At 54.2% G+C, this 57,671-nt stretch carries 51 protein-coding genes and 1 pseudogene (1 of these 52 cut by a window edge); 20 read left to right on the forward strand and 32 right to left on the reverse strand.

Translation table 11 applies throughout. From position 1 onward, the window contains the following. The first annotated feature begins 194 nt into the window (after positions 1-194). Positions 195-1,472, forward strand: coding sequence for a stationary phase inducible protein CsiE (gene csiE / locus JSN25_RS21500; RefSeq protein ID WP_038642650.1), 1,278 nt, complete (start codon positions 195-197; stop codon positions 1,470-1,472). Here the strand turns inward: csiE and JSN25_RS21505 are convergent. From JSN25_RS21505 to JSN25_RS21520, 4 genes are all read right to left on the reverse strand, one after another. Further along, entirely contained in the window at positions 1,467-2,615 is a 1,149-nt protein-coding gene (locus JSN25_RS21505) for a 3-phenylpropionate MFS transporter (RefSeq protein ID WP_069324448.1), read from the reverse strand. The genes csiE and JSN25_RS21505 overlap by 6 nt on opposite strands. An 88-nt stretch (positions 2,616-2,703) precedes the next feature. Continuing rightward, the gene (locus JSN25_RS21510; protein WP_137347042.1) at positions 2,704-3,546 is read right to left on the reverse strand and encodes an aldose 1-epimerase; all 843 of its coding nucleotides are present in this window, start codon (positions 3,544-3,546) and stop codon (positions 2,704-2,706) included. Then, on the reverse strand, positions 3,546-4,985 hold the full coding sequence (locus JSN25_RS21515; protein WP_150345310.1) for a sugar porter family MFS transporter: 1,440 nt from the start codon (positions 4,983-4,985) through the stop codon (positions 3,546-3,548). Before JSN25_RS21515 ends, JSN25_RS21510 begins: the two co-directional genes overlap by 1 nt. Before the next feature lie 72 nt (positions 4,986-5,057). Further along, positions 5,058-8,324 carry a DUF5107 domain-containing protein gene (locus JSN25_RS21520; protein WP_204525339.1) on the reverse strand — a complete coding sequence of 1,089 codons (3,267 nt, stop codon included), beginning with the start codon at positions 8,322-8,324 and terminating at the stop codon, positions 5,058-5,060. A 114-nt stretch (positions 8,325-8,438) separates the two neighbouring features. Between JSN25_RS21520 and JSN25_RS21525 the strand changes: the two genes are divergently transcribed. After that, positions 8,439-9,632, forward strand: a complete 1,194-nt coding sequence (locus JSN25_RS21525; RefSeq protein ID WP_204525340.1) for an ROK family transcriptional regulator — start codon at positions 8,439-8,441, stop codon at positions 9,630-9,632. A 3-nt stretch (positions 9,633-9,635) separates the two neighbouring features. Here the strand turns inward: JSN25_RS21525 and hcaR are convergent, their stop codons facing one another. Next, the gene (hcaR, locus tag JSN25_RS21530) at positions 9,636-10,529 is read right to left on the reverse strand and encodes a DNA-binding transcriptional regulator HcaR (protein ID WP_121529406.1); all 894 of its coding nucleotides are present in this window, start codon (positions 10,527-10,529) and stop codon (positions 9,636-9,638) included. Between the two features lie 135 nt (positions 10,530-10,664). Here hcaR and hcaE point away from each other — a divergent pair, with 135 nt between their 5' ends. The 5 genes from hcaE to hcaD are packed head-to-tail and all read left to right on the forward strand — an operon-like array spanning position 10,665 to position 14,882. Then, complete coding sequence (gene hcaE, locus JSN25_RS21535) at positions 10,665-12,026, forward strand: 3-phenylpropionate/cinnamic acid dioxygenase subunit alpha (RefSeq protein WP_087856404.1); 1,362 nt, start codon at positions 10,665-10,667, stop codon at positions 12,024-12,026. Then, the gene (hcaF, locus tag JSN25_RS21540; RefSeq protein WP_174330084.1) at positions 12,023-12,541 is read left to right on the forward strand and encodes a 3-phenylpropionate/cinnamic acid dioxygenase subunit beta; all 519 of its coding nucleotides are present in this window, start codon (positions 12,023-12,025) and stop codon (positions 12,539-12,541) included. The genes hcaE and hcaF overlap by 4 nt, the downstream gene beginning before the upstream one ends. Further along, positions 12,541-12,861, forward strand: coding sequence for a 3-phenylpropionate/cinnamic acid dioxygenase ferredoxin subunit (gene hcaC, locus JSN25_RS21545; protein WP_038642667.1), 321 nt, complete (start codon positions 12,541-12,543; stop codon positions 12,859-12,861). The genes hcaF and hcaC overlap by 1 nt, the downstream gene beginning before the upstream one ends. Then, entirely contained in the window at positions 12,858-13,670 is an 813-nt protein-coding gene (gene hcaB / locus JSN25_RS21550) for a 3-phenylpropionate-dihydrodiol/cinnamic acid-dihydrodiol dehydrogenase (protein ID WP_085049308.1), read from the forward strand. Before hcaC ends, hcaB begins: the two co-directional genes overlap by 4 nt. 9 nt (positions 13,671-13,679) lie before the next feature. Then, positions 13,680-14,882 carry a phenylpropionate dioxygenase ferredoxin reductase subunit gene (hcaD, locus tag JSN25_RS21555; RefSeq protein ID WP_204525341.1) on the forward strand — a complete coding sequence of 401 codons (1,203 nt, stop codon included), beginning with the start codon at positions 13,680-13,682 and terminating at the stop codon, positions 14,880-14,882. 78 nt (positions 14,883-14,960) lie between these two features. Here the strand turns inward: hcaD and glyA are convergent, their stop codons facing one another. Beyond that, positions 14,961-16,214 (reverse strand): serine hydroxymethyltransferase, encoded by a 1,254-nt coding sequence (glyA, locus tag JSN25_RS21560; protein ID WP_032939458.1) that lies wholly within the window; start codon positions 16,212-16,214, stop codon positions 14,961-14,963. A gap of 326 nt (positions 16,215-16,540) precedes the next feature. Between glyA and hmpA the strand changes: the two genes are divergently transcribed. Further along, on the forward strand, positions 16,541-17,731 hold the full coding sequence (gene hmpA / locus JSN25_RS21565; RefSeq protein ID WP_069324438.1) for an NO-inducible flavohemoprotein: 1,191 nt from the start codon (positions 16,541-16,543) through the stop codon (positions 17,729-17,731). A 101-nt stretch (positions 17,732-17,832) separates the two neighbouring features. Here hmpA and glnB read toward each other — a convergent pair whose 3' ends face one another. From glnB to purL, 5 genes are all read right to left on the reverse strand, one after another. Next, positions 17,833-18,171 carry a nitrogen regulatory protein P-II gene (gene glnB / locus JSN25_RS21570; RefSeq protein WP_000717694.1) on the reverse strand — a complete coding sequence of 113 codons (339 nt, stop codon included), beginning with the start codon at positions 18,169-18,171 and terminating at the stop codon, positions 17,833-17,835. A gap of 60 nt (positions 18,172-18,231) precedes the next feature. Beyond that, positions 18,232-19,566 carry a two-component system response regulator GlrR gene (gene glrR / locus JSN25_RS21575; protein ID WP_304441077.1) on the reverse strand — a complete coding sequence of 445 codons (1,335 nt, stop codon included), beginning with the start codon at positions 19,564-19,566 and terminating at the stop codon, positions 18,232-18,234. Then, on the reverse strand, positions 19,566-20,309 hold the full coding sequence (gene qseG, locus JSN25_RS21580) for a two-component system QseEF-associated lipoprotein QseG (protein ID WP_038642680.1): 744 nt from the start codon (positions 20,307-20,309) through the stop codon (positions 19,566-19,568). The genes glrR and qseG overlap by 1 nt, the downstream gene beginning before the upstream one ends. Before the next feature lie 22 nt (positions 20,310-20,331). Further along, positions 20,332-21,762, reverse strand: a complete 1,431-nt coding sequence (qseE, locus tag JSN25_RS21585; RefSeq protein WP_137350969.1) for a two component system sensor histidine kinase QseE/GlrK — start codon at positions 21,760-21,762, stop codon at positions 20,332-20,334. A gap of 599 nt (positions 21,763-22,361) precedes the next feature. Next, the gene (gene purL, locus JSN25_RS21590) at positions 22,362-26,249 is read right to left on the reverse strand and encodes a phosphoribosylformylglycinamidine synthase (protein ID WP_204525342.1); all 3,888 of its coding nucleotides are present in this window, start codon (positions 26,247-26,249) and stop codon (positions 22,362-22,364) included. A gap of 257 nt (positions 26,250-26,506) precedes the next feature. Here purL and mltF point away from each other — a divergent pair, with 257 nt between their 5' ends. Then, positions 26,507-28,057 (forward strand): membrane-bound lytic murein transglycosylase MltF, encoded by a 1,551-nt coding sequence (mltF, locus tag JSN25_RS21595; RefSeq protein WP_085049302.1) that lies wholly within the window; start codon positions 26,507-26,509, stop codon positions 28,055-28,057. Between the two features lie 40 nt (positions 28,058-28,097). Here the strand turns inward: mltF and tadA are convergent, their stop codons facing one another. Genes tadA through murQ form a run of 4 tightly spaced genes read right to left on the reverse strand, consistent with a single transcriptional unit; the run spans position 28,098 to position 31,559 of the window. Beyond that, the gene (gene tadA, locus JSN25_RS21600) at positions 28,098-28,595 is read right to left on the reverse strand and encodes a tRNA adenosine(34) deaminase TadA (protein WP_038642688.1); all 498 of its coding nucleotides are present in this window, start codon (positions 28,593-28,595) and stop codon (positions 28,098-28,100) included. A 57-nt stretch (positions 28,596-28,652) separates the two neighbouring features. Continuing rightward, the gene (yfhb, locus tag JSN25_RS21605; protein ID WP_038642689.1) at positions 28,653-29,288 is read right to left on the reverse strand and encodes a phosphatidylglycerophosphatase C; all 636 of its coding nucleotides are present in this window, start codon (positions 29,286-29,288) and stop codon (positions 28,653-28,655) included. 3 nt (positions 29,289-29,291) lie between these two features. After that, positions 29,292-30,656 (reverse strand): PTS transporter subunit EIIC, encoded by a 1,365-nt coding sequence (locus tag JSN25_RS21610; RefSeq protein ID WP_204525343.1) that lies wholly within the window; start codon positions 30,654-30,656, stop codon positions 29,292-29,294. Between the two features lie 9 nt (positions 30,657-30,665). Further along, entirely contained in the window at positions 30,666-31,559 is an 894-nt protein-coding gene (gene murQ, locus JSN25_RS21615; RefSeq protein WP_085049329.1) for an N-acetylmuramic acid 6-phosphate etherase, read from the reverse strand. A 117-nt stretch (positions 31,560-31,676) separates the two neighbouring features. On the opposite strand from murQ, the gene JSN25_RS21620 reads away from it, so the two are divergent. After that, entirely contained in the window at positions 31,677-32,525 is an 849-nt protein-coding gene (locus JSN25_RS21620; protein ID WP_085049300.1) for a MurR/RpiR family transcriptional regulator, read from the forward strand. A 55-nt stretch (positions 32,526-32,580) separates the two neighbouring features. Further along, entirely contained in the window at positions 32,581-32,841 is a 261-nt protein-coding gene (locus tag JSN25_RS21625; protein WP_038642696.1) for a YfhL family 4Fe-4S dicluster ferredoxin, read from the forward strand. Here the strand turns inward: JSN25_RS21625 and acpS are convergent. The 12 genes and pseudogenes from acpS to rseD all read right to left on the reverse strand — a co-directional run bounded on the left by acpS (position 32,838) and on the right by rseD (position 42,449). Next, entirely contained in the window at positions 32,838-33,218 is a 381-nt protein-coding gene (gene acpS, locus JSN25_RS21630) for a holo-ACP synthase (protein WP_038642698.1), read from the reverse strand. The two genes, JSN25_RS21625 and acpS, sit on opposite strands and share 4 nt — an antisense overlap. Next, entirely contained in the window at positions 33,218-33,949 is a 732-nt protein-coding gene (gene pdxJ / locus JSN25_RS21635; RefSeq protein ID WP_003838383.1) for a pyridoxine 5'-phosphate synthase, read from the reverse strand. Before pdxJ ends, acpS begins: the two co-directional genes overlap by 1 nt. A gap of 11 nt (positions 33,950-33,960) precedes the next feature. Continuing rightward, positions 33,961-34,689 (reverse strand): DNA repair protein RecO, encoded by a 729-nt coding sequence (gene recO, locus JSN25_RS21640; protein WP_038642700.1) that lies wholly within the window; start codon positions 34,687-34,689, stop codon positions 33,961-33,963. An 11-nt stretch (positions 34,690-34,700) separates the two neighbouring features. Beyond that, entirely contained in the window at positions 34,701-35,606 is a 906-nt protein-coding gene (gene era, locus JSN25_RS21645) for a GTPase Era (protein ID WP_042306656.1), read from the reverse strand. Next, positions 35,603-36,283, reverse strand: coding sequence for a ribonuclease III (gene rnc / locus JSN25_RS21650; RefSeq protein WP_003037579.1), 681 nt, complete (start codon positions 36,281-36,283; stop codon positions 35,603-35,605). Before rnc ends, era begins: the two co-directional genes overlap by 4 nt. Positions 36,284-36,552: 269 nt before the next feature. Next, positions 36,553-37,527: a signal peptidase I gene (lepB, locus tag JSN25_RS21655; protein WP_038642704.1), complete on the reverse strand. Its 975-nt coding sequence runs from the start codon at positions 37,525-37,527 to the stop codon at positions 36,553-36,555. Between the two features lie 15 nt (positions 37,528-37,542). Then, positions 37,543-39,342 (reverse strand): translation elongation factor 4, encoded by a 1,800-nt coding sequence (gene lepA, locus JSN25_RS21660; RefSeq protein ID WP_038642706.1) that lies wholly within the window; start codon positions 39,340-39,342, stop codon positions 37,543-37,545. A gap of 270 nt (positions 39,343-39,612) precedes the next feature. Continuing rightward, positions 39,613-40,077, reverse strand: a complete 465-nt coding sequence (rseC, locus tag JSN25_RS21665; RefSeq protein ID WP_061382216.1) for a SoxR-reducing system protein RseC — start codon at positions 40,075-40,077, stop codon at positions 39,613-39,615. Beyond that, positions 40,074-41,030 carry a sigma-E factor regulatory protein RseB gene (gene rseB, locus JSN25_RS21670; RefSeq protein ID WP_038642710.1) on the reverse strand — a complete coding sequence of 319 codons (957 nt, stop codon included), beginning with the start codon at positions 41,028-41,030 and terminating at the stop codon, positions 40,074-40,076. The genes rseC and rseB overlap by 4 nt, the downstream gene beginning before the upstream one ends. After that, positions 41,030-41,680: an anti-sigma-E factor RseA gene (gene rseA / locus JSN25_RS21675; RefSeq protein WP_008785497.1), complete on the reverse strand. Its 651-nt coding sequence runs from the start codon at positions 41,678-41,680 to the stop codon at positions 41,030-41,032. Before rseA ends, rseB begins: the two co-directional genes overlap by 1 nt. A 31-nt stretch (positions 41,681-41,711) precedes the next feature. Next, the gene (gene rpoE, locus JSN25_RS21680) at positions 41,712-42,287 is read right to left on the reverse strand and encodes an RNA polymerase sigma factor RpoE (RefSeq protein ID WP_003037573.1); all 576 of its coding nucleotides are present in this window, start codon (positions 42,285-42,287) and stop codon (positions 41,712-41,714) included. Beyond that, a pseudogene (gene rseD / locus JSN25_RS21685) lies at positions 42,284-42,449 on the reverse strand (rpoE leader peptide RseD). The gene rpoE and the pseudogene rseD overlap by 4 nt, the downstream one beginning before the upstream one ends. Before the next feature lie 263 nt (positions 42,450-42,712). Between rseD and nadB the strand changes: the two are divergent. Beyond that, entirely contained in the window at positions 42,713-44,335 is a 1,623-nt protein-coding gene (nadB, locus tag JSN25_RS21690; protein WP_038642714.1) for an L-aspartate oxidase, read from the forward strand. On the opposite strand, the gene trmN is transcribed toward nadB, so the two are convergent. Beyond that, positions 44,320-45,057, reverse strand: coding sequence for a tRNA(1)(Val) (adenine(37)-N(6))-methyltransferase TrmN (gene trmN, locus JSN25_RS21695; protein WP_159121871.1), 738 nt, complete (start codon positions 45,055-45,057; stop codon positions 44,320-44,322). The genes nadB and trmN overlap by 16 nt on opposite strands. A 132-nt stretch (positions 45,058-45,189) precedes the next feature. Between trmN and srmB the strand changes: the two genes are divergently transcribed. After that, positions 45,190-46,518, forward strand: a complete 1,329-nt coding sequence (srmB, locus tag JSN25_RS21700; RefSeq protein ID WP_159121872.1) for an ATP-dependent RNA helicase SrmB — start codon at positions 45,190-45,192, stop codon at positions 46,516-46,518. Between the two features lie 18 nt (positions 46,519-46,536). Here the strand turns inward: srmB and JSN25_RS21705 are convergent, their stop codons facing one another. Further along, positions 46,537-47,433: a LysR family transcriptional regulator gene (locus tag JSN25_RS21705; RefSeq protein ID WP_087856395.1), complete on the reverse strand. Its 897-nt coding sequence runs from the start codon at positions 47,431-47,433 to the stop codon at positions 46,537-46,539. 102 nt (positions 47,434-47,535) lie between these two features. Between JSN25_RS21705 and eamB the strand changes: the two genes are divergently transcribed. Beyond that, positions 47,536-48,123, forward strand: a complete 588-nt coding sequence (eamB, locus tag JSN25_RS21710; protein ID WP_038642722.1) for a cysteine/O-acetylserine transporter — start codon at positions 47,536-47,538, stop codon at positions 48,121-48,123. Between the two features lie 78 nt (positions 48,124-48,201). Here the strand turns inward: eamB and grcA are convergent, their stop codons facing one another. Further along, positions 48,202-48,585: an autonomous glycyl radical cofactor GrcA gene (grcA, locus tag JSN25_RS21715; protein ID WP_005121223.1), complete on the reverse strand. Its 384-nt coding sequence runs from the start codon at positions 48,583-48,585 to the stop codon at positions 48,202-48,204. A 317-nt stretch (positions 48,586-48,902) separates the two neighbouring features. Here grcA and ung point away from each other — a divergent pair, with 317 nt between their 5' ends. Next, positions 48,903-49,592, forward strand: a complete 690-nt coding sequence (gene ung, locus JSN25_RS21720) for a uracil-DNA glycosylase (RefSeq protein ID WP_042306632.1) — start codon at positions 48,903-48,905, stop codon at positions 49,590-49,592. A gap of 33 nt (positions 49,593-49,625) precedes the next feature. Here the strand turns inward: ung and JSN25_RS21725 are convergent, their stop codons facing one another. After that, on the reverse strand, positions 49,626-50,705 hold the full coding sequence (locus JSN25_RS21725) for a tRNA/rRNA methyltransferase (RefSeq protein WP_087856393.1): 1,080 nt from the start codon (positions 50,703-50,705) through the stop codon (positions 49,626-49,628). 207 nt (positions 50,706-50,912) lie between these two features. Here JSN25_RS21725 and trxC point away from each other — a divergent pair, with 207 nt between their 5' ends. The 5 genes from trxC to JSN25_RS21750 all read left to right on the forward strand — a co-directional run bounded on the left by trxC (position 50,913) and on the right by JSN25_RS21750 (position 56,634). Then, complete coding sequence (gene trxC / locus JSN25_RS21730) at positions 50,913-51,332, forward strand: thioredoxin TrxC (protein WP_003037559.1); 420 nt, start codon at positions 50,913-50,915, stop codon at positions 51,330-51,332. A gap of 69 nt (positions 51,333-51,401) precedes the next feature. Then, complete coding sequence (gene tapT, locus JSN25_RS21735) at positions 51,402-52,100, forward strand: tRNA-uridine aminocarboxypropyltransferase (RefSeq protein ID WP_160956121.1); 699 nt, start codon at positions 51,402-51,404, stop codon at positions 52,098-52,100. 36 nt (positions 52,101-52,136) lie between these two features. Continuing rightward, positions 52,137-54,797 (forward strand): bifunctional acetate--CoA ligase family protein/GNAT family N-acetyltransferase, encoded by a 2,661-nt coding sequence (locus tag JSN25_RS21740; protein ID WP_204525344.1) that lies wholly within the window; start codon positions 52,137-52,139, stop codon positions 54,795-54,797. 114 nt (positions 54,798-54,911) lie between these two features. Then, positions 54,912-56,267 (forward strand): CDP-diacylglycerol--serine O-phosphatidyltransferase, encoded by a 1,356-nt coding sequence (gene pssA, locus JSN25_RS21745; RefSeq protein WP_204525758.1) that lies wholly within the window; start codon positions 54,912-54,914, stop codon positions 56,265-56,267. 31 nt (positions 56,268-56,298) lie between these two features. After that, positions 56,299-56,634, forward strand: coding sequence for a YfiM family lipoprotein (locus JSN25_RS21750; RefSeq protein ID WP_201746028.1), 336 nt, complete (start codon positions 56,299-56,301; stop codon positions 56,632-56,634). Here JSN25_RS21750 and JSN25_RS21755 read toward each other — a convergent pair. Next, a protein-coding gene (locus JSN25_RS21755) for an MFS transporter (protein ID WP_061382224.1) crosses the window boundary here: on the reverse strand, positions 56,631-57,671 show its 3' portion. Its footprint extends 258 nt past the window's final position; only the last 1,041 of its 1,299 coding nucleotides appear in the window; its start codon lies off the right edge, out of view; the stop codon is at positions 56,631-56,633. The genes JSN25_RS21750 and JSN25_RS21755 overlap by 4 nt on opposite strands.

Raw genomic sequence — 57,671 nt, forward strand, 5'->3', positions numbered from 1 at the left:
TTTTTTATATGTAAACTAAAGATAAAACCGTGAAAAAGTGGATTAACGCGCTGCGTTTCACTACCGCTATCTGTTCCGCACGTTAAAAATTCTGTGACGCTCCCCAGCATTCCTGGTGTAAAGCTTTCCATTCCGCAAATCTATGCGCAAACTTTAACTATTCTTATCAAACATACTCACGGGAGATTCTACAGATGATGTCAACGCTCGCCCCGCCATCTGTACTTTCCGCTCCCCAACGCCGTTGCCAGGTACTGCTGACGCTTTTTCTGCCGGGGCAGATTGCTACCGCGCAGACCTTCAGCAGTCTCAATGGCGTCGATGATGCCACCGTTCAGGAGGATATCATTGGCGCGGGGCTCGAAATCCAGCGCTATCATCGGCTCGCCATTACTTCCGCCCAGAATGGCGGCTATACGATCGAAGGCGCCCCGCTGAACCAGCGGCTGTGCCTGTTGCATTGGCTGCGCCGTGGCCTGCGGATCTGCCCGACGTTTATCACGCAACATTTCACACCCACATTGAAAATGGCGCTTAAACAGCAGGGCATAGCGCGCACGTTGTATGATGACACCAATCTGCATGCGCTGATTAACCTCTGCTCCCGACGCTTGCAAAAGCCCTTTGAGTGCCGTGATATCCAGTTCCTGCGGCTGTTTTTACAATACTGCCTGCTGCAACATCACGCGGGGATCACCCCGGAGTTTAATCCGCTCCAGCAGCGCTGGGCGCAATCCTGCGCGGAGTATGCGCTCGCTGAGGAGATTGCCCGCCACTGGCAACGTCACGTCATGCAAAGTGCGCCGCCGGGCGAATCGCTGTTTATGGCATTGCTGTTCTCAATGATTCGCATCCCCGATCCCATCCGCGATAACCACCAGCAGGATCGCCGTTTGCGTCTGGCTATCGCGCGGCTGGTGCTGCGTTTTCGCGAGTATGGCAACGTTCGCTTCAGCGATGAACAAGGGCTGAACGACCAGCTGTATATCCACCTTGCCCAGGCTCTGAACCGCAGTTTGTTTGCCATTGGTATTGATAACACGCTGCCGGAGGAGTTCAGCCGACTTTATCCCCGGCTGGTTCGCACCACCCGCGAGGCGATACACGGATTCGAAGCGGAATACGAAGTGCAATTTTCAGAAGAAGAGATCGGTCTGGTAGCGGTGATTTTCGGTGCCTGGCTGATGCAGGAGAAGGATTTGCACGAAAAGCAGATTATCCTGCTGACCGGCAGTAATGAACAACTCGAAGCGCATATTGAACAGCAGCTACGCGAACTGACGCTACTGCCGCTCAACGTAAAACATATGCCAATGCAGGACTTTCAAAAAGAGGGTGCGCCGCGCGGCGTAACGCTGATCGTCACACCGTACACTACGCCGCTGCCGCTGTTTTCACCACCGTTGATTCATGCGGATCTGGCGCTGACGTCTCACCAGCAGCAGCAGATCCGCAAAATCCTCGAATCATAACGTCGCAGGCTGCGCCACTACTTTCGGGCGCAGCACGATAGCCGGTAGCGCCACCAGCGCCATCACCCAGAATACGCCGCTGCCCAGGTTTTGGTACAGGTAGCCAGCGAAAACGGTCATAATGGCGATACTGCCGCCCATCGCTATCGCGGAGTAGACCGCTTGTAAACGAATCACTTCGCTGCCCTGTCGCGCCGCGATATAGCGCATTGCCGCCAGGTGGCAGACGGTGAAGGTACCGCAGTGCAGGATCTGCACCACAATCAGCCACGGTAGTTCGGTGCTCCAGCCCATCAGCCCCCAACGCGCCACGCCGCAAACGGCGGAAAGCAACAGCAGATCGCGGGCGCTAAAGCGGCGGAACAGCTTGTGGCTAAGCGCGAAGATAATGACTTCCGCCACCACGCCCAATGACCATAAATAGCCCACCGCCGAAGCGGAATAACCAGCAGACTGCCAGTAAATGGCGCTAAAACCGTAATAGGCGGCATGCGCGCCCTGCAGCAGACTCACGCAGGCAAGAAAACGCCAGCTTTGCGTTATTAACGCGCGCCATGCGGGCCATCCCGCACTCTCCTGCTGACGGGTTTCACCTGCTGGCTGCACGCTCGGACGAATCATCATGCCCAGCAGCATCGAGGCGACGCCAAGCGACAGCAGAATAAGGATCACCCGATAGTCAAACAGGCTCACCAGCTTACCGGTCAGCGCAGAGCCAATCACAAAGGCCACGGATCCCCACAGTCGAACCCGCCCGTAATCCATGGTTATCTGTTTTTGCCAGGTGTTAGCCAGCGCGTCGGTCAGCGGCACCAACGGTGAGAAAAACAGGTTAAATCCGACCATCACCACCATCAGCCACGCCACGTTGGTCCCCGCCCAGAAGGCCAGCGCAAACACCAATGTCAACAGAGCCAGAATACGTAAAGCGGTAATCAGACGAGAGGGATCGCTCACGCGCGGCGCAATCAGCAAGCTACCGAGAAAACGGGCAATCAGCCCCGCGCCCAGCAGTAAACCAATGGTTTCCGGCGTCAGCCCCAACCCTTCGAGCCAGACGCTCCAGAAAGGCAGAAAAATACCGTAGCTAAAGAAATAGGTGAAATAACCGAGCGCCAGCCAGCGCGTGGAATGCAAAGCCATGAATCCCTCCCGTTTGGAGACGGTAGTCTGGCGATAAACTCTGGCTGGCGCAAGAGACCATTAACAGGCAGATAACATGATTTTCGCCCTATTCGACACAAATTTGCATCGCAAAATGACAGCGTTCTCCCTGCGCTAAAACCTGCAATCCCGGCTGCCCCTGCATGTGGTGGGCATTCACCGGATGCGTCTGCGGCTCCAGGCACAGGAATGGTTCACCCGACATTCTGAACAGCATCAGCCACGGAGTTTGCGCTAAAATCGTGACTTTCATCACATCGCGCTGAATAACGGCCCGCCCGCTCCAGCCAGAATAACCCACATTCAACCAGGCATCTTCACCGTATTGCGCATGCATGAAATCCGCTGCGGGTGGAATATCACTTTGCCAGTCCAGTGGCAGATGCTGTTCCCCCTCCGGCCAATAGCCGCTGGCGGTGAACTGGGCCGTACTGTACGTATCAAAGGCGAAAAACGGATGGAACCCGCAGCCATAGATCATCGGTCGTTCCCCGCAATGGGTGAGCGTCAATGAAGCATGCAGGCTCGAAGCTTCCAGTTGGTAGCAAATCTGCGCCGTATAGTCGTAGCCACAGGGATGCCAACTGCGCAACTGTAGCAAACAACCGCTTGGTGTCGCGGTGATAACCCGCCAGCGCTGCAGCCAGCCGTCACCGTGCAGGAAGAAGTGTTCATCCGCCTCATGGTGCGGTAGCACAACCTCTTCCCCACGTAGCATAAAACGGTTGCCCGCCACTCGGTTTGCCACCGGCAGCATCGGGAACAGGCCGCAATCACCGGGCTGCTGACCATGACCTTCACGTAATATTGCCCGTTGATGTTGTAACGAAACCAGACTCAATAGCGAACCGCCCTGCGGATCTACGCACATCCGTAGATGTGCGTTTTGAAGCATCAGCAGAGAATTCATTAGCGGGTGCTTCGTTGTTGGCTTGATGCGCCAACTTTCGTATGCTGCGCCGCCAGCTGTTCCTCCAGCGCTTCCAGCGTCACGCCTTTGGTTTCCGGCACATTACGCAGAATATAGATAAAGCCCATCGCGCAAATCACACCGTAGAGCAGGAAGCTTCCCGATGCGCCCAGACTCGCATTCAGCAGTGGGAAGGTATAGGTCAGCAGGAAGCAGGCAATCCACAACGCCAGCGTGCCGAACGACATCGCTAACCCGCGTACTCGGTTGGGGAAAATTTCGGACAGCAGCACCCAGGTTACCGGGGCCAGCGTCAGGGCGTAAATGGCGATCGCCGCCAGCACCAGTACCAAAACCGGCCAGCCCAGAATGCCCAACCCGTATGCCCCGGCAATGAGTACGTAGATAACCGTCAGCCCTGATGCACCAAACAGCATCAGTTTACGACGCCCAATTTTGTCCACCAGCGGCAGAGCGGCAAGGGTAAAGACCAGATTGATGATCCCGGTCGCTACGATCGATTTTAACGTGCCGTTGATGTCGAATCCGGCAGAAGCAAATATCTCCTGCGCATAGTTGAAAATAACGTTGATCCCACACCACTGCTGGAACACTGCCAGCACCATGCCAATAATCACTATCGGTTTGATCTGCGGTTGTAACAGTGATGACCACGCGACCTTGTGGTTATCTTTTTGTAGCGTATGTTCAATCTCTTTCAGCGTTTGCCCGGCATATTCCGCCGAACCAATGCGCTGCAGCATGGTGCGCGCACGTTCGGCTTTTCCTGCCTTCACCAACCAGCGCGGCGATTCAGGGACAAAGAACATCAGCACCAGGAAAATTACCGCGGGCACTAATTCAGCGCCAAACATCCAGCGCCAGCCCGTCTGACCGTTCCAGCTTTCCACAATCGCCTGCTGCGTAGCGCCTGTAGCGACAGGTTCGGCAATCATCAGGTTGATAAGCTGCGCCGCCAGGACGCCAATGACGATGGTGAGTTGGTTAACGGCAACAAAGCGACCACGCTTTTCCGCCGGGCTGACCTCAGCGATATACAGCGGGCTTAGCGCGGATGCCAGACCAATCCCCACGCCGCCAACGATGCGATAGACAACAAACATGTCAAAATTGCTGGCAACTGCTGTTCCCCAGGCTGAAGCGCTAAAAAGGATTGCCGAGAGAATCAGCGGCATCTTTCGGCCAAACTTATCGGCACACCAGCCGGAAATCAGCGCACCAAAGATACAACCAACCAGCGCCGAGCTCATCGCCCAGCCAGATTGCGCCGGATCGGTAATCGAAAAATAAGCTTCATAGAAGGGCTTTGCCCCGCCGATCACCACCCAGTCATAGCCAAACAGTAAACCACCGCAGGCGGCAACCAGGCAGATAGTCCAGACGTAACCAATCTTTAAATGTGTCTGCGCGTTATTCATTATGATTCCTCTTTCAGGGAAACGCAGGGAACAGAAGGTTTCGGGTGAGGTTGCCCCCACCCGTTTCGGGTATTACTGGAACAGCCTTACGTTAATGGCGTGACGCAGCAGTAACGCCTTGTCATGTGCCGGATTGAGTTGCAGAAGCTCATCAAGATCGCGCTGGCAAGCAGAACTATTTCCCAGCCCCAGATGCCCAAGCGCATTGATAAACAGGCAGTGTTGCTGGTGTTTTGCTTGTGCTGAGGTATCCAGCACCACCAGATCGGGCAGCGATACGGCAAAGAAATCGACATCCGGGACGTTGTCGCGATGCGACTCAACCCATTGCAGGAAGCTGTTGAACAGAGCGTCCGCCTGTGCATCATCGCCGAGTTTTCTCTGCGCCATACCCTGCCAGAAGAGATAGTCCACCGGCTGGTCGTTGTAGTAACGTCCGGCATCCAGTGAGCTACCGCCACGCGTGGCACGGGAGAAATAGCGCCGGGACTCCTCGAAATGCCCCTGCTGCTGGGCGCAATAACCCAGCAAATACCAGATGTCATTATCCGTTTGCCCAGGCAGGCGCCCCTCTCCAAGGTTTTGCGGGTAGTGCAGCGCCTGTTGCAGTTGCGTGATGGCGGTTTGCGGGTCGCCCGACTGAACGGCCTCCAGTGCGCGATGCATCTGATTCAGCAAATATTGCCCGGTGGCTTTGCCTTCTCCCCCCTCCCACGGATGAAATACACGCTCACGTAATATTGCCGCGGCCTCGTCGTAGCGCCCCAATCCATTCCACAGACTAAGCAGTTCCACCGTCAGATCGTCACGATGGAAGACAATATCTTTGCTGGCTTCCAGTCGTTGCAAACGCTGTTCAGCCGGTTGCGCCATCAGCTTTTTGAGATAGTCGAGTTCGAACAGGAAACGGGCATTTTGCGGCTCCAGTGCTACGGCCTGCGACAGATACTGCATCGCCTGCTGTGCATCGTGCTGTTTGTTCCAGGCATAGATACCCAATAAGCGATGCACTGGGGCAAAATCCGGCTCCTGCGCAAGGGTAAATTGCCAGCAGGAGACCGCCTCGTCATAGCAGCGTTTGCTGTACCAGAAACAGCCGAGCAAATAGCGGGCAAAAGCGCTCTGCTCGAGGGTTTGCAGCATCTGTACTTCATCCAGCGTATTGGGAAAACGGACGCGATTTTGCAGACACTTACGCGCTCGTTCGATGAAAGGTTGCGGATTGTCGCTCAGCGAAGCGCGCCACAGCATCGGTAGCGTTTCCTGGCTGTCGAGCAGTTCCAGCACGCCACGGGCAGCATCTTTTTGCCCCAATGCGATCAACCAGCCAGCCAGTTCACACGCGTTGGTACCGCGCCGCCCGGTAATCGAGATTAGCGCCTGTGCCGTCGCTTCATCCTGACAAATAGCCCAGCGCGCATAGTGCAGGGTGTAACTCAGCGGATAATCAACCAGCTGTTGGCGAATGTATTCCAGCGCTTGCGCATTGCGATCAAGCTTAGCCAGCGCCAGCGCTTTCAGTCCCATCGCCAGGTTATTACTGCCGTTAAAACGCAGGCTCTGCTCGACTTTTTCCAACGCGCCGGCATAGTCCTGACGTTTCATCGCCAGGCGCGCTAACGACCAGAAAGCCGCATCCCGGCAGTTGCCGCTCCAGCTCGCCTTATAATAATTATCCCAGGCGCTTTCATCGTCGCCCTGGCGTTCCTGCGCGGCGGCCAGCAGCATACTCGCCTCGCCATCACGCGGATTCTTATTGAGCTTGTGCGCCCGTTCCAGCGCCTTGCCCGCGCAATGGGCTGCTAATGCCCAGTCCGCGCGGTTTAGCGCCAGCGTCCCCAGCGCCACATTATTGCGATAATCAAGCGGGTCGACTTCCAGCGCGCGGCGGTAATAGTCTTCGGCATAGCGGCTGGCGTGGTTGTACTGCTCCAGATGCTGACCAATAAAATAGAGTTCATCGGTATTAGCAATCGCTTCTGGCTGAGCTGGCGCGCTGGCCGCCGAGGGTAGTGGTAATTCTTGCGCCAGGTGCTCTTCGTACTGCAACAGCACAGTGCCATCGGCGCGAGTAACGGTCATCGTTACCCGGGCATGACCATTGTCAGACACATCGGCTAACCAGCTCTGCCCCGGCTCAAGGGTGAGTGTATTCTCAAAGAACGGCTCCCCGTGTGCCGCAAGCGTAACCTGAACATCGCGTAGCGGCGCTATCGCATAAACGCCCACTGAAAGTTGGCTTCCCTCACGCACCAGCCGAAGCGCCAGTTGCGTGCTGGCGTTTTGCACCATGCCAAGTTCGCTGTAGGGCAGGAAGTTTTGCACGAAAACTTTCTCTTCGTACGGCGCAAGCCAGGTGAAATCCGGTTGGTTATCGGTAAAGACCCCGGTCATCAGTTCGATATACGGACCGTTGTCATCGGTGAGATTACGATCCCAGGCAACGCCAAAGTCGCCGTATCCCCAGGTCCACTGTTTTTTCCCCGGCGAAACATGGTGGTCCGCCACGTGCAGTAATCCGCCGCGTTCGCCGTGGTGCCAGGCGCCGACAAAGTCATAATCCGATTTTTCCGCCATATAAGAGGTCGGAACGGGTACGTTTTTGTAGCGAGAGATATCCACGCCCGCCGAGTAATCCACTTTGTAGTAGGTGCCAGTAGCGACAGGAAACGCTGAAACATCGCGCTTGCCGTGGTCGAATACCGCGGTTACATCCGGCGGAAACACGCTCTGATGATCGTCGCCGCCTTTCACCGCCGGATTCGCCCACCACAGGAAGTGGCGCGGCGTGGCGTTACCGTTAAACACCTTCCCGGTTATTTCGATCAGCGCGCGATCCGGATACAGTGTGAATCCGGTCATCACCTGTAAACCACGCATGGGTTCAACCTCCCCCATCCACACGGTATATTCACCCTGCTCGCCCTGCTGCTGCGTAAAATCAACCGGCATAAAGGTGGTTGGACGATGATGCTGCGGCCAGTTGAACTCAATGCCGCCAGAGATCCATGGCCCAAGCAGGCCAACCAACGCTGGTTTCACCACTTCGTTGTAGTAGACGAAATCACGTTGCTGCACTTTGTCATACGCACGATGGATACGTCCGCCTAATTCCGGCAGCAGCATGATGCGAATGAAGTCATTCTCCATCCACACCGCCTGATAGTCGCGCATTTCACGCTTGCCGGTCAGGGTATCAATCACGCCGTAGGGATAAACCGCACCAGAGGATCCCTGATACACCCTTTTCTCCAGAAACATCGGGTTAGCGTCTTCTTCACCCACCGTCCACGTTGGGAGGGTGATCGTTTCCTGCCAGACTTTAACTGAACCGTACATGCCGCTCTCCACTCAATAAAAAAAAGTAAAAATTTAACCTGAGGCTATTCTGCGGCAGTTAAGTGGCGTTAAAATGCGCAATGCTCACGCAATATAGTAAAGGGAGTTAAGTGTATGCAGCGTTCGGGATTCAATAACGCCAGGGTACGTCAAGCAAATAAACAGATCTTTTTGTCGCATCTATGGCGGGAAAAACAGCTTAGCAAGTCGCAGTTGGCGCAGCTGACCAGTCTGTCGATCCCGGCGGTCAGCAATATTCTTGAAGAGCTGATGGATGAAGGGAGAATCAGCCATTCGCGAGAGACGTTAAGCCAGCGCGGTTTGAGTAGCGGCAGTTATCATTTGCCAGAAACAGGCGCCTGGACGCTCTGCATCAACGTCACCCCCACCAGCATCACCAGCCAACTGGCGGACGCGCGTCTGGTGGCCGTCGGCGACTGGCGCCATGAGGTCATTAATCCTGATACGCCAAAAGCGCTGCTGAGAGCATTGGCGGCACACTGGCGAGAATACCGTCGGCAATTTCCAGAGGTTACGATTAATCTGGCGCTGGGCGTGCACGGCCAGGTTGATCCGATTACCGGCGCATCAAAAACCATGCCTCAGGCTCCGTGGAAAACACCGGTGGAAATAAAATACCTGCTTGAGGAGATGCTTGGTGTGCAGGTCCGGCTGGACAATGACTGCGTGATGCTGGCGCTGGCGGAAAAGTGGCAAAATCCGGCGGCTAACGGTGATTTTTGTGTGATTAACGTTGATTACGGCATTGGCTCATCGTTTGTCGTCAACGATAACATCTGGCGGGGCAGTTTGTACGGCAGCGGTCAGATTGGTCATACAATAATTGATCCGGACGGGGTTGCCTGCGACTGTGGCCGTTATGGGTGTCTGGAAACGGTGGCGTCATTAAGCGCACTGAAAAAGCAGGCTCGAGTGTGGATGAAATCGCAACCGACATCCCTGTATGATCCCCAAACGCTGACGACCGACCAGCTTATTGATGCCTGGAGGCACGGAGATGTTCGCATTCAGGCGTGGGCCGAACATGCCGCCAGCGCCATTGGCCTGAGTCTGTACAATTTTCTAAATATATTAAATATTAATCAAATCTGGCTGTATGGTCGTAGCTGCGCCTTCGGCGAGAGCTGGCTCAATACGCTGGTGCAGCAAACCGGATTTAATCCGTTCGATCATGGCGATAACCCACGAGCCCGGGCAACGCAGATCGGTTTCGGTAAGCTTAATCGCGCTCAGCAACTGATGGGCATCGGCTATCTGTATGTCGAGTCGCAGCTTAGCGAGCTGTAGTCGTTAATCCACAACGCTCACGGCTAAACGTTCATGCACCGTGGCGATAAAGTCGGTCAGCGCCGGTTTCAGCGCCCCCTTTTTCCACGCCATCAGCAGCGCAATGGTTGGAACATCGCCAACAATAGGGCGAAAAACCACCTGCCCGGTATTAAAATTATTCATATAACCGGGTATCAAAGTCACCCCCAACCCCATGCTGACCAGGTTCATGGTCACCAGAATATTGGTCGCCACCTGCACGATATTGGGCTGGCTTTTTTGCTGCTGAAACCAGTTTTTGACAATCATCGCTAACGCGCCGGAATAGGCCGGATCGGTACTGACAAAATTGACGCCGTGCAGTTGCTGTGCCGATATCGCTTTCTCATTAGCGAGTGGATGATTCACCGGTAACACCACCACCAGCGGCTCATGAATCAGCTCCAGATAATCCAGTTCCGGGCTGTAAACCGGATGACGCATTAAGCCAACGTCAAGCTCTCCGCGCAGGATCTTCTCCTCCTGCTCAGTGGTGATCAAACTGACCAGTTCAATATGCATATCCGGTTGTTTTAAACGAAACAAAGGCAGCACTTTGGGCAACAGATTTACCTCTGCGGAAGGGACAAAGCCGATGGCGAAATGGTTATCTTCCTGCACCGTTTTACGGGCGCGAACTTTGGCATTTTCCGCCTGCTCGAGGATAACCAACGCATCCTGTAAAAAACATTCACCCGCTGCCGTTAACGCAACTTTGCGCTTGTCCCGCACCAGCAAGGGAACCCCCACACAGGTCTCCAGATCGCGGATCTGACTGCTTAACGAGGGCTGAGAGGTATGCAGTTTTTCTGCCGCCCGGGTGAAATTCAGCGCCTGCGCCACCGCCACAAAATAGCGTAAGTGCCTCAGTTCCATGCCCTTCTCCTTGTTATCGAAAAAATGTCTCAACTGGTAGAAATTTACTATTTCACAGATTGATAACTAACCAGCAACATCCTTAGGGTACAAAAAAAGAAGGTCAATACATCTTAGCTTTCAGGATTAAAAAATATGACCATACCCTCAAATTTAGACATCTACCGACTGATCGACACGCAAAACGGTCGCGTAACCCCACGTATTTATACCGACCCTGAAATTTACCAACTGGAGCTGGAACGCATCTTCGGACGTTGCTGGCTGTTTCTCGCCCACGAAAGCCAAATCCCCAAACCGGGCGATTTCTTTAACACTTATATGGGCGAAGACGCCGTGGTGGTGGTGCGCCAGAAGGACGGCAGCATCAAAGCGTTTCTCAACCAGTGCCGCCACCGCGCGATGCGCGTGAGTTATGCCGACTGCGGTAACACCCGCGCCTTCACCTGCCCGTATCACGGCTGGTCATACGGCATTAACGGCGAGCTGATCGACGTGCCGCTGGAGCCGCGCGCCTACCCACAAGGGTTGTGCAAATCCCACTGGGGGCTGAACGAAGTGCCATGCGTCGAGAGCTACAAAGGGCTGATTTTCGGTAACTGGGATACCACCGCGCCGAATCTTCGCGATTATCTCGGCGACATCGCCTGGTATCTCGACGGCGTGCTGGATCGCCGTGAAGGCGGCACTGAAATCGTCGGCGGCGTACAGAAGTGGACCATCGACTGTAACTGGAAATTCCCCGCTGAACAGTTCGCCAGCGACCAGTATCACGCGTTGTTCAGCCACGCCTCTGCCGTACAGGTATTGGGCGCGAAAGACGACGGCAGCGACAAACGCCTGGGAGACGGTCAAACCGCCCGCCCGGTGTGGGAAACCGCCAAAGACGCGCTACAGTTCGGCCAGGATGGACACGGCAGCGGCTTCTTCTTTACCGAGAAACCGGACGCCAACGTCTGGGTCGACGGCGAAGTCTCCAGCTACTATCGCGATACCTATGAAGAGGCTGAGCAGCGTCTGGGTAAGGTTCGTGCACTGCGTCTCGCCGGTCACAACAATATTTTCCCCACGCTCTCCTGGCTGAACGGCACCGCCACGCTGCGCGTCTGGCATCCGCGTGGGCCGGACAAAGTCGAAGTGTGGGCGTTCTGCATCGCCGATAAAGCCGCCTCTGATGACGTCAAAGCCGCTTTTGAAAACAGCGCCACCCGCGCCTTCGGCCCGGCAGGGTTCCTTGAGCAGGACGACTCGGAAAACTGGTGTGAGATTCAAAAACTGCTCAAAGGCCACCGGGCACGCAACACCAACCTGTGCCTGGAGATGGGTCTCGGCCAGGAAAAACGTCGTGAAGACGGCATTCCGGGGATCACTAACTACATTTTCTCGGAAACCGCCGCCCGCGGCATGTATCAGCGTTGGGCCGATTTATTAAGCAGCGAAAGCTGGCAGGAAGTGCAGGAAAAAACCGCCGCATACCAGCAGGAGGTGATGAAATGAGCGCGTTAGTCTCCCCTGAGCTGCATCACCGCATCAGCCAGTTTCTGTATGAAGAAGCGCGTTTGCTGGACGACTGGCAGTTCCGCGACTGGCTGGCGCAGCTGGATGACGACATTCGTTACACCATGCGCACCACGGTGAATGCCCAGACGCGCGACCGCCGTAAAGGCGTACAGCCGCCGACCACCTGGATTTTCAACGACAATAAAGACCAGCTTGAACGCCGTATCGCGCGGCTGGAAACCGGCATGGCGTGGGCCGAAGAGCCACCTTCCCGCACCCGCCACATGATCAGCAACCTGCAGGTGAGCGAAACCGACCAGCCGGACGTGTTCGCCGTGCGCCTGAACTATCTGCTGTACCGCGCACAAAAAGAGCGTGACGAGACGTTCTACGTCGGCACGCGCATGGATAAGGTCCGTCGTCTGCCGGGCGACGAATGGCGCTTACTGGAGCGTGAGATCGTGCTCGATCAGGCGGTGATCACCTCCCACAACCTGAGTGTACTGTTCTGATGAGCCGCATATTTGCCTGCTCCGCCACGGAGCTGCCGGAGGGGGAAGCCCTCCGGCTGGAAACCTCTCCCGTCATCGCGCTGTTTCACGTTGGGGGTGAGTTTTATGCCATTAACGATCGCTGTAGCCACGGTAACGCCTCGATGTCGGAGGGCTATCTGGAAGACGACGCCACGGTGGAGTGCCCGCTGCACGCCGCCAGCTTCTGCCTGAAAACCGGCAAAGCGTTGTGCCTGCCCGCCACCGATCCGCTCACCACCTATGCGGTGCATGTGGAAGGCGGCGAGGTGTTTATTGATTTACCCGAGGAGGCCAGATGAGCGATTTACGCGATAACGTTGTGTTTATTACTGGCGGCGGCTCCGGGCTGGGGCTGGCGCTGGTAGAACGCTTTATTGAAGAAGGTGCGAAAGTCGCCACGCTCGAGCTGTCCGCAGCGAAGATTGCCAGCCTGCGCCAGCGCTTTGGTGAACACGTACTGGCGGTGGAAGGCAACGTGACCTGCTATGCCGACTACCAGCGCGCGGTGGATCGGATCCTCACCACCTTCGGCAAGCTGGACTGTTTTATCGGCAACGCGGGTATCTGGGATCACAACGCTTCGCTGGTCAATACGCCCGCCGAGGCGCTGGAAAGCGGCTTCCACGAGCTGTTTAACGTTAACGTGCTGGGCTATCTGCTGGGCGCCAAAGCCTGCGCCCAGGCATTAATCGCCAGCGAAGGCAGCATCATCTTTACCCTGTCTAACGCCGCGTGGTATCCCGGCGGCGGCGGGCCCCTGTATACCGCCAGCAAGCACGCGGCCACCGGGTTGATTCGCCAGTTGGCCTACGAACTGGCGCCTAAGGTGCGGGTGAACGGTGTCGGCCCATGCGGCATGGCGACCGATCTGCGTGGCCCGCAGGCGCTCGGTCAGAACGATACCTCGATTATGCAGTCGCTGACGCCGGAGAAAATTGCCGCCATTCTGCCGCTGCAGTTCTTCCCCGAACCGGCCGATTTTACCGGCCCGTACGTGATGCTGGCGTCACGGCGCAACAACCGCACGCTGAGCGGCGTGATGATCAATGCCGACGCCGGCCTGGGGATCCGTGGGATCCGCCACGTCGCGGCTGGTCTGGATCTGTAAGGAGTCATCATGAACGAACAGATTATTGCCATCATCGGCGGCGGCCAGGCGGGAGCGATGGCCGCCGCTGCGCTACGTCAGCAGGGGTTTAGCGGACCGTTACACCTCTTTTCTGACGAGGCTCACCTGGCCTACGAGCGCCCGCCGCTGTCAAAAGCGATGCTGCTGGACGATAACCCGCAGCTTCAGCCGGTTCTGCCCTCCAGCTGGTGGCAGGAACACAACGTGCAGTTGCATCTGGGCGTTACGCTACGCGAGATTGATCGCGCCTCGCGTACGTTAACGCTCGCCGATGGGCAAACCTACCGCTGGACTCAGCTGCTGCTGGCTACCGGGGCCGCCGCCAGACCGCTACCGCTGCTGGATGCGCTGGGCGAGCGCTGTTTTACCCTACGTCATGCGGGAGATGCCGAGCGTCTCCGGGCTGCGCTACAGCCAGGAAAATCGATCGTGATTGTCGGCGCGGGCACCATTGGCCTCGAACTGGCGGCCAGCGCCACCCAGCGCGGCTGCCGGGTGACGGTGGTCGAACTGGCATCAACGGTGATGGGCCGTAACGCCCCGGCTCCGGTACGCGATTATTTGCTCGCACGCCATCAGTTAGCCGGCGTGCGGATGTTGCTCAACAGCGCCATTGAGCACGCCCAAGCGGGAGAATTTCTCACGCTCACGCTGCAAAACGGCGAAATACTGAAGGCCGATGCGGTCGTTTACGGCATCGGCATCGTGGCGAACGATACGCTGGCCCGCGACGCAGGGCTGGAAACGGCCAATGGTATTATTGTCGATAGCGCCTGCGCCACCTCCGACCCGGTCATTTTCGCCGCCGGTGATGTGGCGCTCACTCGCCAGCCGGACGGTTCGTTAAAGCGCATAGAAAGCTGGGAAAATGCCAACTTCCAGGCGCAGGTCGCCGCCGCCGCGATGCTCGGTTTACCCCTGCCGGAAGCCACGCCGGGCTGGTTCTGGACCGATCAATACAGCGATAACCTGCAGTTTGTTGGCGAAATGCAAGGAGAAAGTTGGCTCGTACGTGGCGATCCTGATGCGCAGAAAGCAATATGGTTTAGTTTGCAGAATGACGTCGTTGTCGGCGCAGTGACGTTGAATCAGGGTCGGGAAATGCGCTTATTGCGGAAATGGATTCAGGCTAAGAAAAAGCCGCCAGTGGCAGCTTTAGTCGATGAAACAATCTTGCTTAAGTCACTATAACTGGCGGATGTCTCTTCGTTTATCCGGCCTACAGGTGAGTTACCTGTAGGCCGGATAAGGTCCAGCAATCAATATGACTTACGCGTAAACCGGGAAGCGCGCGCAGATATCCAGCACTTTACCTTTGATGCGCTCAATTACCGCTTCATCATTGATATTGTCCAGAACATCACACATCCAGCCAGCCAGCTCTTTCACTTCCGCTTCTTTAAAGCCGCGACGAGTGACAGCCGGGGAACCGATACGGATACCGGAAGTCACAAACGGGCTCTTCGGATCGTTCGGTACGCTGTTTTTGTTGACGGTGATGTTAGCACGACCCAGTGCAGCGTCGGCTTCTTTACCGGTCAGGTTTTTATCAACCAGATCCAGCAGGAACAGGTGGTTTTCAGTCCCACCGGAAACCACTTTGTAGCCGCGGTTCAGGAACACTTCCACCATCGCTTTGGCGTTTTTCGCAACCTGCTGCTGGTAAACTTTGAACTCTGGCTCCATCGCTTCTTTCAGCGCCACGGCTTTCGCCGCAATCACGTGCATCAGCGGGCCGCCCTGCGCGCTTGGGAACACGGCGGAGTTCAGTTTTTTGTACAGCTCTTCGTCACCGCCTTTCGCCAGGATCAGGCCGCCGCGCGGACCCGCCAGGGTTTTGTGCGTGGTGGTGGTCACAACGTGAGCGTGCGGAACCGGGTTCGGGTAAACGCCAGCGGCAATCAGACCGGCAACGTGCGCCATGTCGACGAACAGGTATGCGCCGATGCTGTCAGCAATTTCACGCATTTTTGCCCAGTCAACAACGCCGGAGTAGGCAGAGAAGCCACCGATAATCATTTTCGGTTTGTGCTCTTTGGCCTGCTTAGCCATGTCTTCGTAGTCAATTTTACCGGACTCATCAATGCCGTAAGGAATGATGTTGTACAGTTTGCCGGAGAAGTTAACCGGGGAGCCGTGAGTCAGGTGGCCGCCCTGCGCCAGGTTCATACCCAGCACGGTATCGCCCGGCTGCAGCAGCGCGGTGTAGACAGCGAAGTTAGCCTGAGAGCCAGAGTGCGGCTGTACGTTAGCGTAGTCAGCGCCAAACAGCTCTTTAGCGCGATCGATAGCCAGTTGCTCAACGATATCAACGTACTCGCAACCGCCGTAGTAGCGCTTGCCCGGATAACCTTCAGCGTATTTGTTGGTCAGCTGAGAACCCTGCGCCTGCATTACACGCGGGCTGGTATAGTTTTCGGAGGCGATCAGTTCGATGTGCTCTTCCTGACGTACTTTTTCCTGCTCCATAGCCTGCCACAGTTCGGCATCATAATCGGCAATGTTCATTTCACGCTTTAACATCCGCATCTCCTGACTCAGCTAACAAGTAAATTTTGGCCTGAAAAGGCAGTCTTCCAGGACTTCGGCCAACAGTATAACCGAATCATTCTTCGATAACAGGTCTTGACAAAGGATTTTACGCAAACGATTACCTTCACGGCACACAAGGCTTTGGAGAACAAAGGTCTGCTGAATTTCAACGGATTTCTTTTCAGGTTTGTGATGCAGATTTTTCACGATGTAACCTTTACAACGCAAAGTTACAAAGAACCATTTACAATGCAGGGGTATTTTTTATAAGATGCATTTGACATACATCATTAAAGTTTCAGATAAAGGAAGACCGTATGCTTGACGCACAAACCATCGCTACAGTGAAAGCCACCATTCCCCTGCTGGTTGAAACAGGTCCGAAGCTGACCGCCCATTTCTACGATCGCATGTTTACGCATAACCCAGAGCTGAAAGAAATTTTCAACATGAGTAACCAGCGCAATGGCGACCAACGTGAAGCGCTGTTTAACGCCATTGCCGCGTATGCCAGCAACATCGACAACCTGCCAGCGCTGTTGCCAGCCGTTGAGAAAATCGCCCAGAAACATACCAGCTTCCAGATTAAACCAGAGCAGTACAACATCGTAGGAAGTCACCTGCTGGCCACGCTGGACGAAATGTTCAGCCCGGGCCAGGAAGTGCTGGATGCGTGGGGCAAAGCATACGGCGTGCTGGCGGGCGTGTTTATTAACCGTGAAGCGCAAATCTACAGCGAAAACGCCAGCAAAACCGGCGGTTGGGAAGGTACGCGTCCTTTCCGTATCGTGGCGAAAACGCCGCAAAGCCGCGCGATTACCAGCTTTGAGTTTGAACCCGTCGATGGCGGCGCAGTGGCGGAATACCATCCGGGCCAATACCTGGGCGTCTGGCTGAAGCCGGAAGGTTTCCCGCATCAGGAAATCCGTCAGTATTCGCTGACCCGTAAGCCAGATGGCAAAGGCTACCGTATTGCCGTGAAGCGCGAGGACGGTGGTCAGGTTTCAACCTGGCTACATAACCACGCCAATGTCGGCGATGTGGTTCACCTGGCCGCGCCAGCGGGGGATTTCTTTATGGACGTCGCGACCGATACGCCGGTGTCGCTGATTTCCGCAGGCGTGGGCCAAACGCCAATGCTGGCGATGCTGGATACGCTGGCGAAAGCTCATCATACGGCGCAGGTTAACTGGTTCCACGCGGCGGAAAATGGCGATGTACATGCTTTCGCCGATGAAGTAAAAGAACTCGGCAAAACGCTGCCACGCTTTAGCGCACATACCTGGTATCGTGAGCCAAACGAAGCCGATCGCGCGAAAGGTGCGTTTGATAGCATTGGTCTGATGGATCTGAACAAACTGGAAGGGGCAATCAGCGATCCGGCGATGCAGTTTTATCTGTGCGGCCCGGTCGGCTTTATGCAGTTCGCCGCGAAGCAACTGGTCGGTCTGGGCGTGAAAAACGAGAACATTCATTACGAATGCTTCGGCCCGCATAAAGTATTGTAATGTATTACGCGAGTAGGCCGGATAAGGCGTTTACGCCGACATCCGGCAATCACTCTGCCTGATGCGCTACGCTTATCAGGCCTACAAATTAACGGCGCGGCTTAGATTGCCGCGTCGTCTTCTTCACCGGTACGAATACGAATAACGCGCGCCACGTCGAAAACAAAAATCTTACCGTCACCGATTTTACCGGTCTGTGCGGTACGAATAATGGTGTCAACGCAGGTATCGACGATGTCGTCGGGAACCACAATTTCAATTTTTACCTTCGGCAGAAAATCCACCATGTATTCCGCACCACGGTATAACTCGGTATGGCCTTTCTGACGGCCAAACCCTTTCACTTCTGTCACAGTCATACCGGTAATGCCGACTTCAGCCAGCGCTTCACGGACGTCGTCCAGCTTGAAAGGTTTAATAATCGCATCAATCTTTTTCATGCTATTCCTTGAAAAGGTCGCCTGTCTTTTGATCGAATAAAGCTAACATAATCCGCAGATTTATTCTTTGAAATCGTTTGCATCCAGCTCATGGCGAGAAAGCAACTTGTAGAACTCGGTGCGATTGCGCCCCGCCATTCGCGCCGCGTGGGTCACATTGCCTTTTGTGATTTGCAATAGTTTGCGCAGGTAGTTAAGTTCAAACTGATTGCGCGCTTCAACAAAAGTCGGCAGCGCGGTGTTCTCCCCTTCCAGGGCCTGCTCCACCAGCGCATCGCTGATAACCGGCGAAGAGGTCAAGGCCACGCACTGCTCAATCACGTTGACCAACTGGCGTACGTTGCCCGGCCAACTGGCGGTCATCAAACGCTTCATGGCATCGGTCGAGAAGGCACGCACGAAGGGTTTGTGCCGTTCAGCAGACTGTCGCAGCAGGTGGTTTGCCAGCAGCGGAATATCTTCCGTACGCTCGGCAAGCGCCGGGATCTTCAGACTAACCACGTTGAGGCGATAGTACAAATCTTCACGGAACTCGCCCCGCGCCATCGCTTTAGGCAGGTCGCGGTGGGTAGCCGATATAATGCGCACATCAATGTCTATATCGCGGTTACTGCCCAGCGGCCTGACCTTGCGTTCCTGTAAAACGCGCAGCAATTTGACCTGTAACGGCGCGGGCATATCGCCAATCTCATCAAGGAACAGCGTCCCGCCTTCCGCCGCCTGAAACAGGCCCTCGCGATTGCTTACCGCACCGGTAAAGGCGCCGCGCGCATGACCAAACAGTTCGGATTCCAGCAGCTGTTCCGGTAACGCGCCGCAGTTAATAGCAATGAATGGCTTGTGGCTGCGCGGGCTGGCGTTATGAATCGCCTGGGCAAACACCTCTTTCCCGGTTCCGCTTTGACCGTTAATCAATACGCTCACATCCGATTGCGCTACCATCCGCGCCTGTTCTAACAGACGCAGCATCAGCGGGCTGCGGGTGACGATAGACTCACGCCAGCTGTCATCAGTGGCTGGCGCAGACTGTTCCAATGCGCCATCAATCGCGTGGTATAACGCGTCTTTATCAACCGGCTTGGTGAGAAAACTGAATACTCCTTGCTGCGTCGCGGCAACGGCGTCAGGGATGGAACCGTGAGCAGTGAGGATGATAACCGGCATTCCCGGTTGTACTTTCTGGATTTCAGTAAACAGCTGCATGCCGTCCATTTCATCCATACGCAGATCGCTGATAACCAGATCCACTTTTTCGCGGTTCAGCACCCGTAACCCTTCCTGCCCACTTTCGGCGGTTACGACGCTGTAACCTTCGCTGGTCAGTCGCATACCGAGCAATTTCAACAGGCCCGGATCGTCATCCACCAGCAGCAGATGTGCGGGCTTACGGCTTATCATGGTGTGACCTCATCGGCAGATGGCGCAGTGCCATCCTCGTTATCAGGCGTGGTGAGTTTATCATTCCCGTGCGGCGCGTCAGGATTGTAGCTGCCGGCAGGTTTGCGCGTGGAAAGCTGACGTTCTATATCAGTCAGATTCTCCAGCTTACGGGTTGTGAGATCGAGCTGGGACTGCAAATGCTGCTGCTGTTGACGCAGCGTGTCCAGATCGCTGTCCGATGTTTGCTGGAGTTTACTGTAGCGCATACGCTCTTCGGCAAGCTGCAGTTGTAGCGTTTGGCTGCTGAGCCAGACCTGATACAGCGGTCTGACTTGCGGCGGAATTTGCGGACTTAATGCCTCGAGGCGCGTAACAGCCTCCCGCCTTTCAGGTGGCGTAATGTTAGCGTTATCAAGCAGAATCCCGCGTCTGAAAGCCCCCTGCCAGGTATCTGGCATCATCATACTGGCTTCACTGCGCGCCTGTACCGGCATCAGGCGATTGGCGCAATCCATAGCCCGCAGCCAGTACAGTGGGTTTGTCTCTGTAGGCTGGCTCGTCAGGGACCAGATATCCGTACACTCGGTAGCAAGATAGTCCGCCAGTTGGTAAGGCGGAATTTTCTCCTGAGAGGGGTCGCCAGTAACATGATTCACCGCGTTCGGCACGCACCCGGCCAGCGCCAGACACGGCAGGCTCATAAGCAAGACTCGACGGAAAAAATGTCGTTTAAGCATTCGGAAAACAACGTGTGGCATACTCACCAGACTTAGGTTTATTTTAGTGATTTTTTGCAGCAGATAGGGGCAATTCTATGCGAAAACAAACGCTTTGCGCATGGTCATCAACCAGATACAGTTTGCCTCGCATACGGCGGATGCAATCTCTGGCAATGCTCAGCCCCAACCCGCTTCCTTTTACCGCCCCTTTTCGCTGATGGCTACCCTGGAAAAAAGGCTCGAAGATCATGGTCTGTTCTGCTTCTGGAATCGGTGTGCCTGTATTCGTTATATCGATGTATACCGTTGAGCCATGCAAACTGCTGCGAATCCAAATGTTACCGGATTCAGCGCCATAGTGCACCGCATTGGAATAAAGATTGTCCAGCACGCTCATCAACAGCATCGGTTCCGCCAGGCAGGTGTTCGCCTCAAGCGCTACCTCAGTATGTATCATTTTGCCGCGAGCAGGCAGGCTATGTGCAGAAACAACGCTTTCAACCAGCGGCGCGATGTCCACACTCTCAAGCTCAACCACGTCATCCGCCAGTTTGCGGTTGTAATCAAGAAGCTGCTCAATCAGCTTTTGCAGGTTACGGCTGCTGTCATCCAGAATACCGACCACCTCTTTTTGCTCCGGCGTAAGCGGTCCAACAACCTGATCGGCCAGCAACTCCGTCCCTTCACGCATGCTCGCCAGCGGCGTTTTCAGCTCATGGGAAAGATGACGTAAAAACTGATGCCGTTGCGACTCAAGCCAGGAAAGACGTTCGCTCAACCAGATAATGCGCTGACCGACAGACCTCAGCTCACGCGGCCCGGTAAATAATACGCTGTCGCCCAGCGAGCGCCCTTCCCCCAGCCGATTGATCATCCTTTCTATGCCCTTCACCGGGCCGATAATCATACGAGTGAACAGCAGTACCATCGCCAGGCTGACGAGAAACAGCACCAGCGCCTGCCAGCCGAAGAACTGCCCACGTTCAGCAATTTCCTGCTGTAGCTGCTGGCCACGAGAAAAGACCACGGTGCGCGTCGCCTGTACCATCTCGGTATTGGCATTCGCGAACGCTTCCAGCCGGGCTGCCGCTACGCTATCTGGACCGCTGTTATTGCACTGTAATTGCGCGAGGTCGTTGAGATCCTGACGTAACGCCTGATAAAGCTTGGTATCCGGCAACACGCCCGCATGCGCATCCAGCATGTCGCTATAGCGCTTACGCTGACTCTGGTAGACCTTTGCCAACGTTGAGTCATCAAGCACACAATACTGCCGGTAGCTACGCTCCATCTCCAGCGCGGCGTTGGTCATCGCCTCACTGCGTCTGGCGTCAATCAGCGTGGTTCGGTTGGTCAGCGCCGCCTGCGCGCTCAAGGCATTCAGGCTTTGCCACGCCTGCCAGGCCAGAACTAACAACGGCAGCAGAATCAGCAAGAATGCCAACATAACCAATTGACGTAAAGATCGGGGGAAAACTGACCAGCGCTTCAAGGCGTTACTCTCAATGGACAGGAATAGCTTGATGCTAACTGAGGGGAACGCCAGATACAACAAAGCCGGGATTAACCCGGCTTTGTTGTGGAATAAGGCGGTGCCTAACTCGACGTTTCGCCCGGAGGTTGATATGAGCCATGCTAATATCAGATGTTGGACGGCAGGCACCTTGTTGTGCGTCATTCGAAGTTTATGTAGCGCTTCCCGAAGGGGCTGACATAAGAAGGTGAATGAGCCACTGGTTAATATTATGCAGCATCTGTGCCAATATTCAAAACACTTTGTTAACACAATGATAGATATGAAGAATATCGTTGTTCATGCAAAAAATGGTTCTGCCGGTTTTTTGCACTTTCTGTCGCCAATCAGCAACAGCTGTAGCACTTAAAAACAAAACCATTATAAATCATATAATTAAATGTCTCTTTTTGACGACATCGTCACCCCGCCCATGTCGGGATTTCCCGACACTTTAATTTTGCGGCATAAGCACTGAGTTTATTGCCGGATGGCGGCGTAAACGCCTTATCCGGCCTACAAAGAGACAGGCAAAAAAAAAGCCCCTCGCAGGAGGGGCTTAATGGCTATCGGGCTAATTAACCGAGCTGTTTGCGCGCGTTGCGGAAAATACGCATCCACGGGCTGTCTTCGCCCCAGTTTTCCGGGTGCCAGGAGTTAGCCACGGTGCGGAACACACGTTCCGGGTGCGGCATCATAATGGTGACGCGACCATTTTCAGTGGTAACGGCAGTAATACCGTTCGGCGAACCGTTCGGGTTCGCCGGGTAGGTTTCGGTCACCTTACCGAAGTTATCAACGTAGCGCAGCGCCACCAGGCCTTTGCTCTCAAGCTGAGCCAGATGCGCGTCGTCACGCACTTCCACACGGCCTTCACCGTGAGAAACGGCAATCGGCATCATCGAACCAACCATGTCGGAGAGCAGTAAAGACGGGCTTTGCGTCACTTCGACCAGGCTGAAGCGGGCTTCAAAACGATCGGAGTGGTTACGCACAAAGCGCGGCCACAGGTCGCTTCCCGGGATCAGTTCGCGCAGGTTAGACATCATCTGACAACCGTTACACACGCCCAGCGCCAGCGTTTGCGGGCGATGGAAGAAGGTTTCAAACTCATCACGGACGCGGTTGTTGAACAGAATCGACTTCGCCCAGCCCTCCCCGGCGCCGAGCACATCACCGTAAGAGAAGCCGCCACAGGCTACCAGCGCCTGGAAATTCCCCAGACCGATACGTCCGCCCAGCAGATCGCTCATGTGCACGTCGATAGCATCGAAGCCCGCACGATGGAAAGCGGCCGCCATCTCGACGTGGGAGTTAACGCCCTGCTCACGCAGTACAGCGACTTTAGGACGTGCGCCGGTGGCGATGTACGGGGCAGCAACATCTTCGTTGATATCGAACGTCAGTTTAACGTTGAGGCCAGGATCGGCGTCGTTGGTTTTAGCGTCGTGTTCCTGATCGGCGCACTCCGGGTTGTCGCGCAGACGCTGCATCTGCCAGGTGGTTTCTGCCCACCACATACGCAGGGTAGTACGGCTTTCGCTGAACACCGGCTGTCCGTTAGCGGAGAGAGTGAAGCGGTCGCCTTCCACGGCTTTGCCGAGGTAGTGTACGCAGTCTGCCAGGCCGTTGGCCGCCAGAATGGCTTCCACCGCGTCACGGTCAGCGGCGCAAACCTGGATCACCGCGCCCAGTTCTTCGTTAAACAGCGCTGCCAGACGATCGTCGCCCAGCGTGCTGATATCAGCCTCAATACCACAGTGCCCGGTGAAAGCCATTTCCGCCAGCGTCACCAGCAAGCCGCCGTCGGAGCGATCGTGGTAAGCCAGCAGCTTGCGCTGTGCGACCAGCGCCTGCATGGCCTCGTAGAAGCCTTTCAACTGCGCCACATCACGTACGTCGGCCGGTTTGTCGCCCAGTTGGCGGTAAACCTGCGCCAGCGCGGTCGCGCCGAGTGCGTTGTGGCTCAGACCAAGGTCAATTAACAGCAGGGCATTATCTTCAGTAGAGAGCTGCGGAGTAATGGTGTGGCGCACGTCTTCCACGCGGGCAAAAGCGGTGATCACCAGTGACAACGGCGAGGTCATTTCGCGCTGTTCGTTGCCTTCCTGCCAGCGGGTCTTCATCGACATGGAGTCTTTACCCACCGGAATGGTCAGGCCAAGCGCCGGACATAATTCTTCCCCGACGGCTTTTACCGCTTCGTATAACCCGGCATCTTCACCCGGGTGACCCGCAGCCGCCATCCAGTTTGCGGAGAGTTTAATGCGTTTGATGTCGCCAATCTGTGTTGCCGCAATGTTAGTCAGCGCTTCACCTACCGCCAGACGGGCAGAAGCTGCGAAGTCCAGCAGAGCGACTGGCGCACGTTCGCCGATAGACATCGCTTCACCATAGTAGCTATCAAGACTGGCGGTGGTCACCGCACAGTTAGCCACCGGGATCTGCCACGGCCCGACCATCTGGTCACGCGCCACCATACCGGTAACGGTACGGTCGCCGATGGTTACGAGGAAGGTTTTTTCCGCGACGGTCGGCAGATGCAGTACGCGGTTCACCGCATCGGCAATCGAGATTTCGCCACGATTCAGGGCATCACCCTTCGCTTTCAGCGTCTGCACGTCGCGGGTCATCTTCGGCGTTTTGCCCAGCAACACGTCCAGCGGCATATCGATCGGCTGGTTGTCGAAGTGGCTGTCGCTCAGGGTCAGATGCTGCTCTTCGGTGGCTTCGCCAATCACCGCGTACGGCGCGCGCTCACGCTTACACAGCTCGTCAAACAACGGCAACTGGTCAGCGGCCACCGCCAGCACGTAACGTTCCTGAGATTCGTTACACCAGATTTCCAGCGGGCTCATACCCGGCTCGTCGCTGAGGATATCGCGCAACTGGAATTTACCGCCGCGACCGCCATCGCTTACCAGCTCCGGCATGGCGTTGGACAGACCGCCCGCGCCGACGTCGTGAATAAACAGAATCGGGTTGGCATCGCCCATCTGCCAGCAGCGGTCGATAACTTCCTGACAACGGCGTTCCATTTCCGGGTTATCGCGTTGTACGGAGGCGAAGTCGAGATCGGCATCAGACTGACCGGAAGCCATAGAGGATGCAGCGCCACCGCCGAGGCCGATGTTCATCGCCGGACCGCCGAGAACGATCAGCTTCGCGCCGACGACGATCTCGCCTTTCTGCACGTGATCGGCGCGGATGTTGCCGATCCCGCCCGCCAGCATGATCGGCTTGTGGTAGCCGCGCAGCTCTTCACCGTTGTGGCTGTTAACCTTCTCTTCGTAAGTTCGGAAGTAGCCGGTCAGCGCCGGGCGACCAAATTCATTATTAAACGCCGCGCCGCCTAATGGCCCTTCGGTCATGATATCCAGCGCGGTAACGATACGGTCCGGCTTACCAAAGTCTTCTTCCCATGGCTGTTCAAAGCCCGGAATACGCAGGTTGGAAACGGAGAAGCCCACCAGCCCGGCTTTCGGCTTCGCGCCGCGCCCGGTTGCGCCTTCATCACGAATTTCACCGCCGGATCCGGTTGCCGCGCCCGGCCACGGAGAGATGGCGGTCGGGTGGTTGTGAGTTTCTACCTTCATCAGGATATGGGCTGGCTCCTGATGGAAATCGTAGCGACCGGTTTTGTGGTCGGCAAAGTAGCGCCCCACTTCAGAACCTTCCATCACCGCGGCGTTGTCTTTATAGGCGGACAGCACGTGGTCCGGGGTGGTTTCAAAGGTATTTTTGATCATCTTAAACAGCGACTTCGGCTGCTGTTTACCGTCGATAACCCAGTCGGCGTTAAAAATCTTGTGGCGACAGTGCTCAGAGTTGGCCTGCGCGAACATGTACAGTTCGATGTCGTTCGGGTTGCGCCCCAGTTTGCTGAACGCGTCCTGCAGATAGTCGATTTCATCCTCCGCCAATGCCAGGCCGAGACGCACGTTGGCGTCAATCAGCGCCTGACGGCCCTCACCCAGCAGATCGACGCTGGAGACCGGCGCAGGCTGGTGATGCGCAAAGAGTTTTTCGGCATCGTTTAGCGCAGAGAAAACCGTTTCCATCATGCGGTCGTGCAGTACGTCGGCAACCTCCTGCCACTGCTCCGCAGTCAGCGTAGACGCTTCGACATAGTAAGCAACGCCACGTTCCAGGCGGCTAATCTGTTGTAGGCCGCAATTGTGGGCAATATCAGTCGCTTTAGAAGACCACGGGGAGATGGTGCCCGGACGAGGGGTGACCAGCAGCAATTTGCCCTCAGGTGCGTGGCTGTGAAGAGCAGGACCATATTTCAGCAGGCGTGCAAGCTGCGCGTGCTCATCTTTATTCAACGGTGCGTTCAGATCGGCAAAATGGACGTACTCGGCGTAAATATTGTGGACCTGGAGGTTGGCAGCCTGAAAACGTGCCAGCAGTTTGTTAATACGGAATGCAGACAGTGCAGGTGAACCACGCAGAATTTCCATCATAAGTCTCTCGTCTTCTAAGCTTTCGGTGTGCCCAAGTGGGGGAAACGGGCGGTATTATAAAGAATCTACCGCGCCGACGAAACCGTTTGCGTCGAAATAAAATCGCGGCCTCGTCTTATCATCAAATGCGGTCTGTTTTCTGAATAAGTTGCCAACTGACGCAAGTTTAAGCAAAATGCCGCTCATTAATGACGACTTCACTTCTTAAACAACACTACAGCAGGCAGAGACAACGTACGGTTCAGAGAATTAACTAATTGAAAAAATTAAAGATTAATTATCTGTTCATCGGCATATTAACGCTGTTGTTGGCAGCGGCCCTCTGGCCATCTATTCCCTGGTTCGGTAAAGCCGAAAATCGTATCGCCGCCATTCAGTCGCGGGGAGAACTGCGCGTCAGTACCATTGACTCGCCATTAACTTATGCGACCCTCAACGGCAAAAAATTCGGTCTGGATTATGAACTGGCCCAGGCGTTCGCCAACTATTTAGGCGTGAAATTAAAAATCACCGTGCGCCAGAACATCAGCCAGCTGTTTGACGACCTGGATAACGGTAATGCCGATCTGTTAGCCGCAGGTCTGGTGTATAACAGCGAGCGGGTGAAAAATTACCAGCCCGGCCCGACCTATTACTCGGTGTCACAACAGTTGGTGTATCGGGTTGGGCAATATCGCCCTCGAACCCTGGCTAGCGTGAATGAAAATCAGTTGACTATCGCCCCGGGACATGTGGTGGTTAACGATCTCCAGCAGCTAAAAGAGAAAAAATTTCCCGACCTGAGCTGGAAAGTGGATGACAAAAAGGGCACCACTGAACTACTTGATGATGTCATCGCCGGTAAGCTGGATTACACCATTGCCGATTCCGTCGCCATCAGCCTGTACCAACGCGTACACCCTGAGCTGGCCGTCGCGCTGGACGTCTCCGACGAACAGCCGGTGACCTGGTTTAGTCGTCTGGACGATGACAATACGCTGGCCGCTGCCCTGTTGGATTTCTTTAATTCCATGAACGAAGAGGGTTCCCTGGCAAGACTGGAAGAGAAATATCTTGGGCATGGCGATGATTTTGACTATGTCGACACCCGCACCTTTTTGCGCGCCGTAGACAGCGTGTTGCCAGACCTCAAGCCGCTGTTTGAGAAGTATGCGCAGGAAATAGACTGGCGACTGCTTGCCGCGATCTCTTATCAGGAGTCGCACTGGGACGCGCAGGCCACTTCTCCGACCGGCGTACGCGGACTGATGATGTTGACCAAAAATACCGCCCAGAGTCTCGGGCTGACTGACCGTACCGATGCCGAACAGAGCATCAGCGGCGGCGCGCGTTATTTGCAGGATATGATGAGTAAAGTGCCGGATACCGTCCCGGAAGGGGAACGGATCTGGTTTGCGCTTGCCGCCTACAATATGGGTTATGCGCATATGCTGGACGCGCGGGCGCTGACGGTCAAAACCAAAGGCAATCCGAATAGCTGGTCCGATGTAAAACAGCGTCTACCGCTGCTCAGCCAAAAGCCGTATTACAACAAGCTGACCTATGGCTATGCGCGTGGTCATGAAGCCTACGCCTATGTCGAAAATATCCGTAAATACCAGATAAGCCTGGTGGGATATCTGCAAGAAAAAGAAAAGCAGGCGCAGGAAACGCAGCAACTGGCGCAGGATTACCCGGCGGTGTCGCCCGCGGAGTTATTAGGTAAAGAGAAATTCCCGCTTTCCGCGTTTCTGTCTCAGACGTCGTCAAACTACCTGACGCACTCCCCTTCCCTGCTGTTTTCAGCGCAAAAGAAAGAGGAAAAGTAGTCTTATCGGCCTGATAAACATCAGGCAATCAGACCGGCATTTACGCATTGGCGGATTTTTTCAGGGCTTTAATTTCCTGACGACGCATACGAAAGAAATCGCTGAGCAGCGTGGCGCATTCATCCCGCAGGACTCCCTCTGTCACTTCAACCCGATGATTCATTCCAGGGTGATGTAGCACGTCAATTAATGAACCCGCCGCCCCCGTTTTCGCATCGCGCGCGCCAAAAACCACCCGGCCGATACGGCTGTGCACCATCGCGCCGGCGCACATCACGCACGGCTCCAGAGTGACGTACAACGTGGCATCCAACAGACGGTAATTTTGCAGCACCAGGCCGCCCTGACGCAGCGCCATAATTTCAGCGTGGGCCGTGGGATCATGGTGACCAATCGGCCGGTTCCAGCCTTCGCCAATGACGCGGTTATTATGCACTAATACTGCGCCCACCGGGACTTCACGCTCATCCCAGGCGCGCTTAGCCAGCGTTAAAGCATGACGCATCCAGTATTCGTGGCTAAATTCAACTTCAGACAAAGGGGGTAACTCCAGTAATCAAAGCGGGCGCATTATACACAGACGCTATCGTTTACTCTATTCGAGTTGTTGCAGTTCCCCACGCGGCGTGACGCGCCAGCGATGCTGGCAAAAAGAGAGCAGCGGGTTGTCCTGCTTACTGTCGCTATAACCACTATAAAGTTGCAGCGGCGCGCCAATCTGACGTTCCAGCTGTGTCACTTTCTCATGCCCCAGACAACGCAGAGGCAGCACCCAGCCACCATATCCTCGCGCCATTTTACTGGCGATCAGATTGACGCGCGGTAGCCACGGGGTATCAAAGTAAACCTGTTCCACCAGCGACTGTGGGGAGCCGGTGATAAGCCAGATGTCGGCGTCAGAACTTAACAGATAAGTGGTCAGCCGCTGCTGTACGAGCGGAAACGCCGTCACGTTATCGCGAAACCAACGTACAAAATCGGCCTGGTGCGCTTTCAGACGCGCCTCGCTACGACCAAAAGTGCATCCCCACAACAGCAGGCTCATTGGCCAGCGGGCCGCACGTCCTTTTATCAACAACGCCAGCGCAATCACCGGTAACAGAGGCAGCACAAGCAGCACGTTCAGCGGCTGACGACGCAGCAGATAACGTATAAAACTCCCGAACATATCCTGCTGATGTAACGTGCCATCCAAATCAAAAAAGACAACGCGGCGCTGGTGATTGGTCAAACTTTATTCCTCTGGATCGTTGAACCCCAATAGCCAGGTAAACAGAAACCCGGCAATAACTGCTACCAGATAGCCTAACAGATAGAACATCACTTTTCCGGCAACAATCGTTAATGCCAGCGGTAATCCTGAGATACCAAAGGTGATAACCGTCGCCACTTTCCAGTAGCTTATCAGTGCCCCGCCTACCGCTCCGCCAAGACAGGCACCGATAAACGGCTTACCCAACGGCAGCGTAACGCCAAAAATCAGCGGTTCGCCAATCCCCAACAATCCAACCGGCAACGCCCCTTTGATCACCTTTTTTAGTCGTGCGTTGCGGGTTTTCATCAGCACCGCAATCGCAGCACCGATTTGCCCAACACCCGCCATTGCAAGGATTGGGAAGAGCGCGTTATAACCATGCGCCTGCACCAGTTCGACGTGGATAGGCACTAACCCCTGATGAAGCCCGGTGAGCACCAGCGGCAGGAAGGTTCCCGCCAGTATAGCGCCGACCAGAAAACCGCCGCGATCGATAGCCCAGGATGCGCCGTGAGCGATAGATTCGGAAATCCAACCGCCCAACGGTTGCAGCGCCACTATCGCAATAGCCCCGGTAATAATGGTGGTCAGCAGTGGGTTAAGGATCAGTTCCAGTGATTCCGGCAGCAGTTCGCGGAATTTGCGTTCGATCCAGCACATCAACGCTACCACCAACAGCACGGCGATTACCCCGCCGCGCCCCGGCTGCAGCGTTTCGCCAAACAGGGTAATTTGCGCCAGTTGCGGACTGGAGAGGATCCCCGCCATCACTCCGCCCATCGCCAGAGAACCGCCAAAGACTTTAGCGGTATTCACCCCGACCAGAATATTCATAATGGCAAACACGGCGCTGCCAAATATGCCCATCAGTCCAAGTAAATTCGGATAGTGGGTCGCAAAATCCCCGACGATATCCGGTCGCTTAAGGATGTTAATAATGCCGGTAATTAAACCGGAGGCGATAAACGCCGGAATAAGAGGGATAAAGACGTTCGCCAGCTTACGCAGCGCATCGCTCATCGGCGCTTTGTATTTCGCTTTAGCCGCTGACTTCGTGCGCTCGATATCATGCGCATCGGTGCGCTCGCCGCCATCGGCAATCAGGGCGCGCATAGCATCCACCACCCTGGCGGCTTTCCCGGGGCCGACGATGATCTGGTGCTGTGCGCCCTGCTTCACGTAGCCGCTGACGCCGGACAGTTGCTTGAGTCGGGATACATCGAGCTGAGCCTCATCCCGGACTTCCACCCTGACACGGGTCATACAGTTTTCCAGGCGCAGAATATTTTTCTCTCCGCCAACGCCCAGCAGAATGTCGCTGGCCAGCACCTCCGTCTTATCCATATACACCTCTTAGTGTTCTAACGCCGCGCGTAAAAAACCCTGGTGAGCGGCAAGCTTTTCGCGGGCGGCAGCGGCGTCCAGGCCGGTGAGCGCCATTAAAATGGCGGGTTTAACCTCAAAGTCAGTCTGCTTTAACAGCGCTTGCGCCTGCTCACGCGCAATGCCAGTGGCCTCAACCACCATGCGACACGCCCGATCGACCAGTTTGACGTTGGTTGCCTGCATATCCACCATCAGGTTCTGATACACCTTGCCAAACTTCACCATCGCACCGGTGGAGATCATATTGAGCACCAGTTTTTGCGCAGTGCCGGATTTCAGTCGTGTTGACCCCGTCAGGGCCTCCGGCCCTACCACAGGGGAGATGGCAATATCCGCTTCATGAGCAATAGGAGAGTCCGGATTGCAGGAAATGGCCACCGTCGTACAGCCTACCGTCCGGGCATATTTCAGCCCACCAATTACATATGGCGTACGACCTGACGCCGCCAGACCAACCACCAGATCCTCTGGGGTAAGGTTAAGCGTACGCAGATCGTCTTCACCTAACTGCGGGTTATCTTCCGCGCCTTCAACCGCCTTCAGCAACGCGCCCGGTCCTCCGGCTATCAGGCCAACCACCAGACCGTGCGGTACGCCGAAAGTCGGTGGGCATTCAGAGGCATCCAGCACGCCAAGACGCCCGCTGGTACCCGCGCCCATGTATATAATGCGTCCGCCCGCTTTAAGCGCATCCGCCGCCGCATCGACCGCTCGCGCAACTTCAGGAAGAGTGGCTTTTACTGCTTGTGCTACCAGCGTATCCTGTTGATTAAAACGATGAACCAACTCCAGCGTGGAGAGCGCATCAAGATCCATGGTCTGAGGGTTACGGGTTTCTGAAACTAATGCACCGAGATTCATTTTTTGGTCCTTAGGAATTTTTAATTCATAATAATCTGTCATAATGGAATATTATATTCATCCAGGCGAGGGAAATTTTGTTTTGTAATCGCCATCACGTTTTCGCCAGGAGACAGCATGAACTGTTTAATTCGCATTCGTCAGCGTTACCCGGATCTCGCGCAAAGCGATAAAAAACTTGCGGATTATCTCCTTGCTCAACCAGATACCGCGCGTCATCTCAGCTCACAGCAGTTGGCCTTCGAAGCGGGCGTCAGCCAGTCCAGCGTGGTGAAGTTCGCGCAAAAATTGGGTTTTAAAGGATTTCCGGCACTGAAACTGGCGATTAGCGAAGCGCTGGCCAGTAATCCCAACCCCCATTCTGTTCCGGTGCATAACCAGATTCGGGGTGATGACCCGATGCGTCTGGTGGGCGAAAAGCTGATTCAGGAGAACGTGGCGGCGATGCATGCGACGCTGGATATTAACAGCGAAGAAAAACTGTTGGAGAGCGTCACGATGTTGCGCTCTGCCCGACGTATTATTCTGACCGGTATTGGCGCATCGGGTCTGGTCGCGCAGAACTTTGCCTGGAAGCTGTTGAAGATTGGTTTTAACGCGGTAGTCGAACGTGATATGCACGCCCTGCTGGCGACGGTGCAGGCGCTTTCACCAGGCGATTTGTTGCTGGCTATTTCGTACACCGGTGAGCGCCGCGAACTTAATCTGGCGGCAGATGAAACGCTGCGTACCGGGGCCAAAATTCTCGCCATCACCGGATTTACGCCCAATGCCCTGCAGCAACGTGCAAGTCATTGTCTGTATACGATTGCCGAGGAACAGGCTACGCGCAGCGCCGCGATCTCCTCCACCCACGCGCAAATGATGCTCACCGATTTACTGTTTATGGCGCTGGTGCAGCAGGATCTGGAGCATGCCCCGGAACGCATTCGTCACAGCGAAGCGCTGGTAAAAAAACTGGTCTGAGCAAAGAATGCGCGTATAATGCCCGCCCGATTTGTGATGTTTTGAGAGTTTCCTGATGGCCCTGTTAATCACTAAAAAGTGTATCAATTGCGATATGTGCGAACCTGAATGCCCGAATGAGGCGATTTCGATGGGTGACAGCATTTACGAGATTAACAGCGACAAATGTACGGAATGCGTAGGCCATTACGACACGCCAACCTGCCAGAAGGTGTGCCCGATCCCCAATACTATTTTGAAAGATCCGGCACATTTAGAGAGTGAAGAGCAGTTGTGGGATAAATTCGTCCAGATGCATCACGCGGACAAAATCTAACTTTCAATAATCACCGTGGCGCAGGCGTAGTGACGTTCATCGGCCAGCGTCACATGCATATGGGCGACGCCGAGTTTTTCCGCCAGGTTTAACGCCTCCCCCCATAACCGCAGACGCGGCTTACCGAGCTCGTCGTTGAAAACCTCAAACTGGTTGAATGCCAGGCCGTTGCGGATACCCGTACCAAAGGCTTTTGCTGCCGCTTCTTTAACCGCAAAACGCTTCGCCAGAAAACGCACCGGCTGCTGATGCGTCTCCCAGATTGCCCATTCGTTGTCGCTGAGCACGCGTCTTGCCAGACGGTCACCGGAGCGGGAGATCACCGCTTCAATGCGGGCAATCTCCACGATATCCGTACCTAATCCCAAAATCGCCATTAGCCACGCGCTTCCAGCATCAGGCGTTTCATTTCTACTACCGCGTCTTTCAGACCGCTCATCACTGCGCGTCCGATAATGGCATGACCGATGTTCAGTTCGTGCATTTCAGGGATCCGCGCGATGGCTTTAACGTTGTGGTACGTCAGGCCGTGACCCGCATTCACCTTCAGGCCAAGGCTTGCGGCAAAGGTCGCCGCTTTGGCGATACGCGCCAGTTCGCTGGCCTGTTCCGCGTCAGTTTTCGCATCAGCGTAACAGCCGGTGTGAATTTCAATAAACGGCGCGCCAACTTCAGCAGCGGCTTTAATCTGTTCTTCGTCGGCATCAATGAACAGTGAAACCAGAATGCCAGCATCCGCCAGGCGTTTACAGGCGTCGCGCATTTTGTCGCGTTGACCGGCGACGTCCAGACCACCTTCGGTGGTAACTTCCTGGCGTTTTTCCGGCACCAGGCAGCAAAAATGCGGCTTCGTCTCAACGGCAATGGCCAGCATCTCTTCGGTTACCGCCATTTCCAGATTCATACGGGTATCCAGCGTCTGGCGCAGAATACGCACGTCTCTGTCGGTAATATGGCGACGGTCTTCACGCAGATGTACGGTAATGCCGTCTGCGCCCGCCTGTTCAACGATAAACGCCGCCTGAACCGGGTCCGGGTATGCGGTGCCGCGTGCATTACGTAAAGTGGCAATGTGGTCAATGTTGACGCCTAACAGTAATTCAGCCATGACAATCCTCGTTAATCATTTTTAATTTTTACTGCGCGTTTTGGCATAAATTGCCGGAACAGTTCCCGGCTTTTTAACGGCTTACCACCAAGATACGGCTTTAACGCCATGCGGGTAAAGCGTTTCGCAGCGCGAAGCGTATCAGCATCCGGAAATTCACGCGACTCAAGCGCTTTCAGATGGCGTCCGGTAAAGGTGGCGTTATCAATCACTACACTTGCGATAAATCCTTTCTCTTCCCGATAGCGATAGGTCATGGTGTCATCTACCGGCTCACCGCTACCCGCGCAGTGGGTAAAATCCACGCCATAACCCAGATGACCGAGTAAAGCCAGTTCAAAGCGACGCAAGGCAGGCTCTGGCGAACCCGTCGCGCCTGCCAGCGCCTGAATACAGTTCAGGTAGTCGAAAAAGAGTTCAGAAAAGCGGGTCTCGTATTCAAGCACGCGTGAGATAAGCTCGTTGATATACAGACCGCTGTACAACGTAATACCGCTTAGAGGGAGTGCCAGAGAGACGGCTTCGGCGCTACGCAAGGTTTTGACCTCACCACGTCCACCAAAGCGAAGCAGTAACGGCGTAAAAGGCTGGAGGGCGCCTTTAAGATTGGAACGTTTGGAACGCGCGCCTTTGGCTACAAGGCGCACGCGGCCCGATTCTTCCGTGAAGACGTCCAGTACGAGGCTGGTTTCGCTCCACGGGCGGCTGTGCAGGACAAAAGCGCGTTGCCAGCCCTCCATCGGGGTTATTCTCAGAGATCGTCGCCGTAACCGAGGCTGCGCAGCGCGCGTTCGTCATCGGCCCAGCCGGATTTCACTTTCACCCACAGTTCAAGGTGAACAGGCGCTTCGAACATCTCCTGCATGTCTTTACGCGCTTCAATACCGATGGTTTTAATTTTGGCCCCTTTGTTGCCAATCACCATCTTCTTCTGCCCTTCACGTTCGACAAGGATCAGACCGTTGATATCGTAGCCGCCGCGCTCGTTAGAGATAAAACGCTCAATCTCAACGGTGACGGAGTACGGCAGTTCAGCGCCCAGAAAACGCATCAGCTTTTCACGGATGATTTCAGAGGCCATAAAGCGCTGAGAACGATCGGTGATGTAATCTTCCGGGAAGTGATGAATTGCTTCCGGCAGATGCTTGCGTACGATACCCGCAATGGTATCAACATTCAGACCGGTCTCGGCAGAGATCGGCACGATGTCGAGAAAGTTCATCTGGCTGGCCAGGAACTGCAGGTGCGGCAGCAGATCTGCTTTTTCCTGAACATTGTCTACTTTGTTCACCGCCAGAATTACCGGGGCTTTACCATCACGCAGCTTGTTGAGCACCATTTCGTCGTCCGGCGTCCAGCGAGTGCCTTCCACAACGAAAATCACCAGCTCAACATCACCAATCGAGCTGCTCGCCGCCTTGTTCATCAAGCGGTTAATGGCACGTTTTTCTTCCATATGCAGGCCCGGGGTATCAACATAAATCGCCTGATACGCGCCTTCGGTATGGATGCCAACAATACGGTGACGAGTTGTCTGAGCCTTACGAGAGGTAATAGAAATCTTCTGCCCAAGCAGATTATTCAACAAGGTGGATTTGCCAACGTTCGGGCGGCCGACGATGGCAATAAATCCGCAGTAAGTTTTATCGATGCTCATTCCAGCTCCAGTTTTTTCAACGCCTGTTCGGCGGCAGCCTGCTCAGCCTTACGACGGCTCGAACCTGTGCCAACCACCGGTTCACTCAGGCCGCTGACCTGGCAGTGGATAGTAAATTCTTGATCGTGAGCTTCACCACGGACCTGCACCACCAGGTAGGACGGCAGCGGCAGGTGGCGACCCTGCAAATATTCCTGCAGGCGCGTTTTCGGATCTTTTTGTTTGTCGCCTGGGCTAATTTCATCCAGACGGGTTTGATACCAATTCAGGATCAGTTGTTCAACGGTTTGAATATCGCTGTCGAGGAAGACGCCGCCGATCAAAGCTTCAACGGTGTCCGCCAGGATCGATTCACGACGGAAACCGCCGCTTTTCAGCTCGCCTGGCCCCAAACGTAAACATTCACCGAGGTCAAACTCACGGGCTAATTCTGCCAGCGTATTACCGCGAACCAGCGTCGCGCGCATGCGGCTCATATCACCTTCATCCACACGCGGGAAACGGTGATATAACGCATTAGCGATGACAAAGCTCAAAATAGAGTCGCCTAAAAATTCTAAACGCTCGTTATGTTTGCTGCTGGCGCTACGGTGAGTTAATGCCTGCTGCAACAGCTCCTGATGATTAAAAGTGTAGCCCAGCTTCCGTTGAAGCCGATTAATTACGATGGGGTTCATGCGATACCAATAAATGAATGCGTCAACAATTCAGCACACGAAACAGACCTGATATACGCCATTCACTTAGCCATCTGGCATCGTCTGAATGCTTTTGTATACAAACCAACGCTGTTTCGTGTGCCGTGGCAACCTGTCGGTGCCAACCTAAAACTTCGGGGGAATATTCTATACACAACGACAAGGGATGTCGTTAGTCTGCGGGAATTTATCCGAGAAATAATTCACGTTGTCGCCATAATGACGACAACGTGAACGATTATTAGCAATTAATGAATACCGCCAATACGGCTTAAACGCACGCCGGTCGGCCATTCACCCTCTTGCTTGTCGAAACTCATCCAGATTGCAGTCGCTTTACCCACCAGATTCGCTTCCGGCACAAATCCCCAGTAACGGCTGTCCGCGCTATTGTCACGGTTATCACCCATCATGAAGTAGTGTCCCGGTGGGACGATCCAGGTCGCTAGCTGCTGGCCAGGCTGACGGTAGTACATCCCTACCTGATCCTGCGCGATTGGCACGGTCAGAATGCGGTGCGTTACCTCACCGAGCGTTTCTTTACGTTCGGTGAGGCGAATACCGTTCTCTTTCGTTTCGTTCAACGGAACTTCAAAGAAACCGCTGGTCGCTTCCCCGCCGTTGCGACGAGCAAAGGTCTGCACAAAATCACTTGGCTGAACATCAGAGTAGGTTACCGGCAGCGCATTTTCACACGCCTGACCGGAGCTGCAACCAGGCTGAATAGTCACCTCTTTCGCCACCGGATCGTACGTCACTTTGTCTCCCGGTAAACCGACAGCGCGTTTGATGTAGTCCAGACGTGGATCTTCCGGGTATTTAAACACCACGATATCACCGCGTTTCGGATGGCCGGTTTCGATCAACGTTTTCTGGTAAATCGGATCTTTAATCCCGTAGGCGAATTTCTCCACCAGAATAAAGTCGCCAATCAACAGCGTCGGCATCATCGAACCTGACGGGATCTGGAACGGTTCATAAATAAACGAACGCACCACCAGCACGATAGCTAATACCGGGAAAACGGATGCGCCAGTTTCCAGCCAGCCCGGCTTAGGGGCCACTTTTTTCAGCGTTGCTTTATCCAGTGAATCACCTGCAGCAGCTTGCGCTGCTGCCTGACGCTCCCGGCGTTTTGGCGCGAAAATGAATTTATCTACGCACCATAAAATGCCCGTCACTAGTGTGGCAATCACCAGAATCAGGGCAAACATGTTCGCCATGCCAACTCCTTAAGATTATTTGCTGTCTTTACCGACATGCAGAATGGCGAGGAACGCTTCCTGCGGCAGTTCGACGTTACCGATCTGCTTCATGCGCTTTTTACCCTCTTTCTGTTTTTGCAGCAGCTTTTTCTTACGGCTGATATCGCCACCGTAGCATTTCGCCAGAACGTTTTTACGCAGTTGCTTCACCGTTGAACGCGCGATGATGTGCGTGCCGATGGCCGCCTGGATCGCGATATCAAACTGCTGGCGCGGGATCAGATCTTTCATCTTTTCGACCAGCTCACGGCCACGGCTCTGGGAGTTGTCGCGGTGAGTGATCAGCGCCAGCGCATCAACACGTTCGTTGTTGATGAGGACATCAACACGCACCATGTCAGATGCCTGGAAGCGTTTGAAGTTATAGTCCAGCGACGCATAGCCGCGGGAGGTCGACTTCAGGCGGTCGAAGAAGTCGAGTACCACTTCCGCCATCGGAATTTCATAGGTCAGCGCGACCTGGTTACCGTGATAAACCATGTTGGTCTGTACGCCACGTTTCTCGATACACAGCGTGATGACGTTACCAAGGTAAGCTTGCGGCAGCAGCATGTGACACTCGGCGATCGGCTCGCGCAGTTCGTAGATGTTGTTCAGCGGCGGCAGCTTGGATGGGCTATCGACGTAGATTGTCTCCTTCGCCGTGGTTTCCACTTCGTAAACTACGGTCGGCGCGGTAGTGATCAGATCCAAATCGTATTCACGTTCCAGACGTTCCTGAATGATCTCCATGTGCAACAGGCCGAGGAAGCCGCAGCGGAAGCCAAAGCCCAGCGCGGTTGAGCTTTCCGGCTCATAGAACAAGGAAGCGTCGTTCAGGCTCAGCTTGCCGAGCGCATCACGGAAGTTTTCGTAATCGTCAGAGCTGACCGGGAACAGACCGGCATAAACCTGCGGTTTCACCTTCTTGAAACCTGGCAGCGCTTTCTCTGCCGGGTTACGCGCAGACGTTAAGGTATCACCCACCGGGGCGCCAAGAATGTCTTTAATCGCACAAACCAACCAACCTACCTCGCCGCATTTCAGCTCGGTACGGTCAACCTGTTTCGGCGTGAAGATACCCAGACGGTCGGCGTTATAAACCTGACCGGTGCTCATCACTTTAATCTTGTCGCCTTTACGCATGGTGCCGTTTTTAATACGCACCAGCGAAACCACGCCCAGGTAGTTATCGAACCAGGAGTCGATGATCAGCGCCTGCAATGGGCCTTCCGGATCGCCTTCCGGCGGCGGAATGTCGCGCACCAGACGTTCCAGCACGTCGGTCACGCCCACGCCGGTTTTCGCCGAGCAGCGTACTGCGTCGGTGGCGTCGATGCCGACGATATCTTCAATTTCTTCCGCTACACGCTCAGGGTCAGCGGCTGGCAGGTCAATCTTGTTCAGTACCGGCACCACTTCCAGATCCATTTCCATGGCGGTGTAGCAGTTGGCCAGCGTTTGCGCTTCTACACCCTGCCCGGCGTCAACCACCAGCAGTGCGCCTTCACAGGCGGCAAGCGAGCGGGAAACTTCATATGAGAAGTCGACGTGGCCCGGGGTGTCGATAAAGTTAAGCTGATAGGTTTCACCATCAGATGCTTTGAAATCGAGCGTCACGCTCTGCGCTTTGATAGTAATACCGCGCTCACGCTCAAGATCCATCGAGTCGAGAACCTGCGCTTCCATTTCACGGTCAGACAGGCCACCGCAGATCTGGATAATACGGTCAGACAGCGTCGATTTACCGTGGTCGATGTGAGCAATGATTGAAAAGTTACGTATGTTCTTCATATAGAGTAATTATTGTGCCTTACGCCCGCCTGAGCAGGCTCTGAGAAGTCGCTGATCTGAGCTTAACGTCTGTTTAAGTGAAACGCCGCATTCTACACTACAACGCTGAGGCGAGGAAACGTTCATAGAGCAAGGATAGCGGGAACTGGAAACAACCTTACAAAGTCGGTGAAACTTTTGCCGGATGGCAGCATAAACGCCTTATCCGGCCTACGCCTGCATCTGAAAACGCGGTAGGCCTGATAAGCGCAGCGCCATCAGGCAAAGATATCACTGCTGGGTTTCAACGCGAATAAGATCGGGCGGGAGGGCAACGTTCAGAATGACCGGCTGCCAGGCTTCACGTTCAGCAAGCTTACGGGAATATCCGCGGGCGATCAGGAATCCGCCCACGCCACCCAGTACAGCCCCGCTTAAAGCTGCCAGGTCGGAGCCAAACAGCACCTGGAACAGCGCCGCGAAAAGAAAGAGCCCCGCCAGCGGAGACATATAAACCAGCATCGCCGATCCCAACAGGCTCCTCTCGGCAATGCCCAGCTCAACTTTTTGACCAGCAGCCAATGGCTCATCGCAGGGTACCACGATAGTGTGCGTGGTCTGCGGTCCAAGTTTATTCAGCACGCGGCTCCCGCACCCGGCCCGGGAAGCACAGCTGCTACATGACGCTTTCACATCACAGCTGACCGTCGCCAGACCATTTTGCCAGGAAACGACTGTCGCCCACTCTTTGATCATTGTGCGGCCCTGAACTTAATATTATCCGCGATACGCTTCGCCGTTTGTGGCGGCAGTTCGCCCACTATCGTAATTTCCGCGTTATCACGCACGCTGGTGCTGACCGTTCTACGCCCGGTTCGCAGCAGTTGATCGGTGCTGTTTTGCGTCGCGCGGTTTACGTTCACGGAGAAACTGAACAGGCCATCCGAATAAAGGCGTGATTCAATCGGCATGTTATCCATGGTCGGCAGCGGACGTCGACTGCTGGAGACTTCACTAAAGCCTTGCGGCACCCATGACGGACTCCAGTTGAAGTTGGTTTTTTCACCCGCGGGAACCGACAGCAACGGCGGTAGATTGGCTTTCGCCAGCGTCTGCATGCTGTCGCTAACGCCGTTGTTTACGGTAAAGGCGATGACGCGGAACTGTTCCAGCGTTTCGCCATCACGATCGAGAAGATCGACACGCATCGGTAGCTTGGTTTCGGTGTCCATCCAGACGATATAGCTGTAACGGGTGCCGTCACGAGCGACAACGCGGATCACTTCACAGAGCCGATCGGCAATGCGAGTGCGGCCTACTGAAATAAAATCATAGTAGGGTGCAAGGCGTTTGAAGTCGGTATAAATCAGGGATGGCAATGAATCAACGATATAGTCGCCGTTCAGCGTGAACGGTTCGAGCCCAGGCTCGAAATAACTTATTTCATTGCCGCGTTGCACCACTTCCCGGCGCGGTCCATCCAATTGCAACAACTGCGCTAACGGACGGTTATCCTGGCGGGCATGGCGATAACGTAGGGATTCAACACCCTGTTTATTGATGCTGACAAATGACAGCTCATAGGTTAGCGACTGGCTGGCCAGATTCATCTGCTGCAACAACGCCCCGGACGCAGGATTGGCCGAGGCGTTTACAGAGAAGAACAGGCTACCAGCCACAAGTGACATGGCAAACCAAAGTTGCTTCATTACTGCGATTGCGTTCCTAAAGTTTGAATTCCTGGCACCTGCACAGCGGCTTGCTGTGTTTGCGCCTGCTCAAACTGAAGCTGTTCAGAGTGCAGTCGACGTTGCAGTTCGTAATCCTGCAACATGGCATTAATACGACGACGCTGCTCCTGTACCTGCTGTTGCTGACCGCCGCTGGCTGTCGCGTCAGAAGGTACACCCAGGCTTACCGGACTGGCTTTACCCATCATCGGTAATGTATTAAATACCGGCGTTTCGGGCTGCTGGGACGTTTCAGATTGACCGTTATAGTGCTGGACGCCAACAATAACTGCAAGTGATACACACGCGGCCACCCCCATTTGGGTAAGCTGCGCGGCCCACGGACGCATTTTCTTCCAGAATGGCATTTTCTGCCACTGGTGCGGTGCTGGCTGGGCCTCAGGAATCAATGGCGCCGTCTGACGTACTGGCTCATCCTGGATGGCAGCCATTACGCGGGCGGAAATATCGAAATGGAGAACGTCGGCGGTATCACCTCGCATGGAATCGCGAATCAGGTGATAACTCTCCCAGGTTTTTTGCATTTCCGGGTCGTGAGTCAGCTCTTTAAGCAACTCAGTATCCAGCGTTTCGCCATCCATTAAAGCGGAAAGTTTTTCTTTCTGCATGCCTAATACCTTTTCCAGTATCCCGCTATCGTCAACGCCTGATAAGCGGTTGAACTTTATTATCAATAGCTTCCCTCGCTCGGAAGATACGTGAACGCACCGTACCTACCGGACAATCCATGATAGCGGCTATCTCTTCATAGCTCAGGCCATCCAGCTCCCGTAAGGTTATTGCCATGCGTAAATCTTCCGGGAGGGACTCAATAGTTCGGAAAACTATCTGTCTCAGTTCTTCTGACAACATTAAGTTCTCAGGGTTCGAAATTTCTTTCAGTGCACCGCCACTTTCGTAGTTTTCTGCTTCAATCGCATCTATATCACTGGAAGGTGGACGACGCCCCTGAGCGACCAGGTAATTCTTCGCTGTATTGACTGCGATACGATACAGCCAGGTATAAAAAGCACTATCCCCCCGGAACGAGTCCAGCGCACGATAGGCCTTGATAAATGCTTCTTGTACTACATCGGGTACATCGCCCGACGGTACATAGCGAGAAACCAGACTCGCCACCTTATGCTGATAGCGGACTACCAGTAGGTTAAAGGCTTTCTGATCTCCCTTCTGGACCCGTTCTACCAGGACCTGGTCCGTTAACTGCTCGCTCATCCGAGGTAAAGTCTCCCCAAACCAAATTTCCACGCGCTGTCGAAACGCCACTCCATAAGCTTCACTATGAGCAAGCAAATGCTTAGAGTGCTCAAGTTTCGTAAAGTTCCGTTACGCATTTGTTTTTTGTTTGTCATGTTGTAGACAGGTCTTATCTCTCATTATAAGTCTACATAACCCGATCAACGCACTATCTGTAAGAAATGCCCATTTCACCGCTTGCAGAGTAACCCAACGGCCACTTTATTTCATCACATAATCTGATGCTAACGGCCTGCTTCACAAAATAATTTTGCTCATTTCGGCCTCGTCATACTTTTTCTTTCATGTTTAGCCATTGCAACACATTTAAAAATAAAACGTGCAGCAACGCGTATTCTGGTGCTATTGTGAGCAAACACTGTTTAGTAAATTAAACAAACATTATGAATACAACTCCTGAATTATCCTGTGACGTGCTGATCATTGGCAGCGGAGCTGCCGGACTCTCGCTGGCGCTGCGGCTGGCTGAGAAACATCAGGTTATTGTACTGAGCAAAGGTCCTGTTAGCGAAGGCTCGACGTTTTATGCTCAGGGTGGTATTGCCGCGGTTTTCGATGAAACCGACAGTATCGACTCCCACGTTGAAGACACGCTGGTTGCCGGGGCCGGACTTTGCGATCGTCATGCGGTAGAGTTTGTCGCCAGCAATGCCCGCACCTGTGTGCAGTGGCTTATCGATCAGGGTGTGTTATTTGATACGCAGGTTCAGCCCAACGGTGAAGAGAGTTATCACCTGACCCGTGAAGGCGGTCATAGTCATCGACGCATCCTGCATGCTGCGGATGCTACCGGTAAAGAAGTCGAAACCACCCTTGTCAGCCAGGCGCAAAATCATCCTAACATACAGGTTCTGGAGCGCAGTAATGCCGTCGATCTGATTGTCTCTGATAAAATCGGCCTGCCGGGAACGCGTCGGGTTGTTGGGGCCTGGATCTGGAATCGTAATAAAGAAGCTGTCGAAACCTGCCATGCGAAGTCAGTGGTGTTAGCTACCGGCGGCGCGTCAAAAGTGTATCAGTACACTACCAATCCGGATATCTCCTCGGGGGACGGGATTGCGATGGCCTGGCGCGCGGGATGTCGTGTCGCCAATCTTGAATTTAACCAGTTTCATCCAACGGCGCTGTATCATCCGCAGGCGCGCAATTTCCTGCTGACCGAGGCGCTGCGTGGCGAAGGCGCGCACCTGAAGCGCCCGGACGGCTCGCGCTTTATGCCCGATTTTGACGAGCGTGGCGAACTGGCTCCTCGCGATATCGTCGCCCGTGCCATTGACCACGAGATGAAGCGTCTGGGCGCTGACTGCATGTTCCTCGACATCAGCCATAAACCGGAAGCATTTGTTCGTCAGCATTTCCCGATGATTTATGAAAAACTGCTGGGACTGGGCATCGATTTGACCAAAGAGCCGGTCCCTATCGTCCCTGCCGCGCACTATACCTGCGGCGGTGTGATGGTTGATGACTTTGGCCGCACGGATGTCGACGGTCTGTATGCCATCGGCGAAGTGAGCTATACCGGCCTGCATGGCGCCAACCGTATGGCGTCGAACTCATTGCTTGAGTGCCTGGTTTACGGCTGGTCAGCCGCTGAAGATATCGACAGGCGAATGCCTTACGCACGCGGTGTCAACACACTTCCCGCCTGGGATGAAAGTCGTGTGGAAAATCCGGATGAGTTGGTGGTGATTCAGCATAACTGGCATGAGCTGCGCTTATTTATGTGGGACTACGTCGGGATTGTGCGTACGACTAAGCGCCTGGAGCGCGCGCTGCGCCGTATCACCATGCTGCAACAGGAAATCGACGAGTATTACGCCCATTTCCGCGTGTCGAACAATTTGCTGGAACTGCGCAACCTGGTGCAGGTTGCCGAGCTGATTGTACGCTGCGCAATGATGCGCAAAGAGAGTCGGGGCCTGCACTACACGCTGGATTATCCTGAACAACTTCCCGAGTCAGGCCCGTCCATCCTCTCGCCGCTAAGTCATCACATAAACAGATAAAACGCCTGGGTCAGCGCCGTGTAACCTTCAGAGTAACGTTGGTCTGGCCCACGGATAAACAACCTGTCGCTAAAGCACTCCCCGGCCTGCGGGGAGAATGCCAACAATACACGATGTGGTAGCCGGGCCTCAGTTTCTGCCACATCCGTACGTAAACGCAAATGCCAGCCCATACTTAATGCCTGCTGGGTAAAGGCGTTACCAATTTGTTCCGGCAGCACGACACAAAAAAAACCATCTTCTGTAATACTCCCCGCCGCCAGCGCCAGCAATGCTTCATGATCGAGCGCGGTCGTGTAACGTGCCTGCTCGCGCTGCAGCGTGGCGCATTCCACTCCCTGTTCATAATAAGGTGGATTGCTGATAATCAAATCAAAACGCACGGTCTGGCGTGGTATCCATTGCTGCGCATCTGCTGTATGAACGCTGACGCGATGCATCCACGGAGATTGCGCGATGTTCTCCTGCGCCTGCTGCGCGGCGTCAACATCAAGCTCCACAGCGTCAATGATGACATTTTCATCAGTACGCTGGGCCAGCATCAACGCCAACAGGCCGCTCCCGGTACCAATATCCAGGATCCGTTTTACGCCCGCAACGGGGGCCCAGGCCCCTAATAAAATACCGTCCGTTCCGACTTTCATCGCACAACGATCATGCGCCACAAAAAACTGCTTAAATGTAAATCCATTACGTCTAAGTACGGATGTAGACTGGGGCATGGAGAACAACCTTCCTGGGGAAAAAAGACGATAACATAGGATAAAAACAATACCTGAGAAGCTATATCCATACAAACAGATGAAGATTGCAGCCGTAACGTCTATAATCAGCGCCCCACACAGAGGTAGAACATGACTGTAACGACTTTTTCCGAACTTGAACTCGATGAAAGCCTTCTGGATGCCCTCCAGGAAAAAGGTTTCACTCGCCCGACCGCCATTCAGGCTGCCGCCATTCCGCCTGCGCTCGATGGCCGTGATGTACTCGGTTCTGCGCCGACAGGCACCGGTAAAACGGCGGCATATTTGCTGCCAGCGTTGCAGCACCTGCTCGACTTCCCGCGCAAAAAATCTGGCCCACCGCGCATTTTAATTCTGACGCCAACGCGCGAACTGGCGATGCAGGTTGCCGACCACGCCCGTGAACTGGCGAAGAATACGCATCTGGATATCGCCACAATTACCGGCGGTGTGGCTTACATGAACCATATGGAAGTCTTTAGCGAAAACCAGGATATCGTGGTCGCCACCACCGGTCGCCTGCTACAATACATCAAAGAAGAGAATTTCGACTGCCACGCGGTTGAAACGCTGATCCTCGATGAGGCAGACCGTATGCTGGACATGGGCTTTGCCCAGGACATCGAACATATCGCCGGTGAAACCCGCTGGCGTAAGCAGACGATGTTATTCTCTGCCACGCTGGAAGGCGACGCGATTAAAGATTTTGCCGAGCGCCTGCTGGAAGATCCGGTTGAGGTTTCGGCGGATCCCTCGACCCGCGAACGCAAGAAGATCCATCAATTTTACTACCGTGCCGATGACATCGAGCACAAAACGGCTCTGTTGATCCATCTGTTAAAACAGCCGGAAGCGACCCGTTCGATTGTTTTTGTACGTAAGCGTGAGCGTGTGCACGAGCTGGCAGGCTGGCTGCGCCAGGCTGGCATTAATAACTGCTATCTCGAAGGCGAGATGGTACAGATCAAGCGTAACGAAGCGATCAAACGCCTGACCGATGGTCGTGTGAACGTACTGGTTGCGACCGATGTTGCCGCCCGCGGGATCGACATTCCTGATGTTAGCCACGTGTTTAACTTCGACATGCCGCGCAGTGGTGATGCCTATCTACACCGCATTGGCCGTACCGGCCGCGCTGGCCGTAAAGGTACCGCGATTTCTCTGGTTGAAGCGCACGACCACCTGCTGCTTGGCAAAGCGAGCCGCTATATCGACGAACCGCTGAAGGCGCGCGTTATTGACGAACTGCGCCCGACAACTCGCGCGCCAAGTGAGAAATCTAACGGCAAGCCGTCCAAAAAAGTGCTGGCGAAGCGCGCCGAGCAAAAAGCCAAAGAAAAAGAGAAACCGCGCGTGAAGAAACGTCACCGCGACGCCAAAAATATCGGCAAACGTCGTAAGCCGAGCGGAACGGCTCCCCAGCAGTCCGACAAAGAGTAAAACCGTATGCCGGGCCGTTTAGCCCGGCATTTTTTCATGCATCGCAAAGCTCTCTTCAATACACTCAATAAACACCCGCATCGCCGGGCTAACGACTTTCCCAGCATGGTAACCGCACAATGCCGTAATTAACTCCGGCTGTTCGCTGAACGGTAACTCAACCAATTCCCCTGAACGGAGCTCCTTCTCAACGGCAAAACGCGGCAAAAAACTGACGCCAAGATTTGCCGATACGCAGTGCTTGATGCTCTCAATACTCCACAACTCAATCGTATTTTCCAGCGTAATATGACGCTTACGCAGTAGCCCTTCGAAGCGTTGTCTGAAAATACATTGCGGTTCATTAATGATAAAGCTGCAGGGAATGTGCTGGTGATGCCGGGTGAAATCAACGTGCTGCAGCAGAGGCGACGCAACCAGCGCCAGTGACTGATCGCCCAGCGGTATCATCTCAAGTGCATCATCATTACCAACACGATAAAACACGCCCAGATCAACCTCATCACCGAGCAACGCATCGCGAATGACATAGCAGTTGAGCGACTGTAAGGACAACCGCACATGAGGCGCGCGTTGTTTAAATCGCTGTAGAACCTGCGGCATTTTATACGCCAGCAGCGTTTCGCCGGTCGCAACGCGTAGATCGCCGCTCGGCTGCGCATCCTGCTGCGCTGACTGACGAATCGATGCCATCACGCGGGTCAGGTCGTGTATATGCGGCATCAACCGTTTGCCCTCACTGGTGAGACACATTCTGCGGCCAATTTTTTCGAACAGCTGCACCGAAAGCTCTTGCTCAAGCTGCTGAATATGAAACGTCACGGTCGATTGCGTACAACAAAGCTTTTGTGACGCCCGCAGGAACGACCCTTCTTCCACCACCGTTTTTAACGTAATAAACCGACGTAAATCCATCCGCACCAACCCATCGAAAATATCGAACTCAGAATGCGAAAACATTCATTTTTTTAAATGTTTTGACTCGAGTACTGTCTACCAAAACAGAGGAGATAACAAGTGACCCCCATACTTTTAAGTGCATTCTGGACCTATACATTGATTACCGCGCTAACCCCCGGCCCAAATAACATCCTTGCGCTCAGTGCTGCGACGTCACACGGTTTTCGCCAGAGCACGCGCGTGCTTGCCGGGATGAGTCTGGGCTTTTTAATCGTCATGCTGATATGCGCCGGGATTTCGTTTTCGCTTGCCGCGATGGATCCTGCCATCATCCACTGGCTCAGTTGGGCAGGCGCGGCATATATCTTGTGGCTGGCATTGAAAATCGCCACCAGCCCGGCGGCAAACGATAATTTGCAGTCCGAACCGATCGGCTTCTGGGCGAGTTTTGGCTTGCAGTTTGTTAACGTCAAAATCATTTTGTACGGCATTACCGCGTTATCCACGTTCGTACTGCCCTATACGCAGGATGCACACTGGCTGATTGGGGTGAGTATTCTGCTGGCGCTGATCGGCACCTTTGGTAATGCATGTTGGGCGCTGGCAGGCCATCTTTTTCAGCGCCTCTTTCGCCGTTACGGCCGACAGTTGAATATCATTCTGGCGCTGCTGTTAGTGTATTGCGCAGTACGAATTTTTTACTAACGGATATAAAAAAGCGGAAGACGCGCTGGCATCTTCCGCTTTTGATTTTCTGCTAAACGGGGTTATTCCCCGCGAGCCTTACAGGCTCTCAGTAAAGGTACGAGCAATAACGTCGCGCTGCTGTTCTGGGGTCAGAGAGTTGAAACGTACCGCATAACCAGAAACACGGATGGTCAGCTGCGGATATTTTTCCGGATGCTTAACCGCATCTTCCAGCGTTTCGCGACGCAGAACGTTCACGTTCAGGTGCTGACCACCTTCCACGCGAACTTCCGGCTGTACGTCTACCGGCACTTCACGGTATTCGATTTCACCCAGTTTGCTGACGGCAACGACGTCATCCGCATTGAAACCTGCTTTCGCAACGATGCAGCGTGCTTCGCCTTTTTCGCTGTCCAGCAGCCAGAAAGAGTTCAGCAGGTCGTCGTTTGCAGCTTTAGTAATCTGGATACCTGTAATCATTTGATGCCTCCCCGGCAAAATTATTTGATCTCGGTTGGCCGTCATCCGGCCAATTGGTAAAACCATTGTTGCTTGAGTGTATATATACCCCTCACACACCCTTGAATCTTTGATTTAAATCAATAAAAACCACACATGAAAAGTGGTGATAGGTGGATTTTATTGTTTTACATCAACTTACGCCACGTACACAGCTAAACTTTTTACATAAATTTTCAACTATCTTTAAGGCCCATGCCGTTGAGAAACGTACAGAATTTTGCGACGTGGTAAGAAGCAGTTAAGCTAGAGGGATTGAAAATTCGCAGGAGAGCGAGATGGCCACCGAATTAACCTGGCACGATGTGCTGGCAGATGAGAAACAGCAGCCTTATTTTGTTAATACGCTACATACTGTCGCTGGCGAGCGTCAGTCGGGTATGACAATTTACCCGCCGCAAAAAGATGTGTTTAATGCTTTTCGCTTTACCGAACTTGGCGACGTGAAAGTCGTCATCCTGGGGCAGGATCCTTACCACGGTCCAGGCCAGGCACACGGTCTCGCGTTCTCTGTTCGTCCGGGTATTGCCACTCCCCCCTCGCTGCTGAATATGTACAAAGAGCTGGAAGCGACGATTCCTGGCTTCACGCGCCCAACGCACGGTTATCTGGAAAGCTGGGCACGTCAGGGGGTACTGTTACTGAATACCGTACTCACCGTCCGCGCCGGTCAGGCACATTCGCACGCCAGCCTGGGGTGGGAAACCTTCACCGATAAAGTCATCAGCTTGATTAATCAGCATCGCGAAGGCGTCGTATTCCTGCTCTGGGGTTCACACGCACAAAAGAAAGGCGCGATTATTGATACCCAACGTCACCATGTGTTGAAAGCGCCGCACCCGTCACCGCTCTCCGCGCATCGTGGTTTCTTTGGCTGCAATCACTTTGTACTGGCTAATGAATGGCTGGAACAACGAGGTGAAAAACCGATTGACTGGACGCCGGTGTTACCTGCAGAAAGTGAGTAAAAAAATGCCAGCGATTCGCTGGCATTTTTATTATCAGGCTTTGTTCTGACGCCACCACTCCGCGAGCAGTACGCCGGTTGCCACAGATACGTTGAGCGTTTCAACGTTACCCGTACCGTCAATCGCCACGCACAGGTCGTCGGCTGAGCATGCCGCTTCCGGCAGCGCTTCACGCTCACGCCCTAATACCAGCACCATTTTTTCCGGCAGCGTGGTAGTAAACAACGGTTTGCCTTTCACGCTTGAGGTCATCACTACCGTGTAACCTGCCTTACGGAAGTCGTCCAGCACATCGACAATGCTGTCACCGGTGATCGGCTGAACATGCTCTGCGCCACCTTCAGCGGTACGGATTGCCGCACCTGATTCCAGCAGCGCCGCATCCTGTACCACCACGCCTTTCACACCAAAGTGGGCGCAGCTACGCATCATTCCGCCCAGGTTGTGCGGGTTAGCGATGTCTTCCAGAGCCAGTACGCAATCCTGCGCCCCAGCCTGACCCACCCACTGCTTAACGGTGGTACCGTTACGTTTTTTGATCAGGAAACAAACACCGCCATGGTGCTCAGTACCGGAGGCTTTCGCCAGCTCAGCTTCATCAACCACATGGTAGGCTTTACGGTTTGCCGCCATCCAGCGTAATGCTTCTTTAAAGCGCGGGGTGACGCTCTGCACGAACCAGGCGCGAACAATAGCGTCCGGACGACTCTGGAACAGAGCCTGACAGGCATTTTCACCGTAAACGCGGGTTTCTTCCGCGCGCTGACGACGTAAGACTTCAGGATCGATAAAACTCTTGCCGCTAATGCCACCATGATCGGCTTTATCCTCAGCATCATCATTCGGTGCGCGGGACACGGTACGCCATGGTGAATCTTCACGTCTGCGATCGCGTTCTGCATCGCGGTCACGACCACGTTCACGGCCGCGTTCGCTGTTCGGACCCTTTCTGTCATCACGGGCAGGGCGACGACCGCCTTCGGCTCGGGAAGTACCGGAGCGTCCGCCGCCTTTACCAGTACGTGGATTTTGGGTGCGTTTATCCGAGTCATCGTCACTGCGGACGTACATCACTTTGACCTTGCCGTTTTTGTTCTTCAGTTCGTCGCTCATGTTTTTCTCCACCTGCTCTGCGCGAAGCGCGCAGATTACCCGATGTGCACGTCGTTAGCCATTATTTCATTTAAAAGCTAAGGACTATTGTACTCATTGAATAAAACGCATTGTTGTTTAGAACAGACTCCCCGATAATATGTAACATAATAGAAACATACTGGCGTCACTGCCATGAAGTCCACACTACTCATCCAGAGGTTAGTTATGAATACCGTTTGTACCAGCTGCCAGGCTATCAACCGCATTCCCGACGATCGTGTCCAGGAAGCGGCTAAATGCGGACGCTGTGGTCACGACCTGTTCGATGGGGAGGTGATCAATGCGACCGGTGAAACACTGGATAAACTGTTAAAAGACGATCTCCCGGTGGTGGTTGATTTTTGGGCCCCCTGGTGCGGACCATGCCGTAACTTTGCCCCAATTTTTGAAGATGTCGCGGAAGAGCGTAGCGGTAAAGTACGTTTTGTTAAAGTGAATACAGAAGCCGAGCGTGAACTCAGCGCCCGCTTCGGTATCCGCAGTATTCCGACCATCATGATCTTCAGAAAAGGTGAAATCGTCGATATGCTTAATGGCGCCGTACCTAAGGCTCCGTTTGATAGCTGGCTTAACGAATCATTATAATCTCTGCGGGGCGCATCTTGTGCCCCGTTTTCACCTCTGCGACAATAGCGTTTTTCAACGTGTTCCCCCATGACCGATAACGCAGTTCTTCAGTTACGCGCTGAGCGCCTCGCGCGCGCCACACGTCCTTTCCTCGCCCGAGGTAACCGTATTCGTCGCTGCCAGCGCTGCCTGCTGCCGCTAAAGCTCTGCTTATGCGCAACGTTAGTACCATCTGAGGCCAAAAGCCGTTTTTGTCTGGTCATGTTTGATACCGAGCCGATGAAGCCCAGTAACACGGGACGTTTAATCGCCGATATTTTGCCCGATACCGCGGCTTTTCAGTGGTCACGCACCGAACCGCCGCAGACGCTGCTTGAGCTGGTGAAAAATCCTGATTACCAGCCGATGGTGGTATTCCCGGCTTCCTATGCGGGCGAAGAGCGCGAAGTGATTTTCACGCCGCCGACCGGCAAACCGCCGTTGTTTATTATGCTCGATGGCACCTGGCCGGAAGCGCGTAAAATGTTCCGCAAAAGCCCGTACCTCGACAACCTGCCGGTGATCTCCGTTGATTTATCGCGCCTTTCTGCTTATCACCTGCGTGGTATTCACGCCGAAGGGCAATACTGTACTGCCGAAGTCGCCATCTCTTTGCTGGATCTGGCTGGCGATAGGCAAGCTGCGGAAGGGTTAAGCGATCACTTCACTCGCTTTAAAACCCGTTACCTGGCAGGAAAAACTCAACATCAGGGAAGCGTCACAGCAGACTCGACAGAAAGCGTTTAAAATCATTCGGTCACTGGTGTCATTAAGGAAGCCGATATGAGTCAACGTGGTCTGGAAGCACTACTGCGACCGAAATCCATTGCGGTGATTGGGGCGTCGATGAAGCCTAACCGCGCGGGTTACCTGATGATGCGTAATCTGCTTGCCGGCGGTTTCAATGGGCCTGTTCTACCGGTGACGCCCGCCTGGAAAGCGGTATTGGGCGTACTGGCCTGGCCCAATATCAGCAGCTTGCCTTTTAGCCCCGACCTCGCCGTGTTGTGCACCAATGCCAGCCGTAACCTGGCATTGCTCGAGGCGCTTGGCGAGAAAGGCTGTAAAACCTGCATTATTCTTTCGGCTCCCGCGGCCCAGCATGCAGAACTGCTGGCCTGCGCCTCACGCTATAAAATACGCCTGCTGGGTCCCAACAGTCTGGGACTTCTCGCCCCCTGGCAGGGACTTAACGCCAGCTTTTCCCCCGTCCCGATTAAGCGCGGCAAGCTGGCTTTTATCTCTCAATCCGCCGCCGTATCCAATACCATACTCGACTGGGCGCAGCAGAGAGAAATGGGCTTTTCTTACTTTATCGCGTTGGGTGACAGCCTGGATATCGACGTTGATGAGCTCCTGGATTACCTGGCGCGCGACAGCAAAACCAGCGCAATATTGCTCTATCTCGAACATTTGAGCGATGCCCGGCGCTTTGTCTCTGCCGCCCGTAGCGCCGCGCGCAATAAACCCATTCTGGTGATTAAGAGTGGCCGCAGCCCGGCAGCGCAGCGTTTACTGCACACCAGTGCAGGGATGGACCCAGCCTGGGATGCGGCTATTCAGCGCGCCGGTTTATTACGCGTGCAAGATACTCACGAGCTGTTCTCGGCGGTCGAAACCCTGAGTCACATGCGCCCGCTGCGTGGTGACAGACTAATGATCATCAGTAACGGCGCCGCGCCTGCCGCACTGGCATTGGATGAGCTATGGTCGAAGAATGGCAAACTCGCCACGCTGAGTGAAGATACCTGCCAGAAATTACGCGATGCGCTACCAGCCCATGTTGATATCGGCAACCCGTTGGATCTTCGTGACGACGCCAGTAGCGAACATTATGTAAAAACGCTGGATATTTTACTCACCAGCCAGGACTTCGACGCGCTGATGGTGATTCATTCGCCCAGCGCCGCCGCCCCCGGGACCGAAAGCGCGCAAGCGTTGATCGAAGCAGTAAAGCAGCATCCTCGAGGGAAATTTATCTCCTTACTAACCAACTGGTGCGGGGAGTTTTCTTCCCAGGAAGCCCGTAGGCTATTTAGCGAAGCAGGGGTGCCCACCTACCGTACACCGGAAGGAACCATCACCGCATTTATGCATATGGTTGAGTATCGGCGTAACCAAAAGCAACTGCGAGAAACGCCTGCGCTACCGGACTACCTGACCACGAACACCGCCGAGGCGCATAATCTGTTACAGCAGGCGATTGCCGAAGGGGCCACATCGCTGGATACCCATGAAGTGCAGCCGATTTTACAAGCTTATGGCTTACACACGCTCCCGACCTGGATCGCCAGCGACAGCGCAGAAGCTGTGCATATCGCAGAGCAGATCGGCTATCCGGTGGCGCTCAAGCTGCGTTCCCCTGATATCCCGCATAAATCGGAAGTTCAGGGGGTAATGCTCTACCTGCGTACGGCAACAGAGGTACAGCAGGCCGCGAATGCGATTTTGGATCGGGTGAAAATGGCCTGGCCGCAGGCGCGCATCCACGGTTTATTAGTGCAAAGCATGGCGAATCGCGCTGGCGCTCAGGAGCTTCGCGTCGTCGTTGAACACGATCCGGTATTTGGCCCGCTGATTATGCTGGGTGAAGGCGGGGTTGAGTGGCGACCAGAAGAGCAAGCCGTGGTGGCATTGCCGCCATTGAACATGAATCTGGCGCGTTATCTGGTTATCCAGGGGATCAAAAATAAGAAGATCCGCGCTCGTAGCGCACTACGCCCACTGGATATCGCCGGACTAAGCCAGCTTCTGGTGCAGGTATCCAACCTGATCGTCGATTGTCCGGAAATTCAGCGTCTGGATATCCATCCGCTGCTGGCCTCCGCCGGTGAATTTACCGCGCTGGACGTCACGCTGGACATTGCCCCTTTCACGGGCGATAACGAAAGCAGATTGGCTGTACGCCCCTACCCTCATCAGCTTGAAGAGTGGGTTGAGTTGAAGAACGGCGAGCGCTGCCTGTTCCGCCCCATTTTGCCAGAGGATGAACCTCATCTGCAGCAGTTCATTTCTCAGGTAACCAAAGAAGATCTTTATTATCGCTATTTTAGTGAGATCAACGAATTTACCCATGAAGATTTAGCCAATATGACACAGATCGACTACGATCGTGAAATGGCCTTTGTCGCTGTGCGTTGTAGAGATAATCATGAAGAGATCCTCGGCGTGACGCGAGCTATCTCGGATCCTGATAACGTAGATGCCGAGTTTGCCGTCCTGGTTCGTTCTGATCTCAAAGGACTTGGACTGGGTCGCCGATTGATGGAAAAATTAATTGCCTATACCCGAGATCACGGACTTAGACGTTTGAATGGTATTACGATGCCAAACAATCGCGGTATGGTCGCCCTGGCCCGGAAACTCGGGTTCGTTGTTGACGTCCAACTCGAAGAGGGGATTGTTGGGCTAACGCTTAATCTGGCCCAATTTGAGGAATCGTGAGTAAGGTACTGGAAATGTTGACCACATTAATGGGTACTGGTGGTATCATTGCCCGCTTATGTCGTCTGCATAGCACAGAGGACCCTTCAATGAACAGAGAAGAAATGCACTGTGATGTTGTCAAAATTTAAGCGTAATAAACATCAACAACACCTTGCCCAACTACCCAAGATTTCTCAGTCAGTTGATGATGTAGATTTCTTTTATGCTCCCGCTAATTTCAGGGAGACTCTGCTGGAAAAAATCGCCAGCGCGACGCGACGGATCTGCATTATTGCGCTGTACCTGGAACAGGATGACGGTGGCAAAGGCATACTCGACGCGCTCTATGCGGCAAAACGGCAGCGTCCTGAACTGGATGTTCGGGTGCTTGTCGACTGGCACCGAGCCCAGCGCGGGCGCATTGGTGCTGCGGCATCTAATACCAATGCTGACTGGTATTGCCGCATGGCGCAAGAAAACCCCGGTATCGATATTCCTGTCTATGGCGTGCCGATTAACACGCGCGAAGCCCTTGGCGTTCTGCATTTCAAAGGCTTTATCATCGATGACAGCGTCCTGTATAGCGGCGCCAGCCTGAACGATGTTTATCTGCATCAGCATGATAAATATCGCTACGACCGTTATCAGTTGATTCGCAACGCGCAAATGGCCGATATCATGTTCAATTGGGTGGTGCAAAACCTGATGAATGGTCGCGGCGTTAATCGTCTTGATGATATCAATCGCCCTAAAAGCCCGGAAATTAAAAACGACATCCGCTTGTACCGTCAGGAACTGCGCGATGCGTCATTCCATTTTCAGGGAGATGCGGATAATGAACAGCTTTCTGTTACGCCTCTGGTTGGACTCGGAAAATCCAGTCTGTTAAATAAGACTATTTTCCACCTCATGCCCTGCGCAGAGCACAAACTCACAATTTGTACCCCTTATTTCAATCTGCCCGCCATACTGGTGCGCAATATCATTCAGTTGCTGCGTGAAGGGAAAAAGGTCGAAATCATTGTCGGTGATAAAACCGCCAACGACTTTTACATCCCGGAAGATGAGCCTTTTAAAATTATCGGCGCGCTGCCCTATCTGTATGAAATTAACCTGCGCCGTTTCCTGAGCAGACTGCAATATTATGTGAATACCGACCAGTTAGTCGTGCGCTTATGGAAAGATGATGACAACACTTATCATCTGAAAGGCATGTGGGTTGATGATAAATGGATGCTGCTCACCGGCAACAACCTTAATCCTCGAGCCTGGCGTCTGGATCTGGAAAATGCCATCCTTATCCACGATCCTAAGCAAGAGCTGGCGCCCCAGCGCGATAAAGAGCTGGAGCTTATCCGCACGCATACCACCGTGGTTAAGCACTACCGCGACCTGCAAAGCATTGCTGACTATCCAGTCAAAGTGCGTAAGCTGATCCGTCGACTACGCCGTATTCGTATCGACAGATTAATTAGCCGTATTCTGTAACCAAAACCCCGTCACTGACGGGGTTTTTCATATGGAGGCAACGGTGCGCCTGTTTATTCTTACCAGTATCCTGGCTATTTCTGGCTGCAGCCACATGGCAAACGACCGCTGGAGCGGACAAGACAAAGCTCAACATTTTATTGCCTCCGCCATGCTTGCCGCAGCCGGTAACGAATATGCCCAGCATCAGGGTAACAACCGAGATCGCAGTGCAGCTATTGGTTTGATGTTCTCAGTCAGCCTGGGCGCGTCAAAAGAACTGTGGGACAGCCGCCCCGCTGGGAGCGGCTGGAGCTGGAAGGACTTTGCCTGGGATGTTGCGGGCGCCTCAACCGGCTATGCAGTCTGGCAACTGGCGCATCATTAGAGGCGCAGCCCTTTCCCCTTACCATGCAGCATCAGCGATACTAAAAATGCAACGACTGCCAGCGCGGTAACGTACCAGAAGAATGTGGTTTCCATACCGATGGATTTCAGGGATAAGGCAACATATTCGGCTGAACCACCAAACAGAGCATTCGCCACCGCATAAGATAACCCAACCCCCAGGGCGCGTACCTGCGCCGGAAACATCTCAGCCTTCAGAATGCCGCTGATGGACGTATAGAAACTCACGATCAACAAGGCGCACATTACCAGAGCAAACGCCATATACGGAGACGTCACGTTTTGCAATGCAGTCAAGATGGGAACGGTGAAAATCGCAGCTAATGCGCCAAAGCATAGCATGGAAGTACGTCGGCCAATTTTATCTGACAAAGCGCCAAACAATGGTTGCACCAGCATGAACACACACAGTGCCGCCGTCATAATCCCACTGGCTACGTTGGCATGCATACCTGCGGTATTAACCAGGTATTTCTGCATATAGGTTGTGAAGGTGTAAAAACACAGCGAGCCAGCAGCAGTAAAGCCAAGCACCATGATGAAGGCTTTGCGATTACGCCACAGACCTTTCAGAGAGCCCGCTTCTTTCAGCGCGCGAACGTCCTGTTTCGAGGTTTCATCCAACTGGCGACGCAGCCATAGCGCGACAATAGCTAACACGGCTCCCAGCGCAAATGGAATACGCCACCCCCACTCTCTGAGCGCTGAATCTTCTAAGGTTTGCTGTAAAATGACCACAACCAGTAATGCCAATAGCTGCCCGCCAATTAACGTTACGTACTGGAATGAAGCATAAAAACCTTTCTTACCTTCAATGGCCACTTCACTCATGTAGGTAGCGCTGGTCCCGTATTCGCCCCCGACAGACAGTCCCTGAAATAGTCTGGCCAGTAGCAATAGCGCCGGAGCCCAGGTACCGATGGTTTCATACCCCGGAAGACAAGCGATCACCAGCGATCCCATACACATCATACAAACTGACAGCAGCATGGATTTTTTGCGCCCGTGCTTATCAGC

This window comes from Citrobacter cronae, assembly GCF_016893685.1.
In the GTDB taxonomy this organism is placed as follows: domain Bacteria; phylum Pseudomonadota; class Gammaproteobacteria; order Enterobacterales; family Enterobacteriaceae; genus Citrobacter; species Citrobacter werkmanii.

What these genes read in the sequence shown, in the direction of transcription:
- lepB (WP_038642704.1), bottom strand. Translation starts at nt 37,527, where the DNA reads ATGGCGAACATGTTTGCCCTGATTCTGGTGATTGCCACACTAGTGACG.
- hcaR (WP_121529406.1), bottom strand. Translation starts at nt 10,529, where the DNA reads ATGGAACTGAGGCACTTACGCTATTTTGTGGCGGTGGCGCAGGCGCTG.
- JSN25_RS21510 (WP_137347042.1), bottom strand. Translation starts at nt 3,546, where the DNA reads ATGAATTCTCTGCTGATGCTTCAAAACGCACATCTACGGATGTGCGTA.
- JSN25_RS21505 (WP_069324448.1), bottom strand. Translation starts at nt 2,615, where the DNA reads ATGGCTTTGCATTCCACGCGCTGGCTGGCGCTCGGTTATTTCACCTAT.
- grcA (WP_005121223.1), bottom strand. Translation starts at nt 48,585, where the DNA reads ATGATTACAGGTATCCAGATTACTAAAGCTGCAAACGACGACCTGCTG.
- rseC (WP_061382216.1), bottom strand. Translation starts at nt 40,077, where the DNA reads ATGATCAAAGAGTGGGCGACAGTCGTTTCCTGGCAAAATGGTCTGGCG.
- purL (WP_204525342.1), bottom strand. Translation starts at nt 26,249, where the DNA reads ATGATGGAAATTCTGCGTGGTTCACCTGCACTGTCTGCATTCCGTATT.
- JSN25_RS21625 (WP_038642696.1), top strand. Translation starts at nt 32,581, where the DNA reads ATGGCCCTGTTAATCACTAAAAAGTGTATCAATTGCGATATGTGCGAA.
- hcaE (WP_087856404.1), top strand. Translation starts at nt 10,665, where the DNA reads ATGACCATACCCTCAAATTTAGACATCTACCGACTGATCGACACGCAA.
- hmpA (WP_069324438.1), top strand. Translation starts at nt 16,541, where the DNA reads ATGCTTGACGCACAAACCATCGCTACAGTGAAAGCCACCATTCCCCTG.
- srmB (WP_159121872.1), top strand. Translation starts at nt 45,190, where the DNA reads ATGACTGTAACGACTTTTTCCGAACTTGAACTCGATGAAAGCCTTCTG.
- JSN25_RS21750 (WP_201746028.1), top strand. Translation starts at nt 56,299, where the DNA reads ATGGAGGCAACGGTGCGCCTGTTTATTCTTACCAGTATCCTGGCTATT.
- hcaD (WP_204525341.1), top strand. Translation starts at nt 13,680, where the DNA reads ATGAACGAACAGATTATTGCCATCATCGGCGGCGGCCAGGCGGGAGCG.
- pssA (WP_204525758.1), top strand. Translation starts at nt 54,912, where the DNA reads ATGTTGTCAAAATTTAAGCGTAATAAACATCAACAACACCTTGCCCAA.
- JSN25_RS21515 (WP_150345310.1), bottom strand. Translation starts at nt 4,985, where the DNA reads ATGAATAACGCGCAGACACATTTAAAGATTGGTTACGTCTGGACTATC.
- JSN25_RS21705 (WP_087856395.1), bottom strand. Translation starts at nt 47,433, where the DNA reads ATGGATTTACGTCGGTTTATTACGTTAAAAACGGTGGTGGAAGAAGGG.
- csiE (WP_038642650.1), top strand. Translation starts at nt 195, where the DNA reads ATGATGTCAACGCTCGCCCCGCCATCTGTACTTTCCGCTCCCCAACGC.
- rseA (WP_008785497.1), bottom strand. Translation starts at nt 41,680, where the DNA reads ATGCAGAAAGAAAAACTTTCCGCTTTAATGGATGGCGAAACGCTGGAT.
- hcaC (WP_038642667.1), top strand. Translation starts at nt 12,541, where the DNA reads ATGAGCCGCATATTTGCCTGCTCCGCCACGGAGCTGCCGGAGGGGGAA.
- trxC (WP_003037559.1), top strand. Translation starts at nt 50,913, where the DNA reads ATGAATACCGTTTGTACCAGCTGCCAGGCTATCAACCGCATTCCCGAC.
- JSN25_RS21725 (WP_087856393.1), bottom strand. Translation starts at nt 50,705, where the DNA reads ATGAGCGACGAACTGAAGAACAAAAACGGCAAGGTCAAAGTGATGTAC.
- nadB (WP_038642714.1), top strand. Translation starts at nt 42,713, where the DNA reads ATGAATACAACTCCTGAATTATCCTGTGACGTGCTGATCATTGGCAGC.
- recO (WP_038642700.1), bottom strand. Translation starts at nt 34,689, where the DNA reads ATGGAGGGCTGGCAACGCGCTTTTGTCCTGCACAGCCGCCCGTGGAGC.
- pdxJ (WP_003838383.1), bottom strand. Translation starts at nt 33,949, where the DNA reads ATGGCTGAATTACTGTTAGGCGTCAACATTGACCACATTGCCACTTTA.
- JSN25_RS21740 (WP_204525344.1), top strand. Translation starts at nt 52,137, where the DNA reads ATGAGTCAACGTGGTCTGGAAGCACTACTGCGACCGAAATCCATTGCG.
- murQ (WP_085049329.1), bottom strand. Translation starts at nt 31,559, where the DNA reads ATGAATCTCGGTGCATTAGTTTCAGAAACCCGTAACCCTCAGACCATG.
- hcaB (WP_085049308.1), top strand. Translation starts at nt 12,858, where the DNA reads ATGAGCGATTTACGCGATAACGTTGTGTTTATTACTGGCGGCGGCTCC.
- ung (WP_042306632.1), top strand. Translation starts at nt 48,903, where the DNA reads ATGGCCACCGAATTAACCTGGCACGATGTGCTGGCAGATGAGAAACAG.
- acpS (WP_038642698.1), bottom strand. Translation starts at nt 33,218, where the DNA reads ATGGCGATTTTGGGATTAGGTACGGATATCGTGGAGATTGCCCGCATT.
- tapT (WP_160956121.1), top strand. Translation starts at nt 51,402, where the DNA reads ATGACCGATAACGCAGTTCTTCAGTTACGCGCTGAGCGCCTCGCGCGC.
- trmN (WP_159121871.1), bottom strand. Translation starts at nt 45,057, where the DNA reads ATGCCCCAGTCTACATCCGTACTTAGACGTAATGGATTTACATTTAAG.
- JSN25_RS21525 (WP_204525340.1), top strand. Translation starts at nt 8,439, where the DNA reads ATGCAGCGTTCGGGATTCAATAACGCCAGGGTACGTCAAGCAAATAAA.
- hcaF (WP_174330084.1), top strand. Translation starts at nt 12,023, where the DNA reads ATGAGCGCGTTAGTCTCCCCTGAGCTGCATCACCGCATCAGCCAGTTT.
- glnB (WP_000717694.1), bottom strand. Translation starts at nt 18,171, where the DNA reads ATGAAAAAGATTGATGCGATTATTAAACCTTTCAAGCTGGACGACGTC.
- rseB (WP_038642710.1), bottom strand. Translation starts at nt 41,030, where the DNA reads ATGAAGCAACTTTGGTTTGCCATGTCACTTGTGGCTGGTAGCCTGTTC.
- qseG (WP_038642680.1), bottom strand. Translation starts at nt 20,309, where the DNA reads ATGCCACACGTTGTTTTCCGAATGCTTAAACGACATTTTTTCCGTCGA.
- rpoE (WP_003037573.1), bottom strand. Translation starts at nt 42,287, where the DNA reads ATGAGCGAGCAGTTAACGGACCAGGTCCTGGTAGAACGGGTCCAGAAG.
- era (WP_042306656.1), bottom strand. Translation starts at nt 35,606, where the DNA reads ATGAGCATCGATAAAACTTACTGCGGATTTATTGCCATCGTCGGCCGC.
- JSN25_RS21610 (WP_204525343.1), bottom strand. Translation starts at nt 30,656, where the DNA reads ATGGATAAGACGGAGGTGCTGGCCAGCGACATTCTGCTGGGCGTTGGC.
- rnc (WP_003037579.1), bottom strand. Translation starts at nt 36,283, where the DNA reads ATGAACCCCATCGTAATTAATCGGCTTCAACGGAAGCTGGGCTACACT.
- lepA (WP_038642706.1), bottom strand. Translation starts at nt 39,342, where the DNA reads ATGAAGAACATACGTAACTTTTCAATCATTGCTCACATCGACCACGGT.
- glyA (WP_032939458.1), bottom strand. Translation starts at nt 16,214, where the DNA reads ATGTTAAAGCGTGAAATGAACATTGCCGATTATGATGCCGAACTGTGG.
- JSN25_RS21520 (WP_204525339.1), bottom strand. Translation starts at nt 8,324, where the DNA reads ATGTACGGTTCAGTTAAAGTCTGGCAGGAAACGATCACCCTCCCAACG.
- JSN25_RS21620 (WP_085049300.1), top strand. Translation starts at nt 31,677, where the DNA reads ATGAACTGTTTAATTCGCATTCGTCAGCGTTACCCGGATCTCGCGCAA.